Source organism: Anaeromassilibacillus sp. An200 (assembly GCF_002160025.1).
Classification (GTDB): domain Bacteria; phylum Bacillota; class Clostridia; order Oscillospirales; family Acutalibacteraceae; genus Caccousia; species Caccousia stercoris.
In genome coordinates this window covers 1-55225 of sequence record NZ_NFJU01000013.1, presented here as the reverse complement: position 1 = coordinate 55225, position 55225 = coordinate 1, and the positions used below count along the sequence as shown (strand labels likewise).

Sequence of the window (55225 nt, the reverse complement as noted above, 5' to 3'; positions counted from 1 at the left end):
GCGCAGGCCTTCATCTGTGCGGGAAGCTTCCGCGATTGCCACAATATAGCCGCACACGGCTTCTCCGGCAAACACTTCACGGCACAGTCTTTGTGCCCGGATTACTTCCTCCGCCTGTGCCACGGGCTTTAACGTGTCCAGCGGGCTGGAAGCGGAAAAGCCGAGCAGCATCCGTTTTTCATCCTCCGCGGCAGGGTATCCCATGGAAAGACGCATGAGGAAACGGTCAAGCTGTGCTTCCGGCAGAGGGAAGGTTCCTTGAATCTCAATGGGGTTTTGTGTTGCCATTACGAGGAAGGGCTCTTCCAGACGATGCGTGACTCCGTCAACGCTCACCTGACGCTCCTCCATACATTCCAGCAGGCTGGACTGAGTGCGAGGTGTGGCGCGGTTGATTTCATCCGCCAGCAGGATATTGGTGAACACGGCTCCCGGTTTGAATTCAAAGCGCTGCTCCTTCTGATTGTAAAAGCTCACGCCGGTCAAATCAGAGGGAAGCAGATCTGGGGTAAACTGAACTCGTCCAAAGGAACAGCCGACCGATCGGGCGATCGCTTTGGCCAGCGTGGTCTTTCCCGTACCGGGGATATCCTCCAGAAGGATGTGTCCTCCGGCCAGCAGGCAGATGACGGCCTTTCGAATAATCTCCTGTTTGCCCATAATAACGGTTTCAATATTTTGAATCAGCTTTTCTCCCAGCTCCCGGACGGGTGTGACGTCCGGCCTTTCCTGCTGTGCCATCGTGTGATTCCTCCCATATCAGTTTTCCCTGGCGGCTGCTCCAATCTGCCGCCGCAGGGAGATGTATTTTTTAGTGATTTTATTGTATCATGAAAATCCTGCAGCGAACAAGGGGGAATCTGTGCGGGGAGACTTTTGCGGGAAATGAAGGAGGACGGAAACGGTCTATGAACTTTTTCTTGCGGAAAAAGTTTGGAAAAGGGTGACTTTACTCGTCTCCTGTGTTACAATAGCGGCAGAAGCGGAAAAGCGGACCACCTGCTGTGCAGAGAATCCGTTGTTCCCTCGGTGAAGAAGGAGGATGTATTTTATGAGAATCATTGCTACTCCGGATTATGATCAGATGAGTAAAAAGGCTGCCGGAATTCTGGCGGCTCAGGTCATTCTCAAGCGCAGCAGCGTGCTGGGGCTTGCGACAGGCTCCACGCCGCTGGGGATCTATCGCTGCCTGATTGAATGGCACCGCGCGGGGATGCTCGATTTCTCGCAGGTTCACAGCGTCAACCTTGACGAATACTGCGGTCTTGCCCCCGACCACGACCAAAGCTATGCGTACTACATGCGGGAAAATCTGTTCCGCCATATCAATATTGATCCGGCGCATACCCATATCCCGAACGGTCTGGCAGAGGATGCGGAGAAGGAGGGACGGCTGTATGACGCGCTGATCCGTTCTCTGGGCGGAGCCGATATCCAGCTTCTCGGCATCGGGCACACTGGACATATCGGCTTCAATGAGCCTGCCGATGACTTCCCGGCTCTCACGCACCGGGTGGCGCTCAATCCCAAAACGATTGAGGCGAATTCCCGTTTCTTTGCTTCGGAGAATGAAGTTCCGCGCTACGCCGTCACCATGGGAATCGGCTCGATCATGAGCGCGAAAAAGATTCTTCTTGTGGCCAGCGGGAAGGACAAGGCCGATATTCTGTATCGCTCCTTCTTCGGCCCGATTACGCCGCAGGTGCCTGCTTCCGTGCTTCAGCTGCACCCGGATGTCACTGTGGTGGCTGATGAAGCCGCACTGAGCGTTATCCGGGAGAAAGAGCCCGAAGCGCTGAATTGAGCCATACAAAGGCAAAACTTCAAAATTAACAAACATTCTGAGCCGGAGCCTTTGGAAATCAGAGGCTCCGGAAATTTGACAGGGAGGAATCAGAAAGATGGAAAGAATGGTTGGAACCGTATCGCGCGGTGTTCGCGCGCCGATCATCCGGGAGGGAGATGACCTCGCGGCGATCGTGGTCGATTCCGTGCTGAACGCTTCTCAGGCGGAGGGCTTTGATATCCGCGATCGGGACGTTGTGGCGGTGACGGAAGCCGTTGTGGCCCGTGCGCAGGGAAACTATGCGTCCATCGACGCCATTGCCGCGGATGTGAAAGAAAAGTTTGGAGAGGAAACGGTCGGAGTGATTTTTCCGATTCTCAGCCGCAACCGCTTTTCCATTTGTCTGAAGGGCATAGCAAAGGGCTGCCGCAAAATCGTGCTCATGCTCAGCTATCCTTCCGATGAGGTGGGCAATCACCTGATTGATCTGGATGAGATGGATGAGAAGGGTGTGAACCCGTGGAGCGATGTGCTTACGGAGGAGAAATACCGCGAGCTGTTCGGCTATCAGAAGCATGTGTTCACCGGTGTGGACTATGTGGAGTACTATAAGACCCTGATTGAGGAAAGCGGGGCACAGGTGGAAATTGTGTTCGCCAACAATCCGAAGGCGATTCTCTCCTATACCAAGAACATTCTGACCTGTGACATTCACACACGTGCCCGCACCAAGAGGATTCTCAAGGCGGCCGGCGCAGAAAAAGTGTACGGGCTTGACGATATTATGACCAAGAGTGTGAACGGCAGCGGCTATAACGACAGCTATGGCCTGCTCGGTTCCAACAAGGCAACGGAGGAAACCGTGAAGCTCTTCCCGATTCACTGCCAGGAGATGGTCGATCGCATCCATGCGCTGCTTCTGGAAAAGACCGGTAAAAACGTGGAGGTTATGATTTACGGCGACGGTGCGTTCAAGGATCCGGTCGGAAAGATCTGGGAACTTGCCGACCCGGTTGTCTCGCCGGCGTACACTCCCGGCCTGGACGGAACGCCGAACGAGGTCAAGCTGAAGTACCTCGCGGATAATGATTTTGCAGGCCTGTCCGGCGAAAGCCTGCGTGATGCCATCCGCACCGCGATCCGGGAAAAGGATGAGCGCGCGGAGAACCTTAAGGGAACCATGGTCACACAGGGTACCACGCCGCGCCGCTTGACGGATCTGATCGGCTCTCTGGCGGATCTGACTTCCGGAAGCGGTGACAAGGGAACCCCGATTGTGTATGTGCAGGGTTATTTCGATAATTACACAAAATAAGGGAAAGTGCATGGGGAGGAGGCGGCCCGCCTTCTCCTTCCTTTTTGAGGAGGAATTCTGTTATGCGGTGGGAGCCGTATTTTCATAAAGTGCAGTATTACGAGACGGACGGCATGGGGATTGTCCATCACTCCAATTACATCCGCTGGTTTGAGGAGGCCAGAGTTGACTTTCTCGCTCAGATTGGGATGCCGTTTGAGCAGGTGGAAGCGCGGGGAATTGTCAGCCCGGTGCTGAAGGTTTCCTGCGATTATAAATCCATGGCCCGCTTTGGAGAAACCGTGCGGATTATGGTTTCCGTCAAAGGGTATACGGGCGCAAAGCTTTTTCTGTCCTATCAGATAGAGGACGCGGCTTCCGGTATGCTGCGCTGCGCGGGAGAGAGCAGTCACGGCTTTTTGAGCGATGGGCGGCCAGTTTCCCTGCGCCGGGCGGCTCCGGATTATGACGGGATCCTCCGTGCGCTGCCGCACGACAACGAGAGACACGAAGAGGGCTGAAACCATGGCAAGAACGAATGATCTAGGACGGGATCCGGTTGGACCGCTCGTATTCCGGCTGGCGATTCCCTCAATGCTTGCCCAGTTTGTCAACGTCCTGTACAGCATCGTGGACCGCATGTATATCGGAAATATTCCGGTGATTGGAGACGCGGCGCTTGCGGGAGCAGGAGTTTGCGGCCCCATTGTGACGCTTATTTCCTCCTTTGCCTTTCTTGTCGGTGTGGGCGGTGCGCCGCTCATGGCCATGAGCATGGGAGCAGGAGATCGCGAACGGGCCAGAAGGATTCTTTCCAACTGTGCGATGATGCTGACGGTTCTCGCTGTTGTGCTGACAGTGGTTCTCCTTCTGACGAAGGACGCCATGCTGATGGCTTTCGGAGCCAGCGAGGAAACCTTCGTGTACGCAGACAGCTATCTGACCATTTATGTTTTGGGAACCGCCTTCGCGATCCTTTCGGTGGGATTGAACCAGTTCATTATCTGCCAGGGCTTTTCGGGGATTGGAATGACGACGGTGCTGATCGGTGCGGCGCTGAACATTGCCCTGGATCCCGTTTTCATTTTTCTTCTCGGCCTGGAGGTGCGCGGAGCGGCGATCGCCACGGTGATTTCCCAGGCGGCCAGCTGTGTGTTTGTCATTGTGTTCCTTCTGGGAAAGCGGGTGCATGTGCGGCTCTCTTTTGGAGGGTATTCCTGGGCTCTCATGCGCAAGGTTCTTCTGTTCGGTCTTTCGCCCTTTATTATTGTGGCCACGGACAGCATCCTGCTGATTGTCCTCAATACCGTCTTGCAGCGGCACGGCGGCGCGGAGATGGGCGATGTCTATGTGACGTGTGCCACCATTGTACAGAGCTATATGCAGATGATCACCATGCCTCTGGCCGGGATCACCGGTGGAACACAGCCGATCCTCAGCTTCAATTACGGGGCCAAGCAGATCGCGCGGATCAAAAAAGCTTATCTTTTTATCTTTGGACTGTGCCTGGCTTTCACCACAGGGATGTTTCTGGTCAGCCAGCTGGCCGGAGGCGCGTTTGTCGGGATTTTTACGCAAAACCCACAGCAGGTGGAGCTTTCCGTGTGGGGAATCCGTGTGTTTACGCTGGGAGTAATTCCGCTGGCGCTGCAATATGAGGTGGTGGATGGCTTTACGGCTCTGGGAATTCCAAAACTCGCTGTGACGCTCTCTCTGACGCGCAAACTGCTGTATCTGACACTCACGGTGGTGCTGCCAATTTTTCTGGGGGCGGCGGGCGCGTTTTACGCCGAACCGGCGGTGGATATCCTGTGCGGGCTGGCGTCCATCACGGTCTATGCCCTTGTGATCGGGCGGATCCTGCGGGAACGGGAGATCGCTCCGGATGAGACGATCCGGGCCTGAAAATATTTTGCGGCGAAGGCTGCGCAAGGAGCGGTAACATGAATCAATATCAGATGGCGGTCCCCTGCCTTCTGGGGGTCGAGGGATTTGTGGCGGATGAGCTGCGCGCCATGGAAGCGCAGAACGTGGAGCCGCAGAACGGGCGCGTCCTCTTTACAGGAGGAGATGAGCTGCTGGCCCGCGCGAACCTGTGGTGCCGGTACGGAGAGCGTGTTTTGATCCAGCTTGGCAGCTTTCGGGCTCTCACCTTTGAGGAGCTTTTCCAAGGGGTGCGCGCTCTGCCGTGGGAGGAATGGATCGGAAAGAAGGATGCCTTTCCTGTGAAGGGAAGAAGCCTCAATTCCAAGCTGTCCAGCGTTCCCGCCTGTCAATCCATCATCAAAAAAGCGATTGTTGAGCGTCTCAGCAAGCGGTATGGTGTGCCGTGGCTGGAGGAAACGGGAAGCCTGCATCAGGTGCAGTTCCTGCTGATGAAGGATCAGGTCAGCGTGATGCTGGATACCAGCGGGCCTGGCCTGCACAAGCGCGGCTACCGTGGGAATTCTGTGGAAGCGCCGATCAAGGAGACGCTCGCTGCATCCATGATTCACCTGTCCCGTCTGCGCTGGGACGGAGCGCTGTACGATCCCTTCTGTGGATCGGGAACGCTTTTGATTGAGGGGGCGCTGTACGCCCTGAACATTGCGCCGGGCCTGCGGCGGCATTTCGCGGCGGAAAAGTGGGAGTCGGTCGCGCCCGGCGTATGGAAACGGGAAAAGGAGCGCGCTCTTTCGATGATTCGCCGTGACGCGGCCTTTGAAGCGCATGGCTCGGATCTCGCTCCGGCGGCTGTCTCACTCACGATGGAGAACGCGCGCAAAGCGGGCGTGGTGGCGCGGCTGCATGTGGAGCAGAGAGCGGTGTCGGATTTTGCCCCGCAGGGCGATCGCGGATGGGTAGTCTGCAACCCTCCCTACGGAGAACGATTGCTGGATGTGCGTGCGGCCGAGGAGATTTACCGTGAGATGGGGCGCGTGTTTCCGCAGCGTTCCGGCTGGAGCTATACCGTCATCAGCCCGGACGAGACGTTTGAGAAATGCTTCGGACGCCGGGCGGACAAGCGCCGCAAGCTGTACAACGGCATGATGAAATGCCAGGTGTATCAGTATTTCAGAGCGCCGCGCGAAGGCGGGAGGATTTGACGAATCTTCGGAACAGGCGGCGCAAAGGGGGGCGGAACGTGAAAACAATTTTTCTGGTGAATCCGACAGCGGGCAGGCGGGATCCGCGCCAGACGGTGTTGCCGCCGTTTCTGGAATATTGGGAAAAACGCGGTGCGCCCTTTGAGGTGATCGTTACACAGTCTCCCGGCCATGCGGAGACGCTGGTGCGCGAGCTGGCGACCCGGGGAGAGGAGCTGCGTGTTTTCGCGGTGGGCGGAGACGGCACGTTTCGCGAGGCGGCCTCCGGTGCGGCGGGACAGGAAACCATTTCTCTGGGGATTATCCCATGCGGCTCGGGGGATGATTTTGTGCGGAGCTTTGGGGGACGGGAATGTTTTCTGTCTCCCGCGCACCAGTTTGACGCCCGGCCCCGCAGGCTGGACCTCATTCTCACGGAATTCGGCTGCGCCGCGGATATGTGCGCCATCGGGCTGGATGCGGCTGTAGCGTATCATATGGTACAGTTCAAGCGGCTTCCTCTTGTCAATGGATCCATGGCATACAATCTCGCGCTGGTCAAGTGCTTTTTCAGCAAGCTGGGATTTGAAATGGACGTTACCATAGACGGGAAGGAGCACGTTTCCGGAAACTTTGTGTTTGCCCTGGCGGGAAATGGGCAGTATTACGGCGGCGGCTATCGGGGAGCACCCCGCGCCGTGCCGGATGACGGCCTGCTTGACTTTGTGCTGATCCGCACGCCGGGGCGCGCGAAGATCCTGCGGATGCTCGGCACCTACAAACGCGGCGGTCATCTGGATTCCGAGGTGTTCGCCCCGTATCTGATTTACCGGCGCGGCCGGAAAATGGAAATTTCCTCCGGCAAAGAGGCGATCGCCACCTGCGACGGCGAGTGCGTCAAAACAAAGCAGATTTCCTTTACCGTCAGCCCCGGCGCATTTGCGTTTCTTCAGCCCGCGCTGTGAAGGGAAAAATCGCGCATGGAGTCGAAAACCACTTGATTCCGGGGCGAAAATTCTTTATCATACATATTGTATGGAAAGAAGGTCAGCGAAACGGCACGAGCACAGGAAGGAAGGAAACGGATATGGTACGCACGGACAAGGAAAATTATTATCTGGATATCGCGGAGACGGTTTTGGAGCGGGGAACATGCCTGCGCCGGAATTACGGCGCCATCATCGTGTGCAACGATGAGATCGTTTCCTCCGGCTACAATGGCGCGCCCCGCGGCCGTGCGAACTGCATTGACTGCGGCGTGTGTATCCGGGAAAAGCTGGGGATCCCGCGCGGCGAGCGGTATGAGGTGTGCCGCTCTGTCCACGCGGAGGCAAACGCCATCATCAGCGCTTCCCGCAAGGAAATGCTCGGCGCAACGCTTTATCTGGTAGGCCGCGACGCGCACACGGGAGAGTATGTGGAACATGCTTCCTCGTGCTCCATGTGCAAGCGTATGGTGATCAACGCCGGAATCACCCGTGTGGTAATTCGGGATACAAAAACGGAATACCGCGTTGTGGAGGTAAAAGATTGGATCGAGCACGACGAGAGTCTGGAGGGACTGTTCGGCTATTGAGCCGGGCGGGCGCTTCTGTTTCGGGCGGCAAAGATCGGTTTTTCATGTTGACAAGCTTGACGGAATGTGATATGCTATTTAAGCCGCTTATTACGGGCTTTTCAAGTGGGCAGACGCTCCGCCCGGAGATAGCGAGTTTACAGTAAAGGCAGGACTTTACCATGTTTGCAGTAATTGAGACCGGCGGCAAGCAGTACAAGGTTCAGTATGGCGACGTTATCTACGTCGAGAAGCTTGCGGCGGAAGAGGACTCTGTCGTGGAGTTCAAGGTGATCGCCCTGAACGACGAGAACGGCCTGAAGATCGGCGCTCCCTATGTGGACGGCGCTTCCGTTAAGGGCAAGGTTCTGAAGAACGGCAAGGCTAAGAAGATCACGGTGTTTACTTACAAGCCGAAGAAGAACGAGCAGCGCAAGATGGGCCACAGACAGCCCTACACGAAGGTTCAGATCGAGGCCATCAACGGCTGATTGCCCGGGCAATGATCCAGGCGGATTTTTTCGTGAACGTCTCAGGCGATCTGACGGGCTTCCGGCTGACCGGACATTCCGGATCGGCGGAGCAGGGAAGCGACATCGTATGCGCGGCGGTTTCCTCCGCGGCATACATGACGGCGAATACCGTGTCGGATGTCCTGCGGGCGCAGGCGCACATCACAGCCGACGAGGGATATATGAGCGTGCGGGTGGCCGAACGTGACGTGCGGGCCTGTCGCGATCTCCTCGAAGGCTTCAAGCTCCATCTGTTGGGGCTGGAAGAACAGTATCCACAGAACATTCAAGTGAGTTATTTGGAGGTGTAAGAAATGCTGAAGATCAATATTCAGTTGTTCGCTCATAAAAAAGGTATGGGCTCCACCAAGAACGGCCGTGATTCCGAGTCCAAGCGTCTCGGCGTCAAGCGTGCCGACGGTCAGTTCGTTCTGGCCGGCAACATCCTGGTGAAGCAGCGCGGCACGCACATTCATCCCGGCGTGAACGTTGGCAGAGGCTCCGACGATTCCCTGTTCGCCCTCGTGGACGGCAAGGTGAAGTTCGAGCGCTACGGCCGCGACCGCAAGAGAGTCAGCGTGTACGCTGAGCAGTAAGAGGCTGGCAGACAAAAACCCGGGCAAACGGAATTGCCCGGGTTTTTTTGACTTTTTCGCCTTCCGGAAAGGATGGGATTGCAGATGTTTATCGACAGCGCGAAGATTAAAATCAAAGCCGGAGACGGTGGAAACGGCGCGGTTTCCTTCCGTCGGGAAAAATATGTGGCTGCCGGAGGCCCGGACGGCGGAGACGGCGGACGCGGCGGAAATGTGGTCTTTCAGGTGGACGACAACCTCTCCACACTGGCCGATTTCCGTTATAAAAGAAAATACGCGGCGGCGCGCGGCGGGGACGGCAGAGGAAACCGGTGCAGCGGGAAAAAGGCCGACGATCTCCTGATCCGTGTTCCGCGCGGGACGCTTCTGCGGGACGCGGAGACGGGCCGTCTGGTGGCGGATCTTTCCGGCGACGAACCGCAGGTGATCGCGCGCGGCGGACGCGGCGGCTGGGGCAACAGCCATTTCGCCACACCGACGCGCCAGGTGCCGAATTTCGCCAAGCCCGGCACGCCGGGCGAGGAGATGGAGCTGGTCATGGAGCTCAAGCTTCTCGCGGACGTGGGACTGGTGGGCTTCCCGAATGTGGGAAAATCGACGCTGATTTCCGTGGTCAGCGAGGCAAAGCCTAACATCGCGAACTATCATTTCACCACGCTGACCCCGGTTCTGGGCGTGGTACGGATGGGGGAGGGCCGTTCCTTTGTGATGGCTGACATCCCCGGCCTGATTGAGGGGGCGAGCGGGGGCGCGGGGCTGGGGCACCAGTTCCTCCGCCATGTGGACCGCTGCCGTCTGCTTTTGCATGTCGTGGACGTTTCCGGCAGTGAGGGCAGGGATCCCAAGGAGGATTTCCGCATTATCAATGAGGAGCTGAAAAAATTCAATCCGGAGCTTGCGGAGCGTCCCATGCTTGTCGCGGGCAATAAGTGTGATCTGACGGACGACGAGACGGTGGAGGAGTTCCGCCGCTTCGTGGAGGAGCAGGGCTATGAATTTTTCCCGATCATGGCGGCGATCGCCTATGAGGTGCAGCCCCTGCTCAACCGGATCTCGGAGCTTCTGACGAAGCTGCCGCCGATCCTGCGCTATGAGCCGGAGCCGAAGGAGCTTCCCAAGGAGGACAGCTTCTCCGGGCACCGGGTGCAGATCACAAAGCAGGACGGCGTGTATCTGGTGGAGGGCGATTGGCTCCCGCAGCTGATCCGCTCCGTCAATTTCGACGATTACGAGTCTCTGCAATATTTCCAGCGCGTGCTGATTTCCTCCGGCGTGATCGACGCTCTGCGGGAAGCAGGCGTCCAGGAGGGCGACACGGTGAGCATGTACGATCTGGAATTTGATTTCATGGAATAAAGGGGCTGGAAACATGGAACGCTTTATACAGCAGCCGTGCGATCCCAGGCAGTTCAGCCCTCTGACGCTTGCCTTTATGGGAGACGCGGTTTTTGAAATGTTTGTGCGGGAACGCCTGGTCTGTCAGGGAAACTGCTCCGTGAACAAGCTGCACAAACGGGCGGTGGAGCAGGTGTGCTGTCAGGCGCAGGCCGCCGCCGCACAAAGTCTGCTCCCGCTGATGACCGAGGAGGAGCAGGAGGTGTACCGCCGGGGCCGGAACGCGCATGTCAACCATGTCCCGAAAAATGCCGATCCCGCCGATTACCACGCCGCCACGGCGCTGGAAACGCTGTTCGGCTATGTCTATCTGAAAGGGGAGCTGGACAGGCTTCGCCTGTTCTTTTCCATCATCTGCGGGGAGGATGCCCCCGCTGTCTGAGGAGGAGGCGTTTCTGTGAAATCTGCGAGAAGTGCTCCGGTGCGTGCCGCCGGAGATCTGGTTTTCTTTGTGGCAGGCGGATTCATTTTCGCCTGTTCCGTCAAGCTGTTCGCGGCGCCGAACCATTTCGCGCCCGGCGGACTGACAGGTCTTTCCACCGTGATCAACTATCTGACGGGATTTCCGATTGGTACCATGGCGTTCCTGCTGAACATTCCGATCTTTATCTGGGCGATCCTCGAGATCGGCTATAAGATGGTGGGAAAGACGATTTTGGCGACGTTTCTTTCCTCCGCCGCGATTGATATTTTGGGAATGCTGGTGCCGCAGTATCTGGTGCCGTACACCAACGAGCCGCTTCTGGCCGCTGTGTGCGGGGGCGCGCTGGAGGGGATCGGCCTTTCGCTGGTTTTCCTGCGCGGCGCGACGACAGGCGGCACCGATATGATTGCCCGCCTGCTGGGCCGCCGTTTTCGCCATCTCTCGATGGGGCGTCTGATGCTGATGGTGGACGGCATGATCATCCTCTTTTCCGCTGTGGTGTATCAGAGTTTGGAAAGCGGCCTTCATGCTGCTATTGCCACATTTGTCTCCACCCGCGTGATCGACACGATTTTGTACGGAACCGATGTCGGCACCGGAAAGCTGCTGTATGTGATTTCCGAGCAGAGCGAGCAGATTTCCGCGCGCATTTTGACGGAGATCGATCGCGGTGTGACCAAGCTGAGCGCCCGAGGAGGCTACAGCGGCCGCGAGGGAGAGGTGCTGCTGTGCGCTGTGCGCCGTGACGAGGTGCATCGGGTGATCGATATCGTTCATGAGTGTGACGAAAATGCCTTTTTGATTGTGGGAGAGGCCGGTTCCATCACGGGAGAGGGCTTCCGTTCCATCAAAAAAGACGACCGAACGCTGCGGGAGCTGGTGGCTGGCTTCCGGGAAAAGCGCAGCGAAAAGAAAAGCAGAAAACGCTGACAGAAAAACCGGGTGAAAAGCCTGCTGCTTTTCACCCGGTTTTTTCCGTTCATGTGCCGGAAAATGCTTTAGTCGCAGTTGCTGCCGGAAGGATGGGAGTAGGAATTGGAATAGGAATTCCCATTGCCCGTCTTGTTGGTGGAGTCCTTGCGGTTGGTGCACTCCTGCGGCTTGCCGGTGGAGTTCTTGGCGTTGGAGCCCTTCTTGTTCATCGTCTTGTTGTCCATGTTATTTGTCTCCTTTTCGCCTGTTTATTTTTCTGCGCTCCGTATTCGGAGCACAACCCTAGTATGGGAAATGGCGAACGGGATTATACGGTTCACACAGAGGAACACAATAAAATTTTCTTGCGGGAGCATTCCGGCTTTTGCGGGACAGATTGCCTCCTGTGAAAGCGCTGTGCTATAATAAGTAAAATGATTATTCCCTCACAGGAGGACGAACCCATGAATCTGCCGGAAGCATTTGTCAAACGAATGGAAACGCTGCTGGGGGATGAATTCCCCGCTTTTCTTGCGTGCTATGAAGATCCCTGCCAGAGAGGGATCCGCCTGAACCCGCTCAAGTGCGGCGAGGACAGGCTGCGGGAATCCTTTCCGTTTCCGCTTTCCCGCGCTCCCTTTTCCCCTCTTTCGTTCTACTTCCCGCCGGAAGGCGGAAAGGTCGGTGCGTTGGCTTTGCATCACGCGGGGGCCTTTTATTCGCAGGAGCCTTCCGCTGCCTGCGCGGTCACGGCTCTGGATCCTCAGCCCGGAGAACGGATTTTGGATCTCTGCGCGGCTCCCGGCGGGAAGTCCTCACAGATTGCCGCTTTGCTCGAGGGAAAGGGGCTGCTGTGGAGCAATGAGGTCATTAAAAGCCGGGCAAACGTGCTGCTTTCCAATCTCGAGCGCATGGGCGTGCGCAACGCGGTTGTTTCCTCCTGTTACCCGGACACGCTGTGTCCCGCGCTTGCCGGCTTTTTTGATCGGGTGCTGGTGGACGCTCCCTGTTCCGGGGAAGGGATGTTCCGCAGGGATCCGCAGGCGATCGAGGAGTGGAGTGAGGAGCATGTGCGCTCCTGCGCCGTGCGGCAGGCTGCCATTCTGGACAGCGCCGCGCAGGCGCTGCGCCCCGGCGGCGTATTGGTTTACTCCACCTGTACCTTTTCCCCGGAGGAAAATGAGGAAACCGTGCGCTCGTTCCTGGAGCGCCATCCGGATTTCACCCTGGAGGAAACAGGATTAAGCGGCGGACGGCCCGGCTTTTTCGGGATGGATCAGGCGCGGCGGATTTTCCCCATGGATGGCGGGGAGGGACATTTTGCCGCCCGTATGCGCCGGGTAGGGGATGCTCCGGCCGCGGACCACGGGGAAGCAGCTCCGGCTTCCCGCGCGCTGGCGGAAGCGGCACGGGAGGTATGGAATGAGGTGTTCCGCATCCCCATGCCGGACAGCGGGATTGCCCAGGCGGGAGAGATGCTGCTGCTCACGCCGAAGGATACGCCGGATCTCAAAGGATTGGGCGTTCTGCGGGCGGGCGTTCCTGTGTGCGAGCGTAAGGGAAAGCGCTGGGAACCCTGTCATGGCCTGTTTATGGCGGCGCGTCCGGAGGAACTTTCCCTGTGTCTGGATCTGCCGCTCGATTCTCCGCAGCTGGCCGCGTATCTGCGCGGGGAGGAGATCGACGCGCCGCAGGACTGGAAGGGCTGGTGCGGCGTGGCCGCGGGCGGCGTGACCGTGGGCTTCGGCAAATGCTCGGGAGGACGGCTGAAAAACCGGTACCCGAAGGGATTGCGGAATCATGGGTGACGAATATTTTGCTTTTTGCATTTTGATCCTGTCTTTCCTCCCAAACGCGCCGTAAAAAAGGGAAAACAGGCGAGAATGGGAATATTTGTGCAGGATTTTCCTTTGCGGGATTCATCTATGCCTTGCATTGCGCGAAAAATGATGCTACAATAGGGAAAAGAAAAAAGAGGCGGCTTTCCGTCCCAAGGAAGAAAGAGGGCATCCCATTATGCAGGAAATCAGAGTGGAATTGACGAAGAATCCGAAGAAAAAGCCGGCTCCCGGCGATCCGCTGCCCTTTGGTCGGATTTTTACCGATCACATGTTCATGATGGACTATGATCTTGGACAGGGCTGGCACGATCCGCGCATCGTCCCCTATGGGCCGATTGAGCTGGAGCCCTCCGCCATGTGCCTGCATTATGGGCAGTCCGTGTTTGAAGGCATGAAGGCATACCGCGCCGTGGACGGCCGCATTCTTCTGTTCCGTCCCGAAAAGAACATGGCCCGTCTGAATGTCTCGAATGAGCGTCTCTGCATCCCGCAGATTGACGAGGAATTTGCGAAGGAGGCCATTGCGAAGCTGGTGTCCATCGAGCGCGACTGGATTCCCAGCGGAGAGGGGACCTCTCTCTACATCCGACCCTTTATCATCGGCGTGGATCCGCATGTCGGCGTGCATCCGGCTTCCCATCTGATTTTCATGGTGATCTGCTGCCCCGTGGGAGCGTATTATCCGGAAGGATTAAACCCGGTCAAGATCTATGTGGAAAAGAACTATGTGCGCGCGGTGCGCGGCGGCATGGGCTACACCAAGACCGCGGGCAACTACGCCGCTTCCCTCAAGGCGCAGGACGAGGCCGAGAAGCAGGAGTACACGCAGGTGCTCTGGCTGGACGGCGTGGAGCGCAAGTATATTGAAGAAGTCGGCACGATGAACGTGTTCTTCGTGATCGACGACGAGGTGATCACCCCAGCTTTGCAGGGCTCTATCCTTTCCGGTATCACCCGTATGTCCTGCATTGAGATTTTGAAGCATTGGGGCATGAAGGTGACGGAGCGCCGCATCTCCATTGACGAGGTAGCGGAGGCAGCCCGCACAGGCCGCCTGAAAGAGGCGTTCGGAAGCGGCACGGCTGCTGTCATTTCCCCGATCGGCCATCTCAAGTGGGGCGATGATATCATGGAGATCAACAATGGAGAGATCGGCCCGATTTCCCAGAAGCTCTATGACACGCTGACCGGCATCCAGTGGGGCAAGCTCCCGGATGAGCTGAACTGGACCTATGAGGTTCACTGAGCCTTTTCAGACAAAAGGATAGTTACGGGCGGACGCCATACGGCGTCCGCCCATTTTTTTCAGGAGGATGCATCATGAAGGCTGTGGAATTTACCGTACCGCCCGCCTATGAGGGGGCTTCGCTCAAGGGCTTTCTGCGCGGCTTCGCGGGCTGCTCGGCCCGGCTTTTGACGGCGGCAAAACGCATGCCGGACGGCCTTCTGCGAAACGGCATTCCTGCCACGGCCCGCACCCCCGTTTCGGCGGGAGATACCGTCCGCCTCGCGATCCCCGCTTCTCCCTGCAGCGCCAAACCGGTTTTCCTTCCCTTAACGGTTGTCTGGGAGGATGCGTCCGTCCTGGTGGTGGAGAAACCAGCTGAGATGCCGGCTTACCCCTGTCCTGGCCACGATCGGGATACGCTGGCCAACGCTGTCTGCGCCCTTTTGGCTGAACGGGGAGAGGAGCCGGAATATCATCCCATCTACCGGCTGGATCGCGATACGACGGGGCTTGTTGTGGTGGGAAAGGATTCCTTTGCCGCATCGCGTTTGTCCGGTGCGGTGGAGAAGGAATACCGGGCTCTCTGCACAGGAGCGGTCGTGGGGGAAGGAATCTGCGACGGGCCGATCGGCCTTTTGCCCGGCCATACGATCCAGCGCTGTGTACGGCCGGATGGAGAGCGGGCGGTAACACACTGGCGCAGTCTCATGGTGGTGGACGGCTTTTCACTGGTGTCGTTCCGTTTGGAAACAGGGCGGACACATCAGATCCGCGTGCATATGGCGGCGGCGGGACATCCTTTGCTGGGGGATGATATGTACGGCGGGCCGGTTTCTCTTGTGACCCGTCAGGCGCTTCACTGCGCGCGTGTGTCATTTTTGCATCCTGTAACGCAGAAGCAGCTTTCCTTTTCCTCTCCGCTGCCGCCGGACTTGTCCTCCCTGCTTCCTCTGGATGCCGCAAAACGTTTCCTGTGAAGAGGGAAAACAGCCATGGAATGGGCATTCCACGGCCATAATAGATAGTTTGAGAGGGAAAAGAGAGAGGGAGGAGAACAGTTTATACAAAAAGAAAAAAGCTTTATAAATATGCTTGCTTTATGAATATTTATGCTCTATAATACAGTCATTGTATTGGGATTGATTTTACATTTGTTTGGAGGCATGGAACATGAAAAAGCTTGCGAAAATCGCCGCTTTCCTTCTTGCGGCCGTGATGACTGTCAGCGCTGCCGGATGCAGCTCCACCAAAACCCTTGCGGATATTCAGAAGAGCGGAAAGCTCATGATGTCAACCAACGCGGAGTTTGAGCCGTTTGAGTACAAGGACGGCGGCGAGGTTGTCGGCATTGATATCGAAATCAGCCAGAAGATCGCGGAAGCTCTCGGTGTGGAGCTGGAAGTGACCGACATCGCGTTTGATTCCCTGATTCCGGCTTTGCAGTCCGGCAAGGCGGATCTCGTGGCGGCGGGCATGACGGCTGACGAGGAGCGCCGCAAGAGCGTGGATTTCTCCGATCCGTATTTCAACGCCTCCCAGGCGATCATTGTCACCTCCGACAGCGAGATTGCCGGCCCCGAGGATCTGGCGGATAAGACCGTGGGCGTGCAGCTTGGCACCACCGGCGACCAGTACTGCACCAACGAGAAGGGCGAGAACGAATATACCGTCGCGGAAGTCAGACGCTACAACAAAGGCATGGAAGCCGTTTCCGATCTGATGGCGGGCCGTATCGACGCGGTTGTCATTGACAACTTCCCGGCTCAGAAGTTTGTGGAGAACAATCCGGATGCGATCAAGGTGCTGGATACCGCTCTGACGGAAGAGGAGTACGCGATTGCCGTGCCGAAAGGGAACACCGAGCTGCTCGACAAGGTGAACGAGGTGCTTGCTTCTCTGGAGGAGAGCGGCGAGCTCGACGAGATTGTCGGCAAGTATATCGCGGCGGAATAAGCACAGGATCGAACAACGGCGGAACAAACAGGCGGCAGAATTTTGCCGCCTTTCCGTTTTTTTGATAAGGGAAGGAAGTGCACAGCTTGAATGTATCCATGATCCAGGGGTCTGCTTTCCTTGCATCGGTGCAGGAAGAGTTTTACCGGTGCTTCATTGAAGAGAACCGGTATATGTATCTGGTGGAGGGCCTGGGAAATACCCTCCTGATCACGCTGGTCGCTGTGATTATCGGCGTGGTGCTGGGCAGCCTGACGGCGTTGGTCCGCATCAGCTATGCCGCGAATCGCAAAAAGTGGTGGCTGAAAATCCTTAACGCAATCTGCGGCCTTTATTTGACGGTGATCCGCGGCACGCCTATGGTGGTTCAGCTGCTGATTATGTATTTCGTCATCATTACCGCAACGTTCATTCCGCCGCTTGTGGTGGCGATGATCGCGTTTGGCCTGAACTCCGGCGCGTATGTGGCGGAGGTTGTCCGCAGCGGCATCCAGTCTGTGGACCGGGGACAGATGGAGGCAGGGCGTTCGCTTGGCCTGAGCGGACGCACCACGATGATCCGCATCATTCTGCCGCAGGCATTCAAGAACGTCGCCCCCGCGATTTTCAATGAGTTCATTGTGCTACTCAAGGAAACGTCCGTGGCTGGCTATGTCGGCATCCAGGATTTGACCAAGGGCGGCGATATCATCCGCAGCATTACATATGTTGCATATATGCCGTTCTTCATGGTGGCTGCCGTTTATCTGGTATTGGTTGTTGGTCTGACGACCATTCTCAAGCGTCTGGAAAGGAGGCTGGCAAGAAGTGATAAGCGTTAAGGATCTGGAAAAAACCTTCCACACACTCGACGGCGATTTGCATGTCCTCAAAGGTATCAATCAGGAGATCCAAAAGGGAGAAAAAATCGTCGTGGTCGGCCCCTCCGGCTCTGGTAAAAGTACCTTCCTGCGCTGCCTGAACCTTCTGGAAACGCCTACCGGCGGCGAAATTTGGTTTGAAGGCACGCAGATCAACAAGCCCGGCGTTGACGTGGATCGCCTGCGCCAGAAGATGGGCATGGTATTCCAGCATTTCAATCTGTTCCCGCACCTGTCGGTCAAGCAGAACATTACGCTGGCTCCCGTTTGTCTGAAGCTGAAAACGCAGGAGGAAGCGGACAAGCAGGCGATGCAGCTTCTCGAACGCATCGGTCTTGCCGAGAAGGCGGACGCCTACCCGGCCCAGCTTTCCGGCGGCCAGCAGCAGAGAATCGCGATCGTGCGCGCTCTTGCGATGGAGCCGGATGTGATGCTCTTTGACGAACCGACCAGCGCGCTTGACCCGGAGATGGTCGGCGAGGTGCTGCAGGTGATGAAGGAGCTGGCGGACGACGGCATGACGATGGTGGTTGTTACTCATGAGATGGGCTTTGCCCGCGAGGTGGCTACCCGCGTTCTCTTTATGGCGGATGGCTATGTGTTGGAAGATGCGCCGCCGCAGGAGTTCTTCGGAAACCCGAAAAATCCGCGTTTGCAGGATTTTTTGTCAAAAGTCCTTTAATTTCCCGCGCAAGTATGATACCATGGAGGGAGTATGGAGCCGCCGTGCTCCCTTTTTTGATTGATATGGACACAGGAGAGAAGAGTCCCAAACCCATGAAGCTTGCAAGGGCGTTCTCTTTCTGTCCGAAAAGGAGCCTTGCCGTTATGCCAGCAGCCATCACCCATTGCCTGCAATGCCAGCGTGTGCTGGAGCAGGTGAAAAAGGAGATTCCCTCCTTTGCCGTTCTCCGGGAACCGTTTTTCTGGGGGGCGCAGGGGCCGGATTTCTTTGCCTGCCATCGTTTTCTTCCCTGGTGGAAGGGGGAAAGCCTTTCGGAGTACGGAGAACGTCTTCATGCGGATCCCCCCGCCGCCACGCTTTCCGCCATGTGGAAGTATGTGAGGGAGCATCCGGAGGATGAATATGCCCGCTCCTATGCGTTCGGTTTCCTGTGTCATTATGCTGCCGACAGCGTCTGCCACCCCTATATTGAGAGCAGGGCGGAGACAATGCGGCAGGCCGATCCCTCGCAGAATACCGGTGTATATCATAATGAGGTGGAGTCCGCGCTGGATTTGATTATTCTCCGCTATGAGCAGTCGGCTCTGCCGTATGAATTTCCGCTCAAACGGACAGTGCCGCACCATCCGGCGGCGGAGCGCTCCATCGCCCGTCTTTTTGTATCGGTGTTGGCTGGCCTTTACAGCGTCCGTTTTTCGGAAGAACGTCTGCTGGAATGTTTGGAGGACTGCCGGAAAATTTTCTCTCTTCTCACGGATCGCACGGGACTGAAAAAGAATCTGGTGCGCGCGGTGGAAGGCAGGAAGCCCCACGCGATTTCCTGTCACATTCGGGGAATGACAGAGGATGGGGACGACGATTACGCCAATACGCTTCTGGAAGCTTGGCGCTGGCCGCCGGAAAGCGGAGAACCCCGGCGCGACAGCTTTTTTGATTTGTATGAAAGTTCGATTGAGCGGGCTGTCTCTCTGATCCGTGAAGCGCCGGATTGTCATGATTTTACAGCTTTGACGGGAAACGTCCCGTTTGCCTGAGAGAAAACGAGGAGGAATAACCGTATGAAAAAGATTGCCAGCTTTTGTGTGAACCATGATACGCTTTTGCCCGGAATCTACCTGTCCCGCGTCGATGGGGATGTTGTGACCTATGATATCCGCATGGTCAAGCCGAATTGCCCGCCCTATCTTCCGAACCCGGTGCTGCATACGATTGAACACCTGTTTGCCACCTTTGCACGCAATTCCTCCTTTGCGGATCAAGTGATCTATTTTGGCCCCATGGGCTGCCGCACCGGCTTTTATTTCCTTGTGACCGGTATGGAGCATGGAGAGGTTATCGCACTGATCCAGGAGATTTTCAGCCGGATTGCCGTCTTTGACGACACGATTCCGGGAGCCGCCTGCTCTGCGGAGTGCGGCAACTATCTGGAGCATGATCTGCCGGGCGCGCGGGAGTGGGCTGCCAAATTCATGCCCATTATCGAGAGCTGGACACCGGAGAAGCTGAAATACGCGGAATAAGCCTTTTGCCTTGCTGCAAAAATTTCATCCCGCCCGATCCCTCGGAACTTTCCGGGGATCGGGCGGGATGTTTTTTCAGGCGCTGAGACCGGTTTGAGGTTCATACTGCTGTGTTTCACCATTCCAGACGAAAATCGTCCATTGCTGTTCTTCCTCACTCCAGATCCAAAAATCGCTGTGCTGCGTTTGTTCGTTCCAGGGGTTCCTGACCTCGTCTCCCTGGATCTGAAAACTGCCGTCCTCTCTGCGGATGATCCCCGGCTCCGGCTGTGCCGGTGCATTCCAGATTAAGCGGTTTCCCTCATCCTCGAAGATCACAGTGGGATTTGATGGCTCAGGCTCCGTTTCCGGAGAATCCGGTTTCAAACGCTCCGCATTGCGCTCTTTGAAATCCTCTATCTCATAGAGCATGGTGTTGCGGATGCTTTCCGCACGGTAATCCAGTGGGCCGGAAATGGCGTCGTTCCAGTCCAAACGCACGCTGCAAATACAATCGTCCGGCCATTCCTCTTCCCGGTATCGCAGAAGGAAAGCGGTGTTTACAAAATCCTCACTTGGCGTCAAGCCTGTCTCGTCCACAAATTTCTGTATTGCGACGGACAGCAATTCACAGCTATCATCCAAATTTTGAGGGGTGACGTCCATCTCCACCCGGATCGCGGAATAGTAATGTTCCTCTGTTTCCTGAAATGGGGCGCGGAAATAGGTGAAGGATGGAGCCCACCCGGTTCCCACGGCAGTTTCTTCCAACAGGGACTTGAGCCGATCCAGCTGATAGGTGTCCGACAGTCCCTTTCGGAAGCCAGGTACGCCAAAGGTTTCTCCCTCCACTGTGCTGTACGCGAAAAAGATTTCTTCGGGGTTCCTCTCCGGCACCACAGTATACACCCTTGCGGCCCAGATTTCTTCCACCTGCTCGTTGCCCCCGATTGGTTCGGAAAAGAGGACAGTAAACGGTTCTCCATAACGCTCCTCAAGCCGATCCTCCACCTCCTGATCGGACATAGTCAGCACGCGGAAGGATGAAAATGGGTTCGGGATCCCTGAAAATGAGGGCTGTGCCTGCTCTTGCTCCCGAATGCTGTTCCAGGCCTCTTTTCCATAGTATAGCTCCATCAGCCGATCCTGTAAATCAAGCCCCTGATGATACCAATCGGAAAGCTGTTTCGCGGAAAAGCTCTGCTTGATATCGTAGTCGGAATTCCGGCTTGCTTTTACCGGGTCAATGCCATGGAACAGCTTATGCTCTTCAAAGTTGTTGCTGCAATACTGGGTGGATGCCAGGTTCGATTGCTTCCGCAGCCAGACTTCCTCGCCGGTATCCAGCGTTCGCGCGTCTACATACAGGGAAACTTCCACGTCATAATACGATTGTTCCCCCGGCAGGGAACGGTTGAGAAAAGATGCGGGCTGATCCAGATTGGTTTTTTGAAGCATCAGCCGCCGTGTGACCTGAACCGTTTCTTCGGTTTCATCCGGGAATGACAGCTGTGCGGTTTCGGTCGTGGTGGTTTCCTGTGCATATTGGTCAAAGCCGGTATGGAAAAACCAGTACCCGCCGGAGGAGTCCTTCAGAATCAGGACAGGGTGATAGGTGCGGCCGCTGTAGTACAGCAAAGCCCAGTTTTTCAGTGTGTAGTCCATAGCAGTTCCGGCGTCCTCAATGCTCTCTTTTGCGGGATCATACACGCTGACCTGATAGCCCCAGCTCTCTATCTCATCCTGGTATTCGGGAAGATTTTCGATGATTGCCTGGGTGGCGGTAAATTCTTTGGAAGGTGCCGTCATTCTTACAAGCAGAAGAATCACAGCGGCCGCGCCCAGAATTCCCGCGATGGTCAGAAGGATAACTTTTCGTTTTCTTCGGCCCATAGGTATGCCTCCATTTTTTCTTCCATGCCCTGCCGGGAGCGCCGGAAATGAACCTTCCACATCAGCAGATGCGCGGAAGCTGTGCGCCGGTGAGCTTGCTCAGAATACGGGAACCGCCGAGCGCGGTGTGCAGAACCACGCAGCCGGGGCGGCTTTCCGTCACACGGCCAATCCGTGCGGCTCCCTCGACGCCCTCCACAGCGCGCAGGGCGTCAAGAGCCTGATCTGCGAGGGAGGGATCCACAACAGCCAGAAGCCGCCCTTCGCAAGCGCTGTAAAGTGGGTCAAGGCCAAGCAGATCGCACGCAGCTTCCACCGGCGGATCAACCGGAATCGCATCCTCGTCCAGCTCAATGCAGAGGGAAGAGCGTTCCACAAATTCATTGAGCGTGGTGGCTACCCCGCCCCGCGTCGGATCGCGCAAAATACGCACGCCGCCTGTACGCAGAATCGCCGCGCTCAGTTCGTGCAGCGGGCGGCAGTCGGAGAGCAGTTCGCCCTCGCAGGGAAGATCGCCGCGCGCCATCAGGACAGCCGCGCCGTGACAGCCCACGCTCCCGCTGACCAGGACAACATCTCCGGGGCGGATGGCATCGCGGGAAAGGCCAGGAGCACGCAGAAAGCCGATGCCGGAGGTGTTGAGATAAATGCCGTCACCTTTGCCGTGCTCCACCACCTTGGTATCGCCGGTGACGATGGAAACGCCTGCCCGTTTGGCTTCCTGCGCGATAGAACGCACAATTTCCTCCAGATCCCGCAGAAGAAATCCTTCTTCAATGAGAAAGGACAGGCTCAGATAACGCGGTTCGCCGCCCGCCATACACACGTCGTTAACCGTGCCGCAGACCGCCAGCTTACCGATATTTCCGCCGGGGAAGCGCCACGGCGTGACCACAAAGCTGTCTGTGGAAAAGACAAGGGGGGAACCTGTATTGTGGAGGACAGCCCCGTCTCCCAGCGCCGCGAGCGCGTCATTCTGAAAGGCGGGGACGAGCAGGCGATCGATGAGTTCGGCAGTGCGCAGACCGCCGCTTCCGTAATCCAGCGTGATTCTTTCTTCCATGACAGTCTCCTTTTCAATCGCGGTACCGGTAAGCAGCCGCACAGGCTCCTTCTCCCGATACCATGCACGGGCCGATCGGATCGGCGGGAGTGCAGACACAGCCGAAGAGCGGGCAGTCCTGCGGCCGGATTTTCCCGCGGATGACCTCACCGCAGCGGCAGCCGGGTGATTCCGCGCCGGAGGACGGACAAAACGCAAATTTCATGGATGCGTCCCACGGGGCGAATTCCGCGCGCGGCACAAGAGCGCTGTCCGGAATTTCTCCCAATCCGCGCCAGACAGCCGGTGCCGTTGTGAAAACCTGATCCATCGCGCGCAGGGCGGCGGGGTTTCCTTCCTCCGTGACCACGCGGGTGTATTCGTTTTCGAGAGCGGGTTCGTTTCGGCGCAGCATGTCCGCGAGCCGCCAGACCGAGTAGAGCAGATCGCCCGGCTCAAAGCCGCTAACTACGGCGGGAAGGCGGAATTCCTGCGGCAGGGACGCGAAGGCCCGCGCCCCTGTGATGGCGGCGACGTGGCCGGGGCAGAGAAAACCGTTCACGGCAAAATCCGGATCGGCAATCAGCGTGCGCAGAGCAGGCTCCGTCCGCTTGAGCAGGCTCAGGACGGAAAAATTGGAAAGGTTCTGCTCCCGTGCTTCCAGCAGGCACGCCGCCGTGCCGGGGGCCGTCGTCTCAAAGCCGACGCCGAGAAAGATCACCTCATGGTCCGGATGCTCGCGCGCCAGCGAAAGCGCTTCCATCGGAGAATAGACGGTGTGAATGGGTGCGCCGAGCGCCCGGCGGCGCAGCAGGGAATCACCGCGTTCCGATCCCGGCACGCGCAGCAAATCGCCGTAGCTTGCAAGAAGAACGCCGCGCTGTTCGGACAGGCGCAGGATTCCGTCAATCGCTCCGGCTGGGGTGACGCAGACGGGACAGCCCGGTCCGGAGATCAGGGAGAGTCCATCCGGAAGCAGGGAACGCAGCCCGGATTTCGCGATTGCCATGGTATGCGTGCCGCAGATTTCCATCAGGCGGATCGGCCCGGTGTCCCGGATGATTTCCCGCAGCGCGGCAAGGGTGCGATCCACCCCTTGCGGATGGCGGAATTCCCGATCAAAGCGCATCAAGAGCCTCCTGAATGCAGGCGAGATTTTCGCGCGCCTGTTCCTCGGTCAGCTTCTGGATCGCGAAGCCCGCGTGGACCATCACATAGTCGCCCGGCTGAAGATCGGGCAGGAAATCGACGCGGAGCGTCTGCGAAAGGCCCCCGGCTTCTCCGACGGCCACCTTGCCGTCAATGGATTGGATTTTCAGTGGAACTGCCAAACACATGGTTGTTTCTCCTTTTCCATGCCGCAATGGCGAGCTGTCCGAGGCAGAGACCCTCGTCGCCCGGTGAAACGCGGCGGTGAGTCAGAACGGGATATCCGGCGGCGGTGAGCCGATCGGTGATACCATCCAACAGGGCTTGATTGAGAAAAACGCCGCCGCTCAGCGCGACGGGAAGGCGATCGGGGTTGAGCGCCCGGTACTGGGCCAGCGCCAGATCGCACAGCGTTTCATGAAAGCTTCGCGCGATCGCGGCAAGCGGCAGTCCCGCGTCCCGGTCGCGGACAAGGGCGCGGAGCATGGGCCGGAAATCAAAGCGGCGCACGCCATCTTCCTCATAGAATGCCAGCGGGTACGGCGTTCCCGGCACATCGGGGCGAAGCATGGCTTCCAGCAGGACAGCCCCCTCACCCTCGTAGGAAACGGACGGTGTTCCCGTCAGCAGAGAATAAACGCCGTCGAACAGCCGCCCGATACTGCTTGCCGCGGGGCACGCAATCCCTTTTTCCAGCATCGCTGTGAGGGCCGTCCGCTTGGCGGGGGGGAGAGGAGCGTTTTCGGGCGAGAGTCCAGCGTCCCACAGAAGGGAAAGGGCGATGCGCCCGATCTCGCGGACCGCCGCGTCCCCGCCCGGCAGCAAAACAGGACGCAGGCTCCCCATACGCACAAAGCCATCAAAGCCGCCGGTCAGAAACTCTCCGCCCCAGATACTTCCATCTGTGCCGAGCCCCGTCCCATCCCAGACAATCCCAAACGCAGGGCCGGAGAAGCGGTTGTCCGCCAGGCAGGCGCACAGATGTGCCCAGTGGTGCTGCACGCGGAGAAGCGGCAGGGAAAAACGCTCCGCTGTTTCCTGCGCTTCCCGCGCAGAAAAATAGTCTGGATGCCGGTCGCAGACGAGGACGGTGGGCCGGATGCGGAACAGGCGCAGGTACGTTTCCAGAGCGGAGTGGTAATGATCCAGCACGGCGGCATTTTTCAGATCTCCGATGTGCTGGCTCAGAAAAGCATGCCGTTCCCGCCCGGCTGCGAAGGAAGCTTTTTGCTCCGCACCGAACGCAATCACGCCCGTCGCGTCAAAGGGCAGCAGGACGGGCTGGGGAGCATAGCCGCGGCTGCGGCGGAAAAAGACCGGCGAGCCGCGCCAAAGGCGCAGGACGGAATCGTCGCAGCGGTTTACGATGGGGCGATCGTGCAGAAGATAGCCGTCCGCGATTCCCGCGAGCGCTTCGACAGCGTCCTCGTTTTCGATCAGCACCGGCTCGCCGGGCCGGTTGGCACTTGTGAAAATCAGCGTGTCCGGCCCTCCCGCGCTTCCGTCGAGCAGGAGGACATGCAGGGGAGTATAGGGAAGAAAAACGCCGATCGTCCCGGTTGCGCTCCACTCCGGAAAATCGTCTGGATGGTGCTTTTTCAGCAAGACAATCGGACGGCGCGGGCTTTCGAGCAGTGACTGCTCTTCCGCTGAGATGCGGCAGAACCGGCGTGCTGTCTCCGTATCGCGGCACATCACAGCCAACGGTTTCCCCGGGCGGTGCTTGCGCTCCCGCAGACGTCGGACAGCTTCCTGGTTCCGTGCATCGCAGGCCAGGTGGATTCCGCCGCTGCCCTTGACCGCCACCAGCTTTCCCGCTGCCAGCGATTGCTGGGCCAGTGCCACCGCGTCGCCGGGAAGCTCTGCTCCATCCGCTTCGCAGAACCAGGCGCGCGGCCCGCAGACGGGACAGCAGTCCGGCTGTGCGTGGTAGCGGCGGGAGGTGAGATCGCCGTATTCCGCCGCGCAGTCGGAGCACATCGGGAACGCGGCCATGGACGTGCGCGATCGGTCGTAGGGGAGATCGCGGAGAATCGAAAAGCGCGGCCCGCAGTCGGTGCAGTTCAGAAAGGGATAGCGGTGCCGCCGATCGTGGGGATCGGTGAGCTCGGACAGACAGGCGGGACAGGGAGCAAGATCGGGGGAGACGAGCGTCGCGCCCTCTCCCGCTTCGCTCGGCAGAATGGAAAACGTTGTGTCACCGCGCGTCCCATCCAACGCTTCACACCGGATTTCCTCGATCACAGCCAGCGGCGGTGGGGAATCCCGCAGCGTTCTTTGAAACGCCTGAAGCGCATCCTCACTGCCCTCCAGCTCCAGTTCCACGCCCGCGGCAGTGTTGCGCACCCAGCCGCAAAGCCCCAGCCGGTTTGCCAGCCGGTGCAGGAAAGGGCGAAAGCCGACGCCCTGCACAATCCCGGAAACCGTCAGGCGCAGCCGGGCAATCTCGCTCATGCCAGCTCCCGGCGGATGCGATCGCGCAGATGCTCGGCCAGCTCCGCCACGCCGTCCCCGGTGCGGTTGGAGAGGAGGAACAGCGGCCCTTCCGGGTTCACGCCCCGGTAATCTTCGCGCACGGTTTTGGTGTTAAAATCAAAATACGGCAGCATGTCGCACTTGCTGAGCACCAGGCAGTCGGTGTCCGTGAACATAAGCGGATATTTTTTCACCTTATCGTCGCCTTCCGGGATGCTTAAAACGGTGATCCGGAAGTTTTCCCCGATATCAAATTCGGCGGGGCAGACGAGGTTGCCGATGTTTTCCACAAACAGCACGTCCAGAGCGTCCAAATCAAAATGAGGAAGGATGTTCTGAATACTCATGGCCTCGATATGACAGGCGCCGTCCGTGTTGAGCTGGACGGCGGGAATGTGCAGGGCGGCAATTTTCTCCGCGTCAATCTGCCCCGTGATATCTCCTTCGATCACACCAATGGAAAATTCATTGCGAAGCTGTGCGATCAGGGAGGTGATAAGGCTTGTCTTTCCCGTGCCGGGGCTGCCCATAACGTTGATCAGGCAGACTCGCTTTTCCCGCAGCAGGGCGCGCACCTGCGCGCTCACGTCCTGATTCCACTCCATCACCTGATGCATCACTTTGATTTCCATGGCTTAATCGACCTCCAGACTTTCCACTGTAAATTCCCTTCCGGACAGACGTTCCAGCCGCAGGCTCCCGCAGGACGGGCATGCGATATGGGTGCGGGAGATTTCGCTTTCTCTGCCGCAGTCGCGGCACCGTACGCGCAGGGGAAGCAGCGTGGCTTCTATCTTCGCGCCCTCGGCGGCGGTTCCTTTGGCGAGCACATCCAGATAGATCTGGATGCATTCCGGAACAATACCACAGAAAGGGCCGATGCTGAGACGGATGGCGCGGATCCGGGACGCGCCCTGCTCCTGTGCGGCCTTGAGCGAAATTTCCAAAATGTCCTGCGTAACAGCCAGTTCATGCACAGGAATCCTCTCCTTTCATCGGGCGGGCAGGTGGTTTCCGCCTTCTGTTGCAGAACCTATTGTAGCACGCTCCGGCGTGGAATTCCATACGAAATCCATAAGAAAGACAGAAGAAAATTGCAGAAAAAGAAAATAATTGCCAAGAAACGATCTTGTAAAACAAAAAAGTTAGGACTATAATGAAATTACTTTACACATTGACAGTGTCCCACCCGGAGACGTGAAAAGCCCCGCCGGACCAGACCGGAACGGGGGCTTTTCTGCGATTATCCATCCGTTTGGGACAAAGAAGGAGGATGGTTATGGGTGTGATTCCTTTTCTCATTGGCTGGCCCGTACTCATCGCGGTGTTGATCCCCTTCCTCAAATCGGAGCGTGTCCGGGGCCCTCTTGTCTATGTAGGAGCGGGCGGCGTTATGGTGCTGTCCGTTGTGCTGCTGGCCCAGTGGCTGCTGTCCGGCGGCGCGGTTATGAGCTTTTATGAGGAAACGGAACTGATCGATCATCTGATGCTCGGCGGGGAGCTTCTGCTTATGGCGCTGATTGTCTATCTGAGCATCATACACCGCAAGTACCCGGTGATTCTGCTCTCGGTCGGGCAGACGGCGGTGATGATCTGGGCAGAGACAAATTTCCCGGTTGAGCCTGCAAGCCACATGCAGGTGGACGGCCTTTCGATGCTGATGACGGTGATAGCGGCTTTTGTCGGCGGGCTGATCTGTATTTACGCGGTCGGCTATATGAAGGTGTACCACCATCATCATACAGAATACCGGAACCGCACCGGCTTTTTCCTCTCCATGCTGTTTCTGTTTCTGGGTGCGATGTTCGGTCTTGTCCTGTCCGGAAATCTGGTTTGGATGTATTTCTTCTGGGAGATCACCAGCGTTATTTCCTTCCTGCTGATTGGTTACACCCGCACAGAGGAAGCGGTGCAAAACAGCTTCCGCGCGCTGTGGATGAACCTTCTGGGCGGCCTGGGCTTTGCTGTCGCGATTGCCGTTTCGGCGGCAACGCTCGGCACAGTTCAGCTGGAGGAGGTTGTGCGGATCGGCGCGCCGATCCCGATCGCGCTGCTGGCTCTCGCTGGGCTGACGAAATCGGCTCAGCTGCCGTTTTCCTCCTGGCTGCTCGGCGCGATGGTGGCTCCCACGCCGTCAAGCGCTCTGCTGCACAGCGCCACGATGGTCAAGGCGGGCGTGTATCTGCTGATCCGCCTTTCCCCCGCAATGGCGGGAACGATGGGCGGCACGATGGTTTCCCTGATCGGAGGCTTTACCTTTATCGCATGCAGCATGATGGCGATCGCGCAGAACGACGGCAAAAAGGTGCTGGCCTTCTCCACGATCTCCAATCTCGGTCTGATCGTCGCCTGTGCCGGAATCGGCAAGGAGGAGACGATCTGGGCGGCCGTCCTTCTGATGATCTTTCACGCCGTCAGCAAATCCATGCTGTTCCAGGCGGTCGGTTCCATCGAAAATATCCTTGGGTCGCGTGACATTGAAGATATGCACGGCCTGATCCTGCGCCTGCCGAAGCTGACGTACATCATGGGAATCGGGATTGCGGGCATGTATCTTGCCCCGTTCGGCATGCTGATCTCCAAATGGGTGGCGCTCAAAGCGTTTGTCGACGCGGGCGACGTGCTGCTTGTGCTGTTTCTCGCCTACGGCAGCGCCACAACAATGCTCTACTGGACCAAATGGCTGGCAAAGCTGATCTCGATCCACCATACCAAAGCGGAGGCCAAAGACATCACCAAAACGGATCAATACATTTCCATGTTCATCCATTCGGTCTGTGTGGTGCTGCTGTGCCTGCTGTTCCCGCTGATGGAACGTCAGGTGGTGACGCCGATTGTGCTGCAAATCTTCGGTTCCGCGCATGAGGTGCTGTCCATGAGCGTCCTGACCACCATGGCGGTTATGCTGATCTCCGTTCTCTTTGTACCTACCATGATGTTCCTCGTCACACGGTCGGCGCGCCGCGTGTACGTTCCGATCTATATGGGCGGCGCGAATATGGGGGACAACACCTATTTTGTCAACAGCTACGGGGAGCCGGAGCACCTCTATCTCTCCAACTGGTATCTGCGCTTTGAGTTCGGTATGCGCCGCCTGATGCGCCCGTCGGTGATCTTCTCCTCGGGTCTGCTCATCGTGATGCTTTGCCTGATTGTGGGAGGTGCCGTATGATACAGGTGGTTTCCGTTGTCGCGTATCTGCTGTTTGCTCCCTTCCTGGGCGGCCTTCTGGACGGTGTGGATCGCATCCTCAGCGCCCGCATGCAGGGCCGCAAAGGCCCGCCGCTGCTTCAGCCCTTCTATGACTTGCAGAAGCTGTTCACCAAGCAGATGTTTGCCGTCAACAGTGTGCAGCTCCTTCTGAATCTGAGTTACCTGATTTTCCTTGCTGTGGCAGGCTGTATGCTGTTCGCCGGAGCGGATATCCTGATGTGCCTGTTTGTTTTGACCACGGCGGACATGTTCCTTATCATGGCGGCTTCGAGCGATTCTTCGCCGTTTTCCACGCTTGGCGCGGGGCGTGAGATGATCCAGATGATGGCCTATGAGCCGCTCACGCTTCTCATGGCTGTCGGTTTTTATCTCGCAACGGGTTCCTTCCATGTGGGAACGATCATCACCATGCCGTACAGCGCGGTGCTGTTTCTGCCTGGGATGCTGATGGGGTTCTTCTTCATTACGGCGATCAAACTGCGCAAATCTCCGTTTGATCTCTCCACCAGCCACCATGCGCACCAGGAGATGGTCAAAGGCATCACAACCGAGATGGCGGGGCCAACCTTTGCCATTATGAACGTTGCGGAGTATTATGAGATGATCCTGATGCTCGGCCTGGTGGCCCTGTTTTTCCTCAACGAAAACTGGTGGAGCTGGCCGCTTGCGATCGCTGTCTGCCTGTTCGTCTATTTTCTGGAGATTCTGTGGGATAACGTCTGCGCCCGCGTGAAGTGGAAAACCCTGCTCAACAGCTGCTGGATTGTCACGCTTCTCTGCGGCGGGCTGAACCTGCTGATTCTCATGCTGATTCATTAAGGGGGGCGGTTACATGGGAAAGCTTGCAAAATCTCCCTGGCTGCTTCACTATGATGGGAGCAGCTGCAACGGCTGTGATATTGAGGTGCTGGCCTGTACCACACCGGTTTATGATATTGAGCGCTTTGGCATTATCAATACAGGCGATCCGTTCCAGGCTGATATCCTGCTCATCACGGGCGGCATCAACAGCCAGAGCGAGAGCGTGGTCAAGCAGATATACAGCCAGATGCCGAATCCAAAGGTCGTCGTGGCGGTGGGCATTTGCGCGTGTACCGGCGGTATTTTTAAGACCTGTTATAACATCAAGGGCGGTGTGGATACGGTGATTCCGGTGGATATCTATGTTCCGGGATGCGCGGCCAGGCCGCAGGCCATTATCGACGGGGTTGTGAAGGCCCTTGCGCTGCTGGAGCAGAAGCGCGCGGACTATGCGGCCCAGCGCCGCAGCGCTGCACAGGAAGGAGGGATCGTCCGTGGAGCCGATCAATGAGATCATCCCGATTGAAATGGATCAATTCCTCTCCACTGTCATCCAGTTCAAAATGGATAAAATGCGTTTGGTGCAGATCTGCGCCTCCCGTCTGCCGGCACAGTATGAGCTGAGCTATTGCTTTGCGCGGGAACTGGATATGTGGACGCTTCGCCTCGTTGTGGATGAGGACACTCCTGTTCCGAGCATTACGCAGATGTATCCGTGTGCGTTCTTGCAGGAAAACGAAACCGCCGAGCTGTTCGGCGTGAAGATCCAGAATATCGAGCACGATTATAACAGCCGTCTGTACCGCATCGATCGGGAGACGCCGTTCAAGGAAAAGGGGTGAGAGTGGATGGCAAAGCGAAGCATTGTTCCCTTTGGCCCCCAGCACCCGGTTTTTCCCGAGCCGGTTCACCTGGACCTGGTTCTCGAGGATGAGGTGGTGGTCGGCGCGGTACCGAGCATTGGCTTTGTGCACCGCGGACTCGAAAAGCTGGTGGAGACGAAGGATTATAAAGAGTATATTTATATTGCGGAGCGTGTCTGCGGAATTTGCAGCTTTGGTCACGGCATGGGCTATTGTGAAGCGGTGGAGCGCGTGATGAACATCGACGTGCCGCCGCGTGCCAAATACCTGCGCACCATCTGGATGGAGATGAGCCGGATTCACAGCCACCTTTTGTGGCTGGGGCTTTTGGCGGACGCGCTCGGCTTCGAGAGCCTGTTTATGCAGTCCTGGCGTCTGCGGGAAAAAATCCTCGATATGTTTGATCTGACGACAGGCGGACGCGTGATCTTTTCCGTCAACACGCCGGGCGGCGTGCTCAAGGATGTGGATGCGTACATGCTGCACCAGCTGCTGCAAACGATCGACGAGATGGAACAGGATCTGCGTCCCGTCTCCGACGCTTTTCTGCGGGAATATACGGTGGGGACAAGACTGCATGGGCTTGGTGTGCTCAAGCCCGAGGACGCGGTGCAGCTCGGTGCGGTCGGTCCGATGCTGCGAGCTTCCGGCGTGCCCTACGATGCGAGAAAGCTGGGCTATGCGGCATATGGAGAGCTGGCTTTTGAGCCAATCGTTCTGACAGACGGCGATTCCTACGCGCGCTGTGAACTGCGATTGCAGGAGATTTTCCAGTCGTTCCACCTGATCCGGCAGGCGGTAGCCAAGCTGCCGAACGGCCCCATCGCCGTGCCGGTGAAAGGGAATCCGGACGGGGAGTATTTCATGCGGATCGAGCAGCCGCGCGGAGAAGCTGTCTACTACGTCCGTGCAAACGGGACAAAATTCCTCGATCGGTTCCGTCTGCGGACCCCCACGACAAGCAACATCCCGCCTATGCTGGAGCTGCTCAAGGGCTGTCAGCTTGCCGATGTACCACTTTTGATTCTCACGATTGATCCCTGCATCAGCTGTACGGAGAGGTGACGGAGATGGCGAATATCCGATTTTTGCCCTTTGCGCATACGGCGCTGAAAAATCTGTTTTCCAAGCCGGTAACGACGGGATATCCGTTTGAGCCTGCCGTCTATCCGGAGCGGATGCGCGGTCATATTCAGATTGCGATTGCGGACTGCATCAGCTGCGGTCTGTGCGCCCGTTCCTGCCCTCCGGGTGCCATCCAGACGAACCGCACCGCCGGGACCTGGACGATTCATCGCTTTGACTGCGTACAGTGCGGCAGCTGTGTGAATGTTTGCCCGAAGAAATGCCTTCGCATGGCTCCCGGCTATATTGAACCGGGGCCGGAAAAATGGAGCGAGACGTTCACGCGTCCCGGTTTCCCGCCTCTCGGTCAGAAGGCGGAATCTTCCCAGCAGCCTGCCCCGGCCCCCGCGCAGCCGGAGGGAAAGCCGGTCAACGACAGCTCCGCCTGCGTGTATTGTACTCTCTGTGCGAAAAAATGTCCGCAGGGAGCCATTTCCGTTGATCGCGCGGCCAAGACGTGGTCGCTTGACGAGCAGGCTTGTGTCGGGTGCGGCGTGTGTGTTTCCGCTTGCCCGAAAAAATGCCTGACACTTCGCTGAACAGACATGGAACAAAGAAAGGAACTGCCTATGATTCGCAAAGGTTTTAAAATGAAGCTGTATCCCGGTTTTGAGGAGGAGTATGAGAAGCGCCATAATCAGCTTTGGCCGGAAATGCGGGAGATGATCCATGAGTATGGCGGACACAACTACAGCATTTTTCTGGACAGAGAGACGCTGACGCGCTGTTCGGCTATCTGGAGATCGAGGATGAGGAAAAGTGGAACGCGTCCGCGCAAACGGCCATCTGCCGGAAATGGTGGGACTATATGGCGGATATCATGGAGACCAACCCCGACAACAGCCCGGTCAGCATCGATTTGCAGCCGGTGTTTCATTTGGATTAAGCAAACCCCAAAAACGGGATCGCCGCGTTTTTTCAGAGCGCGGCGATCCCGTTTGTCTTGTCATATGTTTGTTATGGAGTTTGTAGAAGAAGCGAAATCCACCAGATCACCAGCAGATGCGCGGGGTAAAACCAGTAAAACCCATATTGCAGCGCCCGGCTCCGCGTGCCGTGTGTCCCGTTATACAGAAGCAGCAGAGGGATGGCGAGGAAAACCCCAAAATAGCTGATGGTGAACAGGCTGGGAACTGCCAGCCCCTTTACCGCGTAGCAGGCGCCGACCGCCGCAAAAACGGCAAAGGCGCGTTTTCGATCCTGGCGGAACAGGCCGAACCCCAGAATCCACAAAATAGCGTACCAGCTCCAATCCGAACGCCAGGCCAGAGCGCAGCAGGCAAGCACCACAATGCATTTCAGCCAGACCGGATACCGTGGGTTGGCGGAGAAGGCCAGTGCCGCCAACCCGAGAAAGAGCGTCCACATCACGCTCGAGGTATTCCAAAAGGATGACAGGCCTCCATGACACAGTACAAACGGGACGTGGGAAACAAGAGCAGCCAGAAGGAGCCGTCCCAGATACCGGCGGAGGTTGGAGGTGTGGGCAAATCCCTCCGCGATGAAAAAGCACATGATGGGCGCGGTCAGCCTTCCGATCAGGCGCAGCAGCCATGCTTCCGGGACGAGAGGGAACAGAAAGGCGGTACAGTGGTCCACAACCATCGCGGCAACGGCGATCAGTTTGAGTTGATTGGCGTTCAGCCCGCGTCCTGTGCGGGGAAGAGGTTCCATATTTTGTATGCTCCTTTCGCCTGCGGCGGGGACTATTGGGAAAAACAGTTGCGGCCCGCGCGGGATGCGTGTACAATAGAAATAATCGGACAAAAATAAGGAGGAAAAGACATGGATGACATACAGTCGGTATTCCGTTTTCTGGATCGGGGCGTCAGCCCGTGGCATGCGGCCGCGGAAGCCTGCCGCCGTTTGGAGCAGGCGGGGTGTGAGCGTCTCGATGACACGCAGGAGTGGAAGCTGGTTCCCGGGAAACGGTATTTTGTGACACGGAACGGATCGGCCGTTCTGGCGTTCCGTGTGCCGAAGGGGAGGATCGGCTCCTGGAGAATTGCCCTTTCGCACAGCGACGCTCCCACCTGGCGGATTAAGAACGCGGGCATCGAAAAAGCGGGATGCGTCAAGCTGGAAACAGAAGGGTATGGCGGGATGATCATGAGCACCTGGCTCGACCGTCCACTGACGATCGCGGGACGCGTCATTTTGCGCACAGCCGATGGGCTGCAAACACGGCTTGTCTATGCGGATCAGGATCTGCTGGTGATTCCGAACCTGGCCATCCACTTTGACAGAGCAGCCAACGAGGGGAAAAAATGGGATCCCCAGGTGGATTTGCAGCCGCTTTACGGGCCGTGCGGGTGCCGTTCTTTTTCCGATCTGCTGGCCTCTGAGGCAGGCGGCTGTGCGCCGTCGGATATTCTCAGCTGGGATCTTTGCCTGACGCCGCGCCAGAAAGCGGTGCGCGTGGGCCCGGCCGGAGAATACTTCATGAGTCCCCGGATCGACGATCTGGAATGTGCCTGCACCACGCTGACAGCCTTTTTGGAAGCGGAGACGGAAACGGACGCCGCTTCGGTCTGGGGAATGCTGGACAATGAGGAGGTCGGCTCCTCGTCCCGCCAGGGTGCACAGGGGACTTTCCTCGCGGATACGCTGGCACGCATTTTGGAGACGCTGGGACAAAGCCGGTCGGATGGATGGCGGGCAGCCGCGTCCTCGCTGGTACTGTCCGCGGATAACGGCCATGCGGTGCATCCCAATCACCCGGAAAAATCGGATCCCGAAAACGGACCGGTTATGAACGGCGGTGTTGTGGTAAAAATAAACGCAAGCCAGAAGTATACCACCGACGCAATGACGGCCGCGCTGTTTGGGGAAATCTGCCGTCGGGTGGGCGTTCCCGTGCAGCGTTTCGCAAACCGCGCCGATATGCCGGGCGGCTCTACGCTTGGAAATTTGCAGGGCCACAGCCTTTCGGCTCCGATGCTCGACATCGGATTGGCGCAGATGGCGATGCATTCGGCGGTGGAAACGGCGGGAGTGGAGGATATCGGTTCCATGATCCGTGCGGTGCGCGCCTTCTATCAAACGCCGTTTGTCTGCACGGGAGATGGAAGCTATCGAATCGGGTGATCCAGCAGGGGGAAGTGTCGAACGCTGCTCTACAGCAGAAACGTGTTTTCCGCCCGGGCTGTGCAATGCTCCCGCAGCATCGCGACATGGGAGAGAAAATCCGGGTCTTCAAAGCGAAGCGCATGCGAAGGACAGACGCGCACGCATGACTGGCATTTGATGCAGACGCCGGAAACCAGCAGCGTTTCTCGTTCGATGCTGCCCATTGGGCATTGATCCGCGCACAGGCCGCAGCGTGTGCAGTTTTCTAGCAGGACAGGCTTGGCTTTCAGAAATTTTGCGGGCGTGCCGTCCGTTTTGAGCGGCGTGTAATAGGGAGCAAGCGGCGTTTCCCGATCGTAATCCAGGGGATCGATGTCCGGCTGCGCCAGTATTTGCGCGATGGATCGGGCAAAGGCGCATAGTTCGGCCAGATCCTCCTTGTCCGGCCTTCCTGCTCCGATTTCGTCGGAAAAAGCATGACGGCAGGCGATGGATGCAGCGGCCACTGGGACAAAGCCGCCGTTTTCCACCAGGAGAAGCCACTCACGCAGCGCGTCTCCCGGACTGCGGTTTCCAAAAACGCACAGTGGAACAACAGGCGTGTGGTGTCCGCGCAGTATCCGCGCGTACTCGGGAGCCAGCTTATTCGGCAGCCGTCCCGCATAGACGGGCGAAGCCGCCACCACCAGATCGTCCTCCTGAAAGCAGAGCGTTTTTTGACGGTCTTCCGGGAGTGTGAGTGAAAAATGTTCCTCGGCGGCGCCGAGAAGAGCGGCCAGTTGTTCCGCCAAAGCACAGGCCACGCGCTTTGTGCCGCCCGTGGGGCTGAAAAATACGGTGCAAACCCGGTTGATTTTCATAGAAGGTTCCTCCCTCCGGACGCCTGGCCCAGAGAAACGTATTTTCTGGGCCAGGCGTTTTTTCTTATTTTCATGATACCGAATTGACATACAGGACGCAACAAAAAATTTTCCATTTCTTTTGGAAAGCCGCTTGTCCAGCGGCTTTTTAATGGACACACAGAAAAACGGAAAAAATCACCTTCATAAAAAAACTTCGTCGAGGAACAGTAAGAAGGCCGAACGATTCGCAAAGAAATTTGAGAACCGTCCGGCGAAGGAAGGTGAATCCAATGAAGAAGGCATGGCAGGCTCTGGTGTCCTGCGTGTCGGCGCTTGCTCTGGCGGTATGCGCCGCGGTGGGTGTAGCCGGACGGTTTACCTGCGACAGCTATCGCGTCACGCCTGGCATGTCGCTCTCCTGGAACGGCGGCATGCTTTCCGCCCGTCCCAATACCGAGACTCTGGCGGTTTCGGGAATGAGGACACAGCAATATCAGGCGGAACTGCTGCTGTTCAATCGGATCCCGGTTAAATCCGTCTCCGTAAGCGTTGTGTCCGAGCGGCAGGTCATTCCCTGTGGAACACCGTTTGGTATTAAAATGTTTACCAACGGTGTGATGGTGGTCGGCATCGCGGAGATTCAGACAGAAAGCGGTATGGTAAATCCCGCGGAACAGGCCGGACTCCGGATGGGAGACATCATTGTGAGCGTTGATGGCAGCGCGGTAAACCGAAACGAAGAAATTGCCGCCCTTGTGGAAAAGAGCGGCGGCAAACCGGTTGAAATCCAGTACCGGCGAGAGGATAAGGAATATACGTCTCAGCTTTCTCCCGTAAAATCCCTGGTGGATGGAAAATGGAAAGCCGGTTTGTGGGTACGCGACAGCACAGCGGGGATCGGTACGCTGACTTTTTACGACCCGTCCACGGAGCAATTCGGCGGACTGGGCCACGGCGTCTGCGATACAGACACAAGCGAGCTGATGCCCTTTCTCAACGGTGAAATACTGCCTGTAACCATCAGCGGGGTGACGAAAGGCGCCAAAGGCGCGCCCGGCGAGCTTCACGGCTATTTTGAAGGCGACGAAGCCATGGGCGTGATGCACGCCAACGACGAGGCGGGCGTGTACGGCGAACTCTATGAGTCTCCGGCGGGAGAACCGATGACGGTTGCTCTGTCGCAGGAGGTCCATCCCGGTCAGGCACAGATTATCTCGACGGTTGACGGCGAAGGGCCGCAGCGATATGATGTGGTGTTGGAATACGTCAACTATCGTGAGAGCGGGGAAGGCAAAAACATGATTCTCCGTGTCACAGATCCCCGGCTTTTGGAAAAGACGGGGGGAATCGTACAGGGGATGAGCGGCAGCCCGATTCTGCAAAATGGAAAGCTTGTCGGCGCCGTGACACATGTTTTTGTCAACGATCCCACAAGAGGTTATGGGATTTTTGCCGAGAGCATGCTGGAAAACGAATCAAAAGTTTCTTCTGAATAATGTCACAAAGGCCGCCCGTCCTCTCTGTGAGGATGGGCGGCCCCGTTTTTATGCGTGTGCGGCGTACGGCAAAATTATGCCGCCAGCTCAAAGGTCAGAAGGACAGGATTGTGATCACTGAACGCAAAATCGGAATCAATGTTCTGCGCCTGTGCCTTCAGGTTATCCGAAACAAGGAAGCCGTCAACGACGGTTGTGTAATTGACGCCTTTTTCGTAGGGAATATCAGCCCCACGGCAGGTGGGAACCTCAAACCCGTTTTCCGCCGCGACAAACGAAAAGCGCTCTGGCAGTTCCGAGTCATCCAGTGTCTGCACCCATCCGGGAAATTGCTGCTGGGAAGGGAATGCGTGCTCCGTGCCGTACAGAGCATGGTTGAAATCTCCTCCGGTCACGACATAATTTCCTTTTTCGTACTCTTCTTCCAGTACCTGGCACAGCATTTCCAGCTGCTGTGTGCGAATCCCGCCGCTGTCATATGCGGACATGTGACTGTGAATCAAAACCAGCTGGCGATCGGTGCCCTCCACCGGAAGACGGGTGACGGAGAAGCAGCGGTCCAGATCGGTGAACTTAACAAAGAAGCTTTCATCCACCGGATAGCTGCAGCGTACCGCCTCATCGACAGCATAGCGAGACAGAGTCAGCAGACCGGCGGTCACGGAGCCGTGCGGATCGTTCAGCGGGTAAGCGAGATATCCGCTGTGAAAATTTTCCGCCCATGTGCTGGAATATGCGGAAAACGCTTCGGTGATTTGCGCACGCTGATCCACCTGATGGCTGCGGTGGGCTTGCTGATCCACCTCCTGCAAAAGCAGAAAGTCCGCGTCCAGCTCTTTCAGGGTGTCCAGCGCCAGATCCGTGTTAGTGAGCACGGATTCCCGGCTGACGGCTTTTCCGTATAATCCCTGTGTGGGCGTTCCGTCCAGCATGGTGCCGGTGTCCATAAAGAAGGAATATTCCGGCCCGTATGCGCCGAAGCCGATGTTGCAGGTGACGGCCTTGTAAGGCGTGTCCAGCTGCAAAACGGCCGTCTGCGGAGAGTAGACCTCAAGCGCGGTGTTGTCCTCAATCCGATAATACTGGATTTGCAGATAAGCAATATATCCTCCCACGGTGAGCACCAAAACCAGAAGAAGAACCGATACGACCAGAGCGGCGCGTTTAAAAAAGCGTTTCATAAGAAGCATCCTCCATTCTGAGAAAACAAAAAAGAACAGCACAAAACAAAGCGTTTCGTGCTGTTCTCTGTCTCTCAAACACTGTAAGGACATTATAAATAAAAATAGATGGGATTTCCATTCGCATTTAGTACAAAAATGGAAAAGGTGCTTTGGCAAATGTTTTCCATGACCGCCGGAAAGGAACTCTGCCGTTTCAGCATAAAAACGCCCACAGACAGTATAAAGCGAACTGCCTGTAGGCGTTTTGCCCGGTCAAGGTTTGTTTTTGTTGTACAGGATCCGAAGTCCTTTGAGAATCAATTCACTGTCGCAGATGATATCACTCTTGCAGTATTTGGTGATATTCGGCGCAAGACCGCCTGTGGCGACTACAGTGGGCTTTTCCCCAAGCTCCTGCGACACTCGTTCGATGATGCCGTCGATCATCGCAGCGTTTCCGTATACGATGCCGCTTTTCATGCAGTCAATTGTGTTGGTGCCGATGACGCGCTTCGGGCCTTCCAGGTTGATGTGGGGAAGCTGGGAGGTGTGGCTGGAAAGCGCTTCGAGCGAGATCGCAATGCCGGGGATGATCATGCCGCCGACATAATTGCCGCGCTTGTCCACAACGGAGAGCGTTGTGGCCGTGCCGAGATCGAAAATCAAAATCGGCTTGAGATATTCCGCCGCCGCAGCCACCGCGTCCGTGACAAGGTCGCTGCCGAGCTGGGCCGGATTGTCCATCACGATGTTCAGCCCTGTTTTCAGCCCCGCGCCGACGATGAGGGACTCCTGGCCGCACAGCTGGCGGATTGCGTCCTTCATGGTGACGGTAAGGGTGGGAACCACGGAGGAAATAATACTTCCCTCAATATCGTGGCGTTCCACCTGGTTCAGGATAAACATGTTGCGCATCAGCGCCGCGTATTCGTCGCTGGTTTTCACACGATCGGAACTCAGACGGGCGGTGAACAGGAGACGGCCCGTGTCAGGCTCCAGACAGCCCAGCACAATGTTGGTGTTTCCAATGTCGATGGCAATAATCATCCGGTGACGCACCGTCCTTTTTTACATCCTGCGGCGCTTGAGGGAGAGCAGAATCTTTCCGATCGCGGGGGTCAGCACAGCCGCGAGAGCGGTTTCCGCCACGCCGTTGGTGCCCACAACGCCGAGCACCACGCCCGCAACAGCTTCCACCGGAATTCCGTTGACGGAAGCGTAAGCGTCGCGGAACAGAAAATAAATAAGCGACATGACAAGCCCGGTGTTCAGGATGGCTCCCGAGGCTCCAGCGATTGCCATGGAGAGGATTTCTCCCCGGCTGCTTTCCTTCATGAGCTTCTGTAAGCCGCGGTAGACAAACCACGGCACAACGCCGACGAGGATGCGCGGCACAAAGCAGATCACAAGGCTCAGCGGGCTGCCGTTCGGCGTACCGGGGACAGGAACGAGCGGCGTGAACGCGAAGGAGAGGACAGCGGGTGACATCGTGTTGCTCAGAAAACTCACAAGCCCAAACATAGCGCCGAGGACAGCGCCGTAGCGCGGCCCAAGGAGCAGACAGCCGATAATAACGGGAATGTGCAGAGTGGTGGCCTTGATCAACCCCAGCGGCACCATTCCCAGCGGCGTAAGCCCCAGGACAAAGACGATGGCTGTGAAGAGTGCGAGCAGCACAAAATCACGGTACTTGACGGTCGCTTGATTCATATTCAATTACCTCCTGCTGCTGTTCCCATATTTGGGATACAACGCAAATTTCGTTTTCATTATAGGAGGTGGGAAGGGGAAATGCAAGAGGAAATGATCACAAATTGTCAAAAAATTCACGGACTATCTTTGAAGGAATTTCCTTTCAAGCGTTCCGATTGTTCATTCCAGAGCTAAAGGGCGGAAGTGGGTGCAAAAATGTAAAATTCATAAATTATTCATTGAATTCAGAAAAGAAAGGGACTACAATAGTTTTAGCAGTTAGCAGAATCGAGTGCTAAAATCTATGTGAACAAGGAGTCTTGTGACATGGCAGTCAAACAATTCCAGGCAGAATCCAAGCGCCTGTTGGATCTGATGATCAATTCCATCTACACACATCAGGAGATTTTTCTGCGTGAGCTGATCAGCAACGCGAGCGACGCAATCGACAAGCTGTATTACCGCACGCTCAGCGACGGCGATACCGGCCTTTCCCGCGATGATTTCTCCATCTCCATCATCCCGAACAAGCAGGCCCGCACCCTCACCATTGAGGACAACGGCTGCGGCATGACGGAGGAGGAGCTGGAAAACAACCTCGGCACCATCGCCAAGAGCGGTTCCCTCAACTTTAAGAAGGAGAATGAGCCGAAGGAGGACATTGAAATCATCGGCCAATTCGGCGTGGGCTTTTACTCCGCATTCATGGTGGCTGAGAAGGTTACGGTTGTCAGCCGCGCGTATGGCTCAGACACAGCATGGAAGTGGGAAAGCTCCGGAGCGGAGGGCTACACCATGGAGCCCGGTGAGCGCAGCGGGCATGGCACGACCATCACCCTGCAGCTCAAAGCCAACACCGAGGAAAACAATTACGACGAATTCCTGGACACCTATCGTCTGAAGGAACTGGTGCGCAAATATTCCGACTATATCCGCTATCCAATCCGGATGGATGTGGAAAAGAGCCGCATGATCGAGGGCACCGACAAGGACGCGGAAGGCAAGTATAAAACGCCGGAGTACGAAACGTACACCGAAAACGAGGTGCTCAACTCCATGGTTCCGCTCTGGCGCAAGAACAGGAGCGAGATCAAGGAGGAGGAATACAACCAGTTCTATAAGGATAAATTCCACGATTTCGCCGATCCGCTGCTGGTGATCCACAGCAGCACGGAGGGCACAGCCACTTATAACGCCCTGCTGTTTATCCCGTCGCAGGCTCCGTTCGATTACTACAGCCGCGACTATGAGAAGGGTCTCCAGCTTTTCAGCAACGGCGTGATGATCATGCAGAAATGCCCGGATCTGCTGCCGGATTATTTCAGCTTTGTGCGCGGCCTGGTGGACAGCCAGGATCTTTCTCTGAATATTTCGCGTGAAATGCTGCAGCACGACCGCCAGCTCAAGCTGATTGAGAGCCGTTTGGAGAAAAAGATCAAATCCGAGCTGGAATCCATGCTCAACCGTGATCGCGAGAAGTATGAGAAATTCTTCAAGAATTTCGGCTTGCAGCTCAAGTATGGCGTGTATGCCGATTACGGCGTACACAAGGATCTGCTTCAGGATCTGCTCCTGTTCTATTCGTCCTCCGAGAAGAAGCTGGTCACACTCAAGGAGTATGTGTCCCGCATGAAGGAGGATCAGAAGTATATTTACTATGCCTGCGGAGAAACGGTCGAGCGCATCGATCTGCTGCCGCAGACGGAAGCCCTCAAGGAAAAAGCCTATGAGATCCTTTATCTCACCGACAACGTCGATGAGTTTGCCCTGCGCATCATGATGAAGTACGACGACAAGGAGTTCCGCTCCGTGTCCGCCGACGATCTCGGCCTGGAGACGGAGGAGGAGAAGAAGGCAGCGGAAAAGCAGGTGGAAGAAAACAAAGACCTGCTTGCCTTCCTTCGGGATTCTCTCAACGGCAAGGTGAAGGCTGTCATTCTCTCCCAGAAGCTCAAGAGCCATCCGGTCTGCCTGTCCACGGAGGGCGCGATCTCCATGGAGATGGAAAAGGTGCTCAATTCGATGCCGATGCCCGAGGGCGAGAAGGTGCAGGCGCAGCGCGTGCTGGAAATCAACGCCAACCATCCCATTTTTGCCAAGCTGGCCAAGCTGTATGGTGACGGCGACAAGGATCGCGCCGCGAAATACGCAAAGCTTCTCTATAATCAGGCTCTGCTCATTGAGGGCGTATCGATCGAGGATCCGCTGGCCTTCTCGAACGATATTTGCGACCTGATGGTGGAATAAAACATCCCCGATTCATAGAATGAAAAAAGCACCGCGAAGGGAGAAATCCCTTCACGGTGCTTTTGTATTACAGATCGTCGTCCGGTACGGCTTTCCCGTATGTCTTTTCTTTTTCCTCCAGCGCGCGCAGGATAATGTCCACGCTGCCCTGCAAGCCAAAGGTGTGGGTGTCGAGGATGAGATCGTAGTTCTGCATGTCGCCCCATTTGCGGTTGCTGTAGAAATTGTAGTAATTTCCGCGCTGTTTATCTTTTTTCGCGACAGCGTCCGCTGCTTTGTCCGCTTCCACGCCGTATTCCTCCACCGCGCGGCGCATCCGGATCTCCTTCGGAGCCTGCAAAAACAGGTTCAGGCAGTTCGGTTCGTCGCGAAGAACATAATCGGCGCAGCGCCCCACGATCACAAAGGGACCTTTCTTTGCGGCCTCCTTGATGATGTCGGCCTGCAGCAGGAAAAGCTTGTCGTTGATTGGCATGTTGTTTGCCACAGAGGTGTAGCTCCCCATGACAAGGGAATACAGCAGGCTGCTGCTTGCCCGCTCGTCGGCCTTGGCAAAGACCTCCTCGCTCATGCCGCTCTGCTTGGCGGCGATGGCGATCAACTCCTTGTCGTAGAAGGGAACCTCGAAAATCTCCGAAAGCTTTTTGCCGATCAGACGGCCGCCGCTTCCGTATTGACGGGCTATGGTAATGATGGTTTTTGTCATGGAATCTCGCCTGCCTTTCCGTGGGACAGATCGCACATTGTGCGTTTGCCTGTCCCTCTGTTTTTTATTTTATTCTTTTTTATGGAGATTGTCAAACGAAAATGCTAAAAAATCAAGATTGCATCCCTCAATAAAGAGGCGTTTTCTACAAAAGAAGAGAGACGTATCCTTAGAAAAGGCAAAAGCTCCATGCTTTCCGCGGAACAGCGGAACGGCTGTGCGGAACCGCACAAAATCCTTCATTTTTTTGCCTGATTGTGGTATTCTAAAAGCATATGTTCCGGAGTGTTTCGTGCGGCGCTCCCGCCGTGCGGAAAGAGCGCCGCTGCTCTCTCCAGGATCTTATGCTGATCGGAGTGTGAAACATGAAGCTTTTAATTTTGGATGGAAACAGCATCCTGAACCGGGCTTTTTACGGGATCCGCATCCTTACCACCAAGGAAGGCCTGTATACAAACGGAATCTATGGTTTCCTGACCATGCTGCAAAGGCTGCTGGCGGAGACAGAGCCGAGCGCCGTGGCCATCGCGTTTGACCGGAAAGCCCCAACGTTCCGCCACAAGGCGTACGCGGGCTATAAAGCGCAGCGCAAGGGAATGCCGGAGGAGCTGGCCCAGCAGCTCCCGAACCTCAAGGAGCTTTTGCAGCTTCTCGGCTACCGGCTTGTCGAGTGCGACGGCTTTGAAGCGGACGATATCCTCGGCACCTTCGCCCGCGTCTGCCGGGAGGAGGGCGCGGAATGTGTGATTGCCACCGGCGATCGTGACAGCCTCCAGCTGGTGGGCAGCGGCGTGACCGTGCGTCTTGCCACCACCAAGATGGGGCAGCCGCAGGCGACCGTCTATGATGAGGCGAAAATTCGGGAGGAATACGGAGTCGAACCGGCCCAGCTCATTGATATCAAGGCCATCCAGGGCGATACCTCAGACAACATCCCCGGCGTTGCCGGAATTGGACCGAAGGGCGCGGGGGAGCTGATCCAGCGCTTCCACGATCTTGACTATATCTATGATCATCTTGCGGAGCTCGATATCAAGGAAGGCCAGCGCAAAAAGCTGGAAGCCTCCAAGGATAACGCATATCTCAGCCGCTGGCTTGGCACCATCCGCACCGACGCGCCGGTGGATACAAAGCTTTCCGACTATATCCCCGGCCCGGTAGATCCGGCCGCCGGATCGCTCATGGCGCGGTTGGAGTTTTTCTCTCTGATGGAGAAGATGGGAATCGCGCCGGGCGAGCCGTCCGCGCCGCAGGCAGGGGAGACGCCGGCGGTTTTGTGGACTTGGAGCGCGTCCGCGCCGCAGGATTGGCGGGAGAATACGGGGGAGATCGCGCTTTGTCCCGCATATGGAGAAAACGGCGCGCTTGCGGGAATGACGGCGGCCCAGAACGGACAAGTGTTCCCGCTCAATAGCTGGGAGGAACAGAAAGAGGTCTGTGCCGGTGAGCAGGCACGCAAGCTGATTCCGTCCACCAAGCAGCTGTATGCCGCTTTGGAACGGGAGGGCGCATGCCTGTCTGGCCCGGTATTTGACGTATCGCTGGCTGCCTATCTGCTGAATCCCTCCGCAAAGGGGTATGAGATTTCCCGGCTTGTGCAGGAGTACGCCGTGCCGGTGCCGCAGGTAGATAGAGTGCCGGAGGAACAGGCGGGGGAGATTGTGTCGTGCGCCGCGCTGCCGGGGCTGTGCGAAAAGCTGAGCGCGGAGATCCGGGAGAAGGGGCAGGAAAAGCTTCTCGATGAGATTGAGATCCCATTGGCTCGCGTGCTGGCTCATATGGAAATGGAAGGCTTTGCGGTGGACAGCGAAGGGATCCGCGCTTACGGTGAGCAGCTCCAGGGGGAAATTGAACGCTTGGAGCAGGAGATTTATCAGTCCGTCGGTTATGAATTTAACATCAATTCCCCCAAGCAGTTGGGTGACGCCCTCTTTGTGAAGCTGGGCCTTTCCCATGGAAAAAAGACAAAAACAGGCTATTCCACAAACGCGGAGGTGTTGGAGAGCCTGCGCTATGAGCATCCGGCGGTGGAGCAGGTGCTCAATTACCGTGGGCTGACAAAGCTGAAATCCACCTACTGCGATGGCCTTCTGAAAGTGATCGGCCCGGATGGGCGGATCCATTCCAGCTTCAACCAGACGGAAACACGCACGGGCCGCATCAGCTCCACGGAGCCGAATTTGCAGAATATCCCGGTGCGCACGGAGCTGGGACGCGAGCTGCGCCGCTTCTTCCTTGCGCGCCCCGGCTGGGTGCTGGTGGATGCGGACTATTCGCAGATTGAACTGCGTGTGCTGGCGCATGTCGCCAACGATCCGAACATGATTCAGGCGTTCCTCGACAACGACGACATCCACCGCCGCACGGCGGCGCAGGTATTCCATCTGCCGGAGGACATGGTCACGCCGTTGATGCGCAGCCGTGCCAAGGCAGTCAATTTCGGCATTGTCTACGGCATCGGCGCGTTTTCGCTGAGCAAGGATATCGGTGTCACGCGCAAGGAGGCGGAGCAGTATATCGCGGATTACCTGCACCATTTCAGCGGGGTTGACGAGTATATGCGCCGTACGGTGGAGGAAGCCCGGGAAAAAGGGTATGCCGAGACGATCTTCGGCCGCCGCCGGTACCTGCCGGAATTGGCTTCCGGGAACTTTAATATGCGTTCCTTTGGGGAACGTGTTGCGCGCAATATGCCGATCCAGGGGGCCGCGGCCGATATCATCAAGATCGCCATGATCCGTGTGGACGAGCGGCTGCGCCGGGAGGGCCTGCAAGCCCGTCTGATTCTCCAGGTGCACGACGAACTGATCGTCGAATGCCCGGAGGAGGAGGCCGAGCGCGTGTCCGCTCTGCTGACCGGAGAGATGGAAAGCGCCGTGAGCCTGTCCGTTCCAATGGTCGCGGAAGCCAAGGTGGGCCGCACCTGGTATGAGGCGAAGGCATGAGCGGGCTGTTTACCTGCCCCGTCTGCGGCCGCCCGCTGGAGCGGGAGGAGCGGACGTGGGCCTGCAAAAAGGGGCATTCCTTTGATGTGGCGGCGGAGGGCTACGCCTATCTGCTGCCGCCGAATAAAAAGCATTCCAAGGATCCCGGCGACACGCGGCAAATGGTGGCCGCGCGCCGTGCGTTTCTGGAAGCGGGCTATTATGAGCCGTTCCGCCGCCGTCTCTGTGAACTGGCGTGTGAAGCGCTGCAAGGCGTCCCAGCCCCCGCTGTTCTGGACGCGGGATGCGGTGAGGGTTGGTATACCTCGGCGCTGTTGGACACCCTGCACGGCGCGGGGATGACGCCGGAGCTGTGCGGCTTTGACATCAGCAAATCCGCCGTGCGTGCCGCGGCCAAGCGGCACAAGGGGATTGCCTTTGCCGTGGCCAGTGCGTTTTCCATCCCTGCGGCAGATGCGTCCGCCGATCTGGTGGTTAACGTGTTTGCGCCCATCGTGCCGGAGGAGCTGAGCCGTGTGGCTAAACCGGGCAGTTTTTTGCTGCTGGCCATTCCCACACCGCGCCATCTGTACGGGATGAAAGAAATCCTGTACGAAAAGCCCTACGAAAACGAATACCGCGAGACGACATATCCCGGCTTTTCGCTTGTGCGCCGGGAAGCGGTGACGGGGGAGATCACGGTGAATTCCCCAGAGCACATCGAAGCGCTGTTCTCCATGACGCCTTATTACTGGAAAACGCCGCGCGAGGGAGCCGAGCGGCTGCGTCGCCTTTCCTCTCTGCATACGGAGATCGGCTTTGACTTCCTGCTCTATCGAAGGGAGGATCGCCCATGACGGAAACCGATCGTCAAACAGAGCGTCTGGAAAATATCCTGTTTCTCATCGTCATAACGTTTCTGGCCATGGCCATGCGTTTTTTTCTTTTCCCCATTGAATCAGGAGATTATCTGCAATTCCTGCATCCCTGGTATGAAACGCTGAAGGAAAACGGCGGTTTGCTTGCTATTGGGATGGATATCGGAGACTACATGCCGCCGTACTTTTACATCCTTGCGCTGCTGACGTATCTGCCGATCTCTGATCTGTTTGCCATCAAGATGGTTTCGAGCGCGGTGGACATTGTGCTGGCCATTTTCGCGGCAAATCTGGCAGCGGACGGAGAGCGCGCCTCGCGCCGCTGGCTGGCGGCGTACTGCATCGTGCTGTTCCTTCCCTCCGTCTTTTTGAATTCCGCCGTTTGGGGCCAGTGTGACGCGATCTATGTGTCGGCCTTGCTCGCGTTTCTGTATTTTGTGCGGCGTGGACGGAGCAATGCGGCGGTGCTGGCTTTTTCCATCTCGTTTGTATTCAAGCTTCAGGCGGTGTTTTTCGCTCCGCTGCTGCTGTTGTTTCTGCTCAAACGGTGGGTGCGGTGGAAAAGCCTGTGGATTCTTCCGGCGGTTTATCTCGCGGCCTGCCTGCCTGCCGCTGTGATGGGACGCAGCCTGTGGGATCTGCTGACAGTCTATTTTTCGCAGGCCGGGCAGTACAATCTTCTTGCCATGTTCCTGCCGAATCTCTATACCTGGCTGGGAGACAGCACTGCCGCCGAAATCAGCCGGGCAGGCGTCCTGCTTGCGGGAGGAGTGGTGCTCTGCGCCGTCTTTTTCCTGTATCGCCAGCCGTTTGAGAAATCCATGGAAAACCTTGTGAGTGTGGGGCTGTTTTTCGCTCTCCTCACACCGTTTCTGCTGCCGCACATGCACGAGCGGTACTATTTCCTTGCGGACCTGACCAGCGTGGTGTTTGCGTTCTGGTTCCCGAAAAAATGGGGAGTGGCTTTCACCGTCTGTATCGCGTCGGCGTATGCTGTGTGCCATAATCTGTTCGGCACTGATTTTTTCCCGGTGGAGCTTTTGGGCGTGGGTTTGCTGTTTATCATCTGTGTGATGGCGCGCCATCTTACGGAGCGCCTGCGGGGAAGGGAGGCGGCCTGAGATGGAGATTGTACCGATGCAGGCGTGCCATGTGGACGATCTCGCGGAGATCGAGCGCCTTTGCTTTGCGCATCCATGGACGAGGGAGGGGCTGGCGGCAGAGCTCGAAAGCCCGACGGCTCTCTTTCTCGTTGCTGAGGAGGAAGGGAAAGCGGTGGGCTATGCCGGCTCGCATGTTGTCTGCGGCGAATGTTACATTGATAATGTGGCAGTCCATCCCAACCTGCGGGGCCGTGGGATGGCTCTTGCCCTGCTGACGGAGCTGATCCGGCTGGTCCGGGAGCGGGACGGCGTGTTTCTCACCCTGGAAGTGCGGGAAAGCAATGCCCCCGCGCGCAGCCTTTACGGAAAGCTTGGCTTTTCCGAGGCGGGCCGCCGCAGGGGCTTCTACTCCGAGCCGCGCGAGGATGCGCTGCTTCTCACTTTGACATTGTAGTGTTTACCAGAGACCGGCGTTCTCGTCCGTCTCTCCCTGTACCTCCTCCGTGCTGTCTGCGGAGGAGGTTTCTTCCAGTGTGGGGAAAGCTTCCGTTTCGTCCTCGCCAACGGTGGATAAGAGAGCGTCGATTTGGAATAGGGCTTCCCGAATACAGCCGCGCACCTTTGCGACATGGGCGCGGGCCTGCGCGAGGTTGCGGGCCTCCTGTTCGGCCTGCTGGGAGGCGGCGGCAAGCACCTGCACGGCTTCCTGCTTTTTCTCCAGGAGCTCTTCCTCCAGCTGCCGGTGGGCGCGCTCCGCCTCTGCCCGGGCTTCCGCCAGCAGCCGATCCGCGTCTGCTTTGGCGCGCTCCTGCATCCGGACGGTTTCCTCGGAAGCCTGTGCACGGGTGTGTGCCGCGAACTTCTGAGCGCTGATCAGAGCCTCTGCGATGGCTTCTTCGGGCTGCTGTCCGGCATCTTTCTCCTTCTGTGCGAGACGTGCGCGCAGATCCTCCAATTCCTTTTCCAGGGAAGCGCATCGCTGCTCGCGTTCTCCGATCAGCCGCGCGACGTCCTCTTTATTATATCCGTGAAAGCTTGTGCGAAGATCTGTGATCTGCATCCGCGTGTTCCTCCCTTTTTGCCCGGTGTGTTTCAACGCTCCGGGCTGTTTGCTTTATTATACAGGTTTCTCAGCCTTCTGGCAAGGAGGTTGCTGCGCTTTGGGAAAGCCAAGGCCTTCGAAATACCGCTCATTATACAGCACAGCCGGATCCTCCGGTTTAAGAGCCTGTGCGCGCTTGTGGTAATCATATGCCGTTTCCGTCTCGCCCAAACGATCAAAGCAGACGCACAGCTGCATCAGGGGGAAGAAGCCCGCGAAATCCGGGTTGTAAAAGCCGAAACGGTTGTCGGGGGGAGGACAGTCGATGGCCGTCCGGTACCAGTAGGCCGCCCGCCGGTAGTCCCCGCGGCTTTGGAGAAGGCCGCCCGCCGCACAGCAGGCTTCGGCGCGGGGCGAATCAAATACAAAGCTGGAAAATACGGCGTTCAGCGCACCTTCCCAGTCGCCCAGTCGCTCCCGGCAGGCGGCAAGATCCAAACAGGCGCGGATGTTGTCCTCCAGCCAGCCGCCGCGCTCGTCCAGAAAGCGTTTCAGCCACACGGCGGCTTCCGGGTCGCGTCCCGCTCCCACAAGCTCACGGGCATAATACAGCTGTTGGCGCGGGGTGAGCGATTTGCCCTTTTTCAGAAGGCCTTCGAAAATGCGCAGATTCCGCCCGGTTTCCGGCGCCTTGAGCTTTCGATGCTCGATCGGAAGCGGAAGGCTGATCCGCCGGCCGGAGGGGGGGATCACCTCATGCACTTCCCCTTCCCAGCGAAAACCCTTGGCGCGGCGCAGCAGACGCTCCCGGTAAAAGATCAGGGTGGGACGGCCCGCCGCGTCGAAGGCGGTGTGATACGGCAGCATGACCATATCCACGGAGGGATCCAGCTTTTCGCGCAAAAGCAAAAGCCCCCGGCGCGTTTGCTCCGGAACCACATCGTCCGCGTCCAGCCAGAACAGATAGTCACAGGTTGCCTTGGAGAACGCAAAATTCCGCGCGGCTGCAAAGTCGTCCTTCCAGACAAAGTCGTAGACCTTGGCTCCGCATCGCAGGGCGATTTCTTTTGTTTGGTCGGTGGAACCGGTGTCCGCGATGATAATTTCATCCGCAACGCCCTCGGCGCTGCGCAGGCATCGTTCCAAAACGTCCTCCTCATTTTTGACAATCATACAAAGGCTGATGGTAATCATCCGCATCCTCCTTCCGGAAAGCGCCTTTGCAGCGCTCTTTTGCCTGCTCCATTCTATGTGCGGGGAGGGAAATTTGGTTCAAAAGAAATTTCTTTAAAAAATTTGAAAAAAGGTGTTGACAAATGGAAAGTTTTTGATATAATAAATATCGTTGTCCGGAGCGAAAAGCGAAAGACAAAAGCTTCTGAAAAATATTGCGGAATTGTGTAATGGTAGCACGGCAGACTCTGACTCTGTTTGTGAGGGTTCGAATCCTTCTTCCGCAGCCATTTCGAGGTGTGGCTCAGCTTGGTAGAGCGCTACGTTCGGGACGTAGAGGCCGCTGGTTCGAATCCAGTCACCTCGACCAGCTGAGTCTGGCCGTCAGTGCAGACGGCAGCAAAGAGCGCCGCAGAGTTTTCTGCGGCGCTCTTTGCATATCCTGAAATTTTTCTATTTGGAAAAAGAAAGGACGGACGCCCTTCCATCGCCAGTGGAGGAGCGTCCGTCTCTTTTCATTCACATTTTTATAAGCTGTTTGCACTGGAAGGCTGCGGATTGCGCATGAGAGCGGCACGGTGGGCCGGAATCCATGTGAGCAGAGCGAACAGTACAGCGAACACCAACAAAAGCAAGGTCAGTTTCCAGGGGACGAAGAAAATGCTTGCCACAAAATCCCCAAACAGTTTCAGCGTCTCAGCGGGAATCAGCATCAAGAGGGAGGGAAGTCCGGCAAATATGGAAACGGGAATCAGAATAGCCAATGTGACGCGCAGCCATTTTGAAATCACATAAAACAGGCAGCCAAGGAAAAGACCCGCATAGGCGCAGGCAAGGGAAAGAGCGATGTCCAGCAGCACACCCTGCATCAAAAAGGGGAAGCTTGAAAAGGGAGAGGAGATATTCTGTAATTCTCCGTAAATCATGAAAAACAGTGTTCTGGAGTTGGAAAACAAGCTGAAAAACAGATTCACCAAAAGGGTGATGGGAGCCATTGCCACACTGAGAACAAAGAGACTCAGAAGCATACAGAGGTAAATTTTTCTGCGGGAAATTCCGGATGCCATCGCAAAATGAAAGCTTTCTTTCCATATGCAGCATCCAAACACAAAACAAAAAATGGTGACAGCCATTTCCTGTGAAGTGTTCACAGAGTTTGCTTCAGGGTCTACCCTGTTGATGAAAGCAATAAGCACAACCTGTACCAAAATAATGACAAGAAACATCACGCCCGCGGAACGGAGCATGCTTTGCAGATGGTAACGGAAGGGACCCTTCCAGATAGAAGTTGTCATATGGTTCATCCTTTCTCCTCTGGGTTACACATTGGTCAGCTGGATAAAAAGCTGCTGCAAATCCAGCGCGCTGATCTCCAACCCGTCCGGGGCTTTTTCCTGGTCTGGCGTCCCCTGTACATAGGCTGTTTTCAGGCCGCCGAGATTCTGTGTCCCGAACAGCTTTTTCCCAGCCGTGAAAGCGTCCACAGCCCCAGCCGGACCGCTCACGGTGTATCCGCGGGACAGGGTATCCTCCACCGGCTCGTTGAGCATCAGCTTTCCCTTGTTGATCACGATGATGTGATCGAGCAGGGCCGAGCATTCTTCGATCAGATGGGTGGAGATGACGACACAGCGCGGATTTTTTGCGAAATCCTCCATCAGCTCCCGGTAAAACAGGTCGCGGTGGTTGGCGTCCAGTCCCAGAACCGGCTCATCGTAAAAGGTAAACGGACATTGGGAAGCCATTGCAACAATCAGCTTGAAAATGGTGGCGTAGCCGGTCGAAAGCGACTGGATTTTCGCTTTCAAAGACAGCTCAAACTTTTCACACAGCCGGAGTGCCTGTTCCATATCAAAGCCAGAGCGGAAGCGGGAATACCAAAGCAAGCCGTTTTTGACCCGCATGGTGGGGAAGAGGTTGCCGTCGCTCATGCAGACGATCTGCTGCTGTGCGCGGGTGTTTTCCCATACCGATTCCCCATTCAGGAGGACGTCGCCCTCCGTGGCGTGCCGCCAATTTGCCGTAACGCTCAGCAGCGTGCTTTTTCCCGCGCCGTTGCGGCCCAGCAGTCCGTAAATATGTCCCGGTTCCAGTGTGAGGGAAACGTGGTCCAGAGCGGTGACGTCACCGAAACGCATGGTCACGTTTTCATATGTCAGCTTATTCATGGTTTTCCTCCTCTCCGCCCAGCATGGCGGCCAGCTCCTGGCGTGAAATGCCGAGTTTTCCCGCTTCCTCTAACAGCGAGACAATGTACCTGTCATAAAAATCCTGTTTTCTCTTTTCCATAATCTTCTTCTTTGCTCCCTGGGCCACGAACATCCCAAGCCCGCGTTTTTTGTAGACTGCGCCGCTTTCGACCAGAAGGTTGATTCCTTTCAAAGCGGTGGCGGGGTTGATTTTGTAGGTGACGGAAATTTCAGTTGTGGATGGAATCTGGGATTTTTCCGGGAAAGCCTCCGTCAGGATAGCATCCTCTATTTGCTCCGCAACTTGCAGATAGATCGGCTTCTCCCCGTCAAAATGCATGGATCGGCCTCCTTTCTCTTTTCAGAGGTTGGTTTGTTACTTGGTTAATTAGTTGAGTAACTAACTGATTGTGTCATAATCATAGCGCGGAAAAAGGAAATTGTCAAGAGGGAAAATAAAAAAATGCCCACCCGGAAACGGAGTGGGCAAATCATTTATTTAAAGTAAATAATAATTTATTTTAAGACAATTATATTTTGAGTGACTCCCTGATAGCATAATATCGGGAGGCGGTGTCATGCAGACAGAGTTCCCAGAACGTTATATCACGTTGGGGTTGAAAATCGCTTACTACAGAAAAAAGGCAGGATTTACACAAGAGAGTTTTGCGGAACGCATTGGGAAAAGTGTTAACTTTATTGCTCAAGTGGAAGGAACAGGAACGGTTCGTGGAATTTCACTGGAGACATTATTTAAAATTGCACAGGTCTTGAATGTGTCTCCTTCCAAGCTTCTGGAAGATGATTGACCGCAATGGATGCCTGAACGATAAAATGGGAGTGCTGTCACCAAATTGAATTTGGTGGCGGCGCTCCCATTTGTATTTGTTCATCTTTTATTTGGATGCGTCGAGCGCTTGCTGAATGACATCCTGCATAACGCTTTTCGAGACAGCGCCGGGGATATAGCCCAGAACGCCGCCCTCCTTGTCAATCAAAAATGTGGTGGGGAAGGAATTGATATAGAAGTACTCAAACAACTCGCCGGTTTCGTCCATCAGCACGGGATAGGTATACCCGTTTTCCTGAAGGAAGGCTGTGATTTCTTCCGTGTTTTGGTTGTCCTGACTGTAGGGGGCTTTGTCGGAAGCGGGATTGGCAACACCAAGAATCACGACCTCTTCTTCGTTCAAACCGTACTCCTGATACAGTGATTCAATATCCGGCATTTCCTGTTTGCAGTAGCCGCACCAAGTCGTCCAGAAGTTGAGAAAGACCACTTTCCCTTTATAGTCGCGCAGGTTGTGTGTGTTGCCATATTGATCCACAACACTGACGTCAGGAACAGGCACAGTGTTGGTGCTTTCTTCTTCCTGTGAGGTGCTTTCCGAGGATGTACCGCTTTCCGTTTGCGAAGCGGTTCCGTCCGTTGAGGCCGCGCCTTCTGTGCCCGAAACAGCGGAGGAGGTGGTGCTGGTACCGCCCCCGGCAGCTCCGCCGAAGCTGGACAGATAGCCGGTCAGGCTGTTCATCCAGCCGGTGATCATCATCACGCCCATGAAGATCATCAGCACGCCGCCAATTTTCGCGGTGTAAGCCACGGCCTTGCGGTGTTTGCGGAAGAAATCCAGCACAGTTCCGGTGAACAGGCCCACGGCAAGGAATGGGATGACAAATCCCAGCGTATACACGCCGATCAGCAGAAATCCGGCGGCAGAGGAGGAGGCCGAAGAAGCCATGATCAGCACAGAAGCCAGCGCGGGTCCCACGCAGGGAGTCCAGGCAAAGCTGAACGTAAAGCCAAGCAAAAGGGCTGTCAAGGGATTCATAGCCAGCTTGCTGAGATTAAACGGAAGCCGCTGCTCCTGGCTGAGCGTTTTAGACTGGAACACACCAAGCTGGAGCAGGCCGAACAAAATTACAATCACGCCGCCGATGATGGCGAATAAACGCTGATTCCCGCTGAAAAAGCGGCCGACAGCGGTGAAGCCAAGTCCAAGAAGGAAGAAAGTGAAGCTGATTCCGAGCACAAAAAACAGCGTATTCAGAAAAACAGTTTTTCGCCGGTAACGCACAGTACCTGTCTCGTCGACCGTGCGGGTACCTCCGGCCAGATAGCTGATATACAATGGGACGAGCGGCAGGACACAGGGAGAAAAGAAGCTCAAAATGCCCTGTAAAAAAACGGTGAGTGCGGGAACGCCGACAGTAACGTCAAAACCCATAAGCGGTATTTCCTTTCCATCGTTTTTTGAAACGGAGCCTTTCCGTTCCTTTTTTGCACGCTCTATCCTACCTTATTTTCCCCCAAAAGTAAAGTGACCAACTCACCAGGCTGAGCCTGGACACAAGTCGCGCAATCGGCCTGCGGCCTCCCGGCATGGCGGAAAAAGGCGCAGGCTTTGCTTTCGGCTATGCCCCGCAAAGCCCGCTTGCCCGGTATCCCGCGTTGTTTCCGTGGAGAGTATGGGGCGCTTGGCTGGCGCTTTGGCTGAGCCTGGACACAAGTCGCGCAATCGGCCTGCGGCCTCCCGG

General features: G+C 56.7%; 57 protein-coding genes, 2 tRNA genes and 1 pseudogene (1 of these 60 cut by a window edge). 39 read left to right on the top strand and 21 right to left on the bottom strand.

Annotation, left to right across the window (positions count from 1 at the left end; all coding sequences use genetic code 11):
• Positions 1-741, bottom strand: partial view of an AAA family ATPase gene (locus B5F35_RS08230; RefSeq protein WP_087239878.1) — the 5' portion only. It extends 237 nt beyond the left edge of the window; the window shows 741 of its 978 coding nt (coding positions 1-741); its start codon is at positions 739-741; the stop codon falls past the left edge of the window.
• 310 nt (positions 742-1051) lie between these two features.
• Here B5F35_RS08230 and nagB point away from each other — a divergent pair, with 310 nt between their 5' ends.
• The 13 genes from nagB (at position 1052) to B5F35_RS08165 (ending at position 11557) form a co-directional block, all read left to right on the top strand.
• Entirely contained in the window at positions 1052-1804 is a 753-nt protein-coding gene (gene nagB, locus B5F35_RS08225; RefSeq protein WP_087239876.1) for a glucosamine-6-phosphate deaminase, read from the top strand.
• 97 nt (positions 1805-1901) lie between these two features.
• Positions 1902-3101, top strand: coding sequence for a coenzyme F420-0:L-glutamate ligase (locus tag B5F35_RS08220; RefSeq protein WP_087239874.1), 1200 nt, complete (start codon positions 1902-1904; stop codon positions 3099-3101).
• A gap of 62 nt (positions 3102-3163) precedes the next feature.
• Entirely contained in the window at positions 3164-3601 is a 438-nt protein-coding gene (locus tag B5F35_RS08215; RefSeq protein ID WP_087239873.1) for an acyl-CoA thioesterase, read from the top strand.
• Between the two features lie 4 nt (positions 3602-3605).
• Positions 3606-4985, top strand: a complete 1380-nt coding sequence (locus B5F35_RS08210; RefSeq protein WP_087239870.1) for an MATE family efflux transporter — start codon at positions 3606-3608, stop codon at positions 4983-4985.
• Positions 4986-5023: 38 nt separating this feature from the next.
• Positions 5024-6166 carry a THUMP domain-containing class I SAM-dependent RNA methyltransferase gene (locus tag B5F35_RS08205; RefSeq protein ID WP_087239868.1) on the top strand — a complete coding sequence of 381 codons (1143 nt, stop codon included), beginning with the start codon at positions 5024-5026 and terminating at the stop codon, positions 6164-6166.
• Positions 6167-6204: 38 nt separating this feature from the next.
• The gene (locus tag B5F35_RS08200; RefSeq protein WP_162611377.1) at positions 6205-7110 is read left to right on the top strand and encodes a diacylglycerol/lipid kinase family protein; all 906 of its coding nucleotides are present in this window, start codon (positions 6205-6207) and stop codon (positions 7108-7110) included.
• Positions 7111-7232: 122 nt separating this feature from the next.
• Positions 7233-7721 (top strand): deoxycytidylate deaminase, encoded by a 489-nt coding sequence (locus tag B5F35_RS08195; protein ID WP_087239864.1) that lies wholly within the window; start codon positions 7233-7235, stop codon positions 7719-7721.
• A 161-nt stretch (positions 7722-7882) separates the two neighbouring features.
• Positions 7883-8191, top strand: coding sequence for a 50S ribosomal protein L21 (gene rplU / locus B5F35_RS08190; protein ID WP_087239862.1), 309 nt, complete (start codon positions 7883-7885; stop codon positions 8189-8191).
• A gap of 32 nt (positions 8192-8223) precedes the next feature.
• Entirely contained in the window at positions 8224-8523 is a 300-nt protein-coding gene (locus tag B5F35_RS08185; RefSeq protein WP_242969443.1) for a ribosomal-processing cysteine protease Prp, read from the top strand.
• A 3-nt stretch (positions 8524-8526) separates the two neighbouring features.
• On the top strand, positions 8527-8808 hold the full coding sequence (rpmA, locus tag B5F35_RS08180; RefSeq protein WP_087239859.1) for a 50S ribosomal protein L27: 282 nt from the start codon (positions 8527-8529) through the stop codon (positions 8806-8808).
• Between the two features lie 84 nt (positions 8809-8892).
• Entirely contained in the window at positions 8893-10164 is a 1272-nt protein-coding gene (obgE, locus tag B5F35_RS08175) for a GTPase ObgE (RefSeq protein WP_087239858.1), read from the top strand.
• Positions 10165-10177: 13 nt separating this feature from the next.
• Positions 10178-10585 carry a Mini-ribonuclease 3 gene (locus B5F35_RS08170; protein ID WP_087239856.1) on the top strand — a complete coding sequence of 136 codons (408 nt, stop codon included), beginning with the start codon at positions 10178-10180 and terminating at the stop codon, positions 10583-10585.
• A gap of 15 nt (positions 10586-10600) precedes the next feature.
• Positions 10601-11557, top strand: coding sequence for a YitT family protein (locus B5F35_RS08165; protein WP_087239854.1), 957 nt, complete (start codon positions 10601-10603; stop codon positions 11555-11557).
• A gap of 68 nt (positions 11558-11625) precedes the next feature.
• Here B5F35_RS08165 and B5F35_RS18690 read toward each other — a convergent pair whose 3' ends face one another.
• A complete protein-coding gene (locus B5F35_RS18690; RefSeq protein ID WP_162611376.1) occupies positions 11626-11784 on the bottom strand; it encodes a hypothetical protein in 159 nt (52 codons plus the stop codon).
• A 219-nt stretch (positions 11785-12003) separates the two neighbouring features.
• Here B5F35_RS18690 and B5F35_RS08160 point away from each other — a divergent pair, with 219 nt between their 5' ends.
• The 8 genes from B5F35_RS08160 to B5F35_RS08125 all read left to right on the top strand — a co-directional run bounded on the left by B5F35_RS08160 (position 12004) and on the right by B5F35_RS08125 (position 19626).
• On the top strand, positions 12004-13347 hold the full coding sequence (locus B5F35_RS08160) for an RsmB/NOP family class I SAM-dependent RNA methyltransferase (RefSeq protein ID WP_087239852.1): 1344 nt from the start codon (positions 12004-12006) through the stop codon (positions 13345-13347).
• Positions 13348-13555: 208 nt separating this feature from the next.
• The gene (locus B5F35_RS08155; RefSeq protein WP_087239850.1) at positions 13556-14626 is read left to right on the top strand and encodes a branched-chain amino acid aminotransferase; all 1071 of its coding nucleotides are present in this window, start codon (positions 13556-13558) and stop codon (positions 14624-14626) included.
• A 74-nt stretch (positions 14627-14700) separates the two neighbouring features.
• Positions 14701-15585: an RluA family pseudouridine synthase gene (locus B5F35_RS08150; RefSeq protein WP_087239848.1), complete on the top strand. Its 885-nt coding sequence runs from the start codon at positions 14701-14703 to the stop codon at positions 15583-15585.
• A 193-nt stretch (positions 15586-15778) separates the two neighbouring features.
• Positions 15779-16561 (top strand): basic amino acid ABC transporter substrate-binding protein, encoded by a 783-nt coding sequence (locus tag B5F35_RS08145; protein ID WP_087239846.1) that lies wholly within the window; start codon positions 15779-15781, stop codon positions 16559-16561.
• 98 nt (positions 16562-16659) lie between these two features.
• Positions 16660-17382, top strand: a complete 723-nt coding sequence (locus tag B5F35_RS08140; protein ID WP_087239969.1) for an amino acid ABC transporter permease — start codon at positions 16660-16662, stop codon at positions 17380-17382.
• Entirely contained in the window at positions 17369-18103 is a 735-nt protein-coding gene (locus B5F35_RS08135) for an amino acid ABC transporter ATP-binding protein (RefSeq protein ID WP_087239844.1), read from the top strand. Before B5F35_RS08140 ends, B5F35_RS08135 begins: the two co-directional genes overlap by 14 nt.
• Positions 18104-18249: 146 nt before the next feature.
• Positions 18250-19140 (top strand): zinc dependent phospholipase C family protein, encoded by an 891-nt coding sequence (locus tag B5F35_RS08130; protein WP_162611375.1) that lies wholly within the window; start codon positions 18250-18252, stop codon positions 19138-19140.
• A gap of 24 nt (positions 19141-19164) precedes the next feature.
• Positions 19165-19626 carry an S-ribosylhomocysteine lyase gene (locus B5F35_RS08125; RefSeq protein WP_087239840.1) on the top strand — a complete coding sequence of 154 codons (462 nt, stop codon included), beginning with the start codon at positions 19165-19167 and terminating at the stop codon, positions 19624-19626.
• A 75-nt stretch (positions 19627-19701) separates the two neighbouring features.
• Here the strand turns inward: B5F35_RS08125 and B5F35_RS08120 are convergent, their stop codons facing one another.
• The 7 genes from B5F35_RS08120 to B5F35_RS08090 all read right to left on the bottom strand — a co-directional run bounded on the left by B5F35_RS08120 (position 19702) and on the right by B5F35_RS08090 (position 27141).
• Positions 19702-21498 (bottom strand): hypothetical protein, encoded by a 1797-nt coding sequence (locus B5F35_RS08120; protein WP_087239838.1) that lies wholly within the window; start codon positions 21496-21498, stop codon positions 19702-19704.
• A gap of 61 nt (positions 21499-21559) precedes the next feature.
• A complete protein-coding gene (gene hypE, locus B5F35_RS08115) occupies positions 21560-22561 on the bottom strand; it encodes a hydrogenase expression/formation protein HypE (protein WP_087239967.1) in 1002 nt (333 codons plus the stop codon).
• Between the two features lie 13 nt (positions 22562-22574).
• On the bottom strand, positions 22575-23669 hold the full coding sequence (hypD, locus tag B5F35_RS08110; RefSeq protein WP_087239836.1) for a hydrogenase formation protein HypD: 1095 nt from the start codon (positions 23667-23669) through the stop codon (positions 22575-22577).
• Positions 23659-23877 (bottom strand): HypC/HybG/HupF family hydrogenase formation chaperone, encoded by a 219-nt coding sequence (locus B5F35_RS08105; RefSeq protein ID WP_087239965.1) that lies wholly within the window; start codon positions 23875-23877, stop codon positions 23659-23661. The genes hypD and B5F35_RS08105 overlap by 11 nt, the downstream gene beginning before the upstream one ends.
• The gene (gene hypF / locus B5F35_RS08100; protein ID WP_087239834.1) at positions 23840-26143 is read right to left on the bottom strand and encodes a carbamoyltransferase HypF; all 2304 of its coding nucleotides are present in this window, start codon (positions 26141-26143) and stop codon (positions 23840-23842) included. The genes B5F35_RS08105 and hypF overlap by 38 nt, the downstream gene beginning before the upstream one ends.
• Positions 26140-26796 carry a hydrogenase nickel incorporation protein HypB gene (gene hypB / locus B5F35_RS08095; RefSeq protein ID WP_087239832.1) on the bottom strand — a complete coding sequence of 219 codons (657 nt, stop codon included), beginning with the start codon at positions 26794-26796 and terminating at the stop codon, positions 26140-26142. The genes hypF and hypB overlap by 4 nt, the downstream gene beginning before the upstream one ends.
• A gap of 3 nt (positions 26797-26799) precedes the next feature.
• Positions 26800-27141, bottom strand: a complete 342-nt coding sequence (locus B5F35_RS08090; protein ID WP_162611374.1) for a hydrogenase maturation nickel metallochaperone HypA/HybF — start codon at positions 27139-27141, stop codon at positions 26800-26802.
• A gap of 302 nt (positions 27142-27443) precedes the next feature.
• On the opposite strand from B5F35_RS08090, the gene B5F35_RS08085 reads away from it, so the two are divergent.
• From B5F35_RS08085 to B5F35_RS19610, 8 genes and pseudogenes are all read left to right on the top strand, one after another.
• A complete protein-coding gene (locus tag B5F35_RS08085; protein ID WP_087239828.1) occupies positions 27444-29336 on the top strand; it encodes an NADH-quinone oxidoreductase subunit 5 family protein in 1893 nt (630 codons plus the stop codon).
• Positions 29333-30196: a complex I subunit 1 family protein gene (locus B5F35_RS08080; RefSeq protein ID WP_087239826.1), complete on the top strand. Its 864-nt coding sequence runs from the start codon at positions 29333-29335 to the stop codon at positions 30194-30196. Before B5F35_RS08085 ends, B5F35_RS08080 begins: the two co-directional genes overlap by 4 nt.
• Positions 30197-30209: 13 nt before the next feature.
• Entirely contained in the window at positions 30210-30689 is a 480-nt protein-coding gene (locus B5F35_RS08075; RefSeq protein ID WP_087239824.1) for an NADH-quinone oxidoreductase subunit B family protein, read from the top strand.
• Complete coding sequence (locus B5F35_RS08070) at positions 30673-31020, top strand: NADH-quinone oxidoreductase subunit C (protein WP_087239822.1); 348 nt, start codon at positions 30673-30675, stop codon at positions 31018-31020. The genes B5F35_RS08075 and B5F35_RS08070 overlap by 17 nt, the downstream gene beginning before the upstream one ends.
• A gap of 6 nt (positions 31021-31026) precedes the next feature.
• Positions 31027-32106: a hydrogenase large subunit gene (locus tag B5F35_RS08065; RefSeq protein WP_087239820.1), complete on the top strand. Its 1080-nt coding sequence runs from the start codon at positions 31027-31029 to the stop codon at positions 32104-32106.
• 5 nt (positions 32107-32111) lie between these two features.
• Positions 32112-32705, top strand: coding sequence for a 4Fe-4S binding protein (locus tag B5F35_RS08060; protein WP_087239818.1), 594 nt, complete (start codon positions 32112-32114; stop codon positions 32703-32705).
• Positions 32706-32711: 6 nt separating this feature from the next.
• Positions 32712-32825: pseudogene (locus B5F35_RS19615) on the top strand (L-rhamnose mutarotase); the annotation flags it as partial.
• 65 nt (positions 32826-32890) lie between these two features.
• Complete coding sequence (locus tag B5F35_RS19610; protein WP_442856448.1) at positions 32891-33052, top strand: L-rhamnose mutarotase; 162 nt, start codon at positions 32891-32893, stop codon at positions 33050-33052.
• 71 nt (positions 33053-33123) lie between these two features.
• Here the strand turns inward: B5F35_RS19610 and B5F35_RS08050 are convergent, their stop codons facing one another.
• Complete coding sequence (locus tag B5F35_RS08050; protein ID WP_162611373.1) at positions 33124-33840, bottom strand: TraX family protein; 717 nt, start codon at positions 33838-33840, stop codon at positions 33124-33126.
• Between the two features lie 111 nt (positions 33841-33951).
• Between B5F35_RS08050 and B5F35_RS08045 the strand changes: the two genes are divergently transcribed.
• Complete coding sequence (locus tag B5F35_RS08045; RefSeq protein WP_087239816.1) at positions 33952-35253, top strand: M18 family aminopeptidase; 1302 nt, start codon at positions 33952-33954, stop codon at positions 35251-35253.
• Positions 35254-35282: 29 nt separating this feature from the next.
• Here B5F35_RS08045 and B5F35_RS08040 read toward each other — a convergent pair whose 3' ends face one another.
• Positions 35283-36095 carry a 4Fe-4S binding protein gene (locus tag B5F35_RS08040; protein WP_087239815.1) on the bottom strand — a complete coding sequence of 271 codons (813 nt, stop codon included), beginning with the start codon at positions 36093-36095 and terminating at the stop codon, positions 35283-35285.
• Positions 36096-36367: 272 nt separating this feature from the next.
• On the opposite strand from B5F35_RS08040, the gene spoIVB reads away from it, so the two are divergent.
• Positions 36368-37573, top strand: coding sequence for a SpoIVB peptidase (spoIVB, locus tag B5F35_RS08035; RefSeq protein WP_242969442.1), 1206 nt, complete (start codon positions 36368-36370; stop codon positions 37571-37573).
• 74 nt (positions 37574-37647) lie between these two features.
• On the opposite strand, the gene B5F35_RS08030 is transcribed toward spoIVB, so the two are convergent.
• The 3 genes from B5F35_RS08030 to B5F35_RS08020 all read right to left on the bottom strand — a co-directional run bounded on the left by B5F35_RS08030 (position 37648) and on the right by B5F35_RS08020 (position 40446).
• Positions 37648-38754 (bottom strand): endonuclease/exonuclease/phosphatase family protein, encoded by a 1107-nt coding sequence (locus tag B5F35_RS08030; protein WP_087239812.1) that lies wholly within the window; start codon positions 38752-38754, stop codon positions 37648-37650.
• A gap of 255 nt (positions 38755-39009) precedes the next feature.
• Entirely contained in the window at positions 39010-39783 is a 774-nt protein-coding gene (locus B5F35_RS08025) for a type III pantothenate kinase (RefSeq protein ID WP_087239810.1), read from the bottom strand.
• Between the two features lie 21 nt (positions 39784-39804).
• Positions 39805-40446: an ECF transporter S component gene (locus B5F35_RS08020; RefSeq protein ID WP_087239808.1), complete on the bottom strand. Its 642-nt coding sequence runs from the start codon at positions 40444-40446 to the stop codon at positions 39805-39807.
• A 309-nt stretch (positions 40447-40755) separates the two neighbouring features.
• On the opposite strand from B5F35_RS08020, the gene htpG reads away from it, so the two are divergent.
• On the top strand, positions 40756-42675 hold the full coding sequence (htpG, locus tag B5F35_RS08015) for a molecular chaperone HtpG (RefSeq protein ID WP_087239806.1): 1920 nt from the start codon (positions 40756-40758) through the stop codon (positions 42673-42675).
• A gap of 67 nt (positions 42676-42742) precedes the next feature.
• Here htpG and B5F35_RS08010 read toward each other — a convergent pair whose 3' ends face one another.
• Complete coding sequence (locus tag B5F35_RS08010; protein WP_087239804.1) at positions 42743-43381, bottom strand: cytidylate kinase-like family protein; 639 nt, start codon at positions 43379-43381, stop codon at positions 42743-42745.
• 365 nt (positions 43382-43746) lie between these two features.
• Here B5F35_RS08010 and polA point away from each other — a divergent pair, with 365 nt between their 5' ends.
• The 4 genes from polA to rimI are packed head-to-tail and all read left to right on the top strand — an operon-like array spanning position 43747 to position 48740.
• On the top strand, positions 43747-46326 hold the full coding sequence (gene polA, locus B5F35_RS08005) for a DNA polymerase I (protein WP_087239802.1): 2580 nt from the start codon (positions 43747-43749) through the stop codon (positions 46324-46326).
• On the top strand, positions 46323-47162 hold the full coding sequence (locus B5F35_RS08000; protein ID WP_087239800.1) for a putative RNA methyltransferase: 840 nt from the start codon (positions 46323-46325) through the stop codon (positions 47160-47162). Before polA ends, B5F35_RS08000 begins: the two co-directional genes overlap by 4 nt.
• Complete coding sequence (locus B5F35_RS07995; RefSeq protein WP_087239798.1) at positions 47159-48304, top strand: glycosyltransferase 87 family protein; 1146 nt, start codon at positions 47159-47161, stop codon at positions 48302-48304. The genes B5F35_RS08000 and B5F35_RS07995 overlap by 4 nt, the downstream gene beginning before the upstream one ends.
• A gap of 1 nt (position 48305) precedes the next feature.
• Positions 48306-48740, top strand: a complete 435-nt coding sequence (rimI, locus tag B5F35_RS07990) for a ribosomal protein S18-alanine N-acetyltransferase (RefSeq protein ID WP_087239796.1) — start codon at positions 48306-48308, stop codon at positions 48738-48740.
• A gap of 3 nt (positions 48741-48743) precedes the next feature.
• Here the strand turns inward: rimI and B5F35_RS07985 are convergent, their stop codons facing one another.
• Together B5F35_RS07985 and B5F35_RS07980 are read right to left on the bottom strand one after the other, a co-directional pair.
• Positions 48744-49346, bottom strand: coding sequence for a DivIVA domain-containing protein (locus B5F35_RS07985; protein WP_087239794.1), 603 nt, complete (start codon positions 49344-49346; stop codon positions 48744-48746).
• Positions 49347-49403: 57 nt separating this feature from the next.
• Entirely contained in the window at positions 49404-50522 is a 1119-nt protein-coding gene (locus B5F35_RS07980) for a tetratricopeptide repeat-containing glycosyltransferase family 2 protein (protein WP_087239793.1), read from the bottom strand.
• A 195-nt stretch (positions 50523-50717) separates the two neighbouring features.
• Between B5F35_RS07980 and B5F35_RS07975 the strand changes: the two genes are divergently transcribed.
• A tRNA-Gln gene (locus tag B5F35_RS07975) sits at positions 50718-50791 on the top strand.
• Positions 50792-50794: 3 nt separating this feature from the next.
• A tRNA-Pro gene (locus B5F35_RS07970) sits at positions 50795-50871 on the top strand.
• Between the two features lie 157 nt (positions 50872-51028).
• Here the strand turns inward: B5F35_RS07970 and B5F35_RS07965 are convergent.
• The 3 genes from B5F35_RS07965 to B5F35_RS07955 are packed head-to-tail and all read right to left on the bottom strand — an operon-like array spanning position 51029 to position 53030.
• Positions 51029-51796 (bottom strand): hypothetical protein, encoded by a 768-nt coding sequence (locus B5F35_RS07965; protein ID WP_087239791.1) that lies wholly within the window; start codon positions 51794-51796, stop codon positions 51029-51031.
• Positions 51797-51820: 24 nt separating this feature from the next.
• Complete coding sequence (locus B5F35_RS07960; RefSeq protein ID WP_087239789.1) at positions 51821-52669, bottom strand: ATP-binding cassette domain-containing protein; 849 nt, start codon at positions 52667-52669, stop codon at positions 51821-51823.
• Positions 52662-53030, bottom strand: coding sequence for a GntR family transcriptional regulator (locus B5F35_RS07955; protein WP_087239787.1), 369 nt, complete (start codon positions 53028-53030; stop codon positions 52662-52664). Before B5F35_RS07955 ends, B5F35_RS07960 begins: the two co-directional genes overlap by 8 nt.
• 238 nt (positions 53031-53268) lie before the next feature.
• On the opposite strand from B5F35_RS07955, the gene B5F35_RS07950 reads away from it, so the two are divergent.
• Positions 53269-53499: a helix-turn-helix domain-containing protein gene (locus B5F35_RS07950; RefSeq protein WP_087239785.1), complete on the top strand. Its 231-nt coding sequence runs from the start codon at positions 53269-53271 to the stop codon at positions 53497-53499.
• An 87-nt stretch (positions 53500-53586) separates the two neighbouring features.
• Here the strand turns inward: B5F35_RS07950 and B5F35_RS07945 are convergent, their stop codons facing one another.
• Positions 53587-54915 (bottom strand): redoxin domain-containing protein, encoded by a 1329-nt coding sequence (locus B5F35_RS07945; protein WP_087239783.1) that lies wholly within the window; start codon positions 54913-54915, stop codon positions 53587-53589.
• Between the last annotated feature and the right edge of the window lie 310 nt (positions 54916-55225).

Excerpts from the sequence above, each read along its gene's own strand:
- nagB (WP_087239876.1), top strand. The coding sequence starts at position 1,052 with ATGAGAATCATTGCTACTCCGGATTATGATCAGATGAGTAAAAAGGCT.
- B5F35_RS08220 (WP_087239874.1), top strand. The coding sequence starts at position 1,902 with ATGGAAAGAATGGTTGGAACCGTATCGCGCGGTGTTCGCGCGCCGATC.
- B5F35_RS08215 (WP_087239873.1), top strand. The coding sequence starts at position 3,164 with ATGCGGTGGGAGCCGTATTTTCATAAAGTGCAGTATTACGAGACGGAC.
- B5F35_RS08210 (WP_087239870.1), top strand. The coding sequence starts at position 3,606 with ATGGCAAGAACGAATGATCTAGGACGGGATCCGGTTGGACCGCTCGTA.
- B5F35_RS08205 (WP_087239868.1), top strand. The coding sequence starts at position 5,024 with ATGAATCAATATCAGATGGCGGTCCCCTGCCTTCTGGGGGTCGAGGGA.
- B5F35_RS08195 (WP_087239864.1), top strand. The coding sequence starts at position 7,233 with ATGGTACGCACGGACAAGGAAAATTATTATCTGGATATCGCGGAGACG.
- rplU (WP_087239862.1), top strand. The coding sequence starts at position 7,883 with ATGTTTGCAGTAATTGAGACCGGCGGCAAGCAGTACAAGGTTCAGTAT.
- rpmA (WP_087239859.1), top strand. The coding sequence starts at position 8,527 with ATGCTGAAGATCAATATTCAGTTGTTCGCTCATAAAAAAGGTATGGGC.
- obgE (WP_087239858.1), top strand. The coding sequence starts at position 8,893 with ATGTTTATCGACAGCGCGAAGATTAAAATCAAAGCCGGAGACGGTGGA.
- B5F35_RS08170 (WP_087239856.1), top strand. The coding sequence starts at position 10,178 with ATGGAACGCTTTATACAGCAGCCGTGCGATCCCAGGCAGTTCAGCCCT.
- B5F35_RS18690 (WP_162611376.1), bottom strand. The coding sequence starts at position 11,784 with ATGGACAACAAGACGATGAACAAGAAGGGCTCCAACGCCAAGAACTCC.
- B5F35_RS08160 (WP_087239852.1), top strand. The coding sequence starts at position 12,004 with ATGAATCTGCCGGAAGCATTTGTCAAACGAATGGAAACGCTGCTGGGG.
- B5F35_RS08155 (WP_087239850.1), top strand. The coding sequence starts at position 13,556 with ATGCAGGAAATCAGAGTGGAATTGACGAAGAATCCGAAGAAAAAGCCG.
- B5F35_RS08150 (WP_087239848.1), top strand. The coding sequence starts at position 14,701 with ATGAAGGCTGTGGAATTTACCGTACCGCCCGCCTATGAGGGGGCTTCG.
- B5F35_RS08145 (WP_087239846.1), top strand. The coding sequence starts at position 15,779 with ATGAAAAAGCTTGCGAAAATCGCCGCTTTCCTTCTTGCGGCCGTGATG.
- B5F35_RS08140 (WP_087239969.1), top strand. The coding sequence starts at position 16,660 with ATGATCCAGGGGTCTGCTTTCCTTGCATCGGTGCAGGAAGAGTTTTAC.
- B5F35_RS08130 (WP_162611375.1), top strand. The coding sequence starts at position 18,250 with ATGCCAGCAGCCATCACCCATTGCCTGCAATGCCAGCGTGTGCTGGAG.
- B5F35_RS08125 (WP_087239840.1), top strand. The coding sequence starts at position 19,165 with ATGAAAAAGATTGCCAGCTTTTGTGTGAACCATGATACGCTTTTGCCC.
- B5F35_RS08120 (WP_087239838.1), bottom strand. The coding sequence starts at position 21,498 with ATGGGCCGAAGAAAACGAAAAGTTATCCTTCTGACCATCGCGGGAATT.
- hypE (WP_087239967.1), bottom strand. The coding sequence starts at position 22,561 with ATGGAAGAAAGAATCACGCTGGATTACGGAAGCGGCGGTCTGCGCACT.
- hypD (WP_087239836.1), bottom strand. The coding sequence starts at position 23,669 with ATGCGCTTTGATCGGGAATTCCGCCATCCGCAAGGGGTGGATCGCACC.
- B5F35_RS08105 (WP_087239965.1), bottom strand. The coding sequence starts at position 23,877 with ATGTGTTTGGCAGTTCCACTGAAAATCCAATCCATTGACGGCAAGGTG.
- hypF (WP_087239834.1), bottom strand. The coding sequence starts at position 26,143 with ATGAGCGAGATTGCCCGGCTGCGCCTGACGGTTTCCGGGATTGTGCAG.
- hypB (WP_087239832.1), bottom strand. The coding sequence starts at position 26,796 with ATGGAAATCAAAGTGATGCATCAGGTGATGGAGTGGAATCAGGACGTG.
- B5F35_RS08085 (WP_087239828.1), top strand. The coding sequence starts at position 27,444 with ATGGGTGTGATTCCTTTTCTCATTGGCTGGCCCGTACTCATCGCGGTG.
- B5F35_RS08080 (WP_087239826.1), top strand. The coding sequence starts at position 29,333 with ATGATACAGGTGGTTTCCGTTGTCGCGTATCTGCTGTTTGCTCCCTTC.
- B5F35_RS08075 (WP_087239824.1), top strand. The coding sequence starts at position 30,210 with ATGGGAAAGCTTGCAAAATCTCCCTGGCTGCTTCACTATGATGGGAGC.
- B5F35_RS08065 (WP_087239820.1), top strand. The coding sequence starts at position 31,027 with ATGGCAAAGCGAAGCATTGTTCCCTTTGGCCCCCAGCACCCGGTTTTT.
- B5F35_RS08060 (WP_087239818.1), top strand. The coding sequence starts at position 32,112 with ATGGCGAATATCCGATTTTTGCCCTTTGCGCATACGGCGCTGAAAAAT.
- B5F35_RS08050 (WP_162611373.1), bottom strand. The coding sequence starts at position 33,840 with ATGGAACCTCTTCCCCGCACAGGACGCGGGCTGAACGCCAATCAACTC.
- B5F35_RS08045 (WP_087239816.1), top strand. The coding sequence starts at position 33,952 with ATGGATGACATACAGTCGGTATTCCGTTTTCTGGATCGGGGCGTCAGC.
- B5F35_RS08040 (WP_087239815.1), bottom strand. The coding sequence starts at position 36,095 with ATGAAAATCAACCGGGTTTGCACCGTATTTTTCAGCCCCACGGGCGGC.
- spoIVB (WP_242969442.1), top strand. The coding sequence starts at position 36,368 with ATGAAGAAGGCATGGCAGGCTCTGGTGTCCTGCGTGTCGGCGCTTGCT.
- B5F35_RS08030 (WP_087239812.1), bottom strand. The coding sequence starts at position 38,754 with ATGAAACGCTTTTTTAAACGCGCCGCTCTGGTCGTATCGGTTCTTCTT.
- B5F35_RS08025 (WP_087239810.1), bottom strand. The coding sequence starts at position 39,783 with ATGATTATTGCCATCGACATTGGAAACACCAACATTGTGCTGGGCTGT.
- B5F35_RS08020 (WP_087239808.1), bottom strand. The coding sequence starts at position 40,446 with ATGAATCAAGCGACCGTCAAGTACCGTGATTTTGTGCTGCTCGCACTC.
- htpG (WP_087239806.1), top strand. The coding sequence starts at position 40,756 with ATGGCAGTCAAACAATTCCAGGCAGAATCCAAGCGCCTGTTGGATCTG.
- B5F35_RS08010 (WP_087239804.1), bottom strand. The coding sequence starts at position 43,381 with ATGACAAAAACCATCATTACCATAGCCCGTCAATACGGAAGCGGCGGC.
- polA (WP_087239802.1), top strand. The coding sequence starts at position 43,747 with ATGAAGCTTTTAATTTTGGATGGAAACAGCATCCTGAACCGGGCTTTT.
- B5F35_RS08000 (WP_087239800.1), top strand. The coding sequence starts at position 46,323 with ATGAGCGGGCTGTTTACCTGCCCCGTCTGCGGCCGCCCGCTGGAGCGG.
- B5F35_RS07995 (WP_087239798.1), top strand. The coding sequence starts at position 47,159 with ATGACGGAAACCGATCGTCAAACAGAGCGTCTGGAAAATATCCTGTTT.
- rimI (WP_087239796.1), top strand. The coding sequence starts at position 48,306 with ATGGAGATTGTACCGATGCAGGCGTGCCATGTGGACGATCTCGCGGAG.
- B5F35_RS07985 (WP_087239794.1), bottom strand. The coding sequence starts at position 49,346 with ATGCAGATCACAGATCTTCGCACAAGCTTTCACGGATATAATAAAGAG.
- B5F35_RS07980 (WP_087239793.1), bottom strand. The coding sequence starts at position 50,522 with ATGATTACCATCAGCCTTTGTATGATTGTCAAAAATGAGGAGGACGTT.
- B5F35_RS07965 (WP_087239791.1), bottom strand. The coding sequence starts at position 51,796 with ATGACAACTTCTATCTGGAAGGGTCCCTTCCGTTACCATCTGCAAAGC.
- B5F35_RS07960 (WP_087239789.1), bottom strand. The coding sequence starts at position 52,669 with ATGAATAAGCTGACATATGAAAACGTGACCATGCGTTTCGGTGACGTC.
- B5F35_RS07955 (WP_087239787.1), bottom strand. The coding sequence starts at position 53,030 with ATGCATTTTGACGGGGAGAAGCCGATCTATCTGCAAGTTGCGGAGCAA.
- B5F35_RS07950 (WP_087239785.1), top strand. The coding sequence starts at position 53,269 with ATGCAGACAGAGTTCCCAGAACGTTATATCACGTTGGGGTTGAAAATC.
- B5F35_RS07945 (WP_087239783.1), bottom strand. The coding sequence starts at position 54,915 with ATGGGTTTTGACGTTACTGTCGGCGTTCCCGCACTCACCGTTTTTTTA.